Genomic DNA, 55,742 nt, shown 5'->3' on the forward strand with positions numbered 1-55,742 from the left:
GCAGACAAAAGTGGCCGAGGGCAGCTGGCGCAGGCTTTCGCTGACGAAGTGATGCAATGCGCGCAGCTGGCGCGAGGCTTGCTCCACAGCGTCGATCCGCTGATCGAGTGCGTCGCTCTTGAGCGAGGGGGCGGGCAGGCCCTGGCCTTGCAGATCGCGCAGCTCCAGCGCCAGAAAGCGTGTGGCGGCGCGCAGGCGCAGCCAGCTCCAGAGCGGGTAGGCAAGCGACAGGCCCAGCAGTGCCGCAGCGGGGGCGGTCTGCACATGACCCCAACGCGGCGCCAAACCGGCTATCGACAGACTGAGCAAGGCCAGCAGGATGCTTGAAATCAGCCCGCCAGAAGGGCCGAGCCAGGCCAGAGCCAGCAGGCCCAGCAGCACGGGCAGCACATTGAGGCTGCGGTTGAGCGTGGCAGTGGCTGGCTCCAGATGTGTGTCCTCAAGGATGCCGTTGAGCACATGGCCCAGCATCTCCACATTCGAGATCAGGCGCGCATCAAAGCCGATGGGGGCCGTGAATTTTTCGCCAAGACCTGCGGCAGTGGCTCCAATCAGCACGTATTTGCCGCGAAAAGCGACCGCTGGGATATTGCCGCGCAGGATGTCGATATAGGAGTAGGTGGTGAACGGCGAGCCCGGGCTGTTCTGGCGGTCCCGCGAAGCCCGGGCAAAAGCGATGAACTGGGGCTGCAGCTTTTGCCAGGAGTTGGCTGCAACCGAGTCTGCTGGAGGTGGGGCAGATGGTTGGCAGGGTCGGGTGGTCTGGCCCACGCAGTGCAGGCTCAGCGCCATATGCCACCAGAGCTGGCCGGCCTTGCCTTCCTGTGCATAAAAGCGTCGCACCACACCATCGGCATCCACAGGCATCTGGGTGTGCCCCAGAGCAGCAGCCTCGCTGGCAAGGCTCTGTAAAGGGGCGGTGGCGGCGCTTTGCGCGGCGCGCGTGACGGGCAGCACTACGTTGCCGCTTTTTTGCAGTGCTCGTTGCAGCAGCAGATCGTCGCCGGGGTAGTCCCAGTCTTCCTCGCTGAAGACCACATCCATGCCGATGGCGCGGGGCTGTCCTTGAGTGATGCGCTCCAGCACGGCGGCGTGCAGTGCACGCCGCCAGGGCCAGCGGCCTATGCTGTCGATGCTGTCATCGTCGATGGCCACGATGACAACATCGGGCGAGGCTGGACGCTGGTGAAGCCAGGCCGAGGTGTCCTGAATAATGCCGTTGACACGTGCCAGCTGCCCCGGGCCGCTGAGCCACCAGGTCATGCCGAGCAGGAAAGCGCTGAGCAGCAGCCAGCTCAGGCGCAGGTCCTGCAAGCGGTTTTTACGCAGGTTGGGCGCTTCAACCATGTGGGTGACTCGGTGAGAAGCTCATAAAACAATAGCTTCCAGCGCTTGTCATATAAGTGATCAAGATATGAATCCTATGAAGCTTCATGGAATTCAAGCGCTGGTAGCTATGGTTTTTACTGGCGCATCAGGCGTGAACCGTCGCCGGAAGTCAGCGCCTGCCCCTCGGACGAGGTCACCCAGTTGCCGGTCTGGAATTGGCGCGCGACAGAGAGATTGCTGCGCAGGCCGTTGGCATCCTCGACCTGCATCTGCAGATAGTAGGTGCCAGGAGGCAGATCCTGCGTGCTCCACTGAGGCTGGGTTATCCAGGTGTCGATCAGGGGCGCAGTGAAACCGGCGTCGCTGGCCACCACGATACGGTAGCGTTGACCCTCTTCACCTGCCCAGTGAATATGGCTGCTGCCTTCGCCGGGCGCGCCGCCGATCTGCAGCTCGGGCGATTTGGGTGCCAGGGCCAGTTTCATCTTTTGCGGGGCGGCGAAAGGACCCGCATCCGGCTGGCCGTTGCCGAGCTTACGGATGCTGCCTACGCGCCACATATATTCGCCGACAGGCAGCTTGGCCAGCGCACTGGCAGGCAGGGCGCAGTCCTTGAGGTCGTTGGCGTCGATCAGCGGCTGGGCAAAGCTGCCGTCGGCGGTGGCTACCTGGATACGGTAGGCCGAGGCTTCCGCCACCTGGGTGCATTGCAGGCCGTGCTGGCCCTGTCCGATGGTGGCTTCAGGTGCTGGAGACTCATAGAGCGGCGGCACCGGATGAGCTTTGACGCGCAACACTTGCAGGCTGCGTTTGCCAGGAATGCCGTTGGCGTCAATGGCGCGAATGGCCGCAATGTAGCTGCCGTCTTCGACACCCGTCAGGCGTGCAGGTGACCTTGTGAACATGCCGCCGCGCACGATCTGGGTCAGCTCCTTGTCCTGAGCGAGCAGCACTTGGTAGCGCACGGCACCAGCCATGGCTGGCAGGGGCAGGCTGACCCAGTTGGCGTCTTCGACAAGAGCGGGCCAGGCCGCAATATCGGGAGCACCCAGCATGGTTGTTGGCTTGCCGATCTGGCCGTTTGCGGAGACGGACAGACCTTGACCTGGCCTGAGCAAGGCTGAGGGCTGGCCCGTCTGCACGGCGACCGAGCCTTCGTCGACGGCAGCAGCCGTGCGGCCCTCGTCATCACTCATCACCAGAAACTGGGTGCCGCGCACGCTGGTCGAGGCCGCCGGGGTGCGCACCTCGAAGCGGCGCTCGCCATTGGCTTGCCTGGACACTTTTGCTTCAATTGCGCCCTCGCGCAGATCGATGATGGACTGCAGACTGCCGGCTCGGCCTTTGCGGCGCATCTGGCGCAGCTCGACATCGGATTCGGACTGCACGCGCACCAGTGAGCCATCTGCCAGGCGCACGGAGACAAAGGCGTTGGCCGGAACCTGGAGCGAATCGCCTTCCTGCAGCAGCTGGCCTTTTTGCACGGGCTGAGGCGGCGCGTTGACGGAGTCTGCGAGATGGCTCGCAGAGCGTGTGCTTTGCACATCGCCTTGCACAAACACAACCGAAGCCATCGCTGCGCGCAACAGGCGTGTGGGAATTTCCAGCACCGAACCGGGGCGCAGGCGCAGGGGGTTGTCCACCTTGTTGTGACTTTGCAGCGCTGTCCAGCGCTTGTGGTCGCCCAGATAGCGTGCTGCCAGCATCTCCAGCGTATCTCCAGTCACCACGCGGTGGGCAATGACATCGTTGCCGCGGGGAGTGATCTGGGCATGGGCCAGACCTGTTGCCGTCATCCCTCCAAACGCCACCCACAGCATGCCTGCACCCAGAATGGGCGCCGGGGAGTGGACGGAAAAGAGGTTTTGACGTAAATCAGGCATTTTTTAAAGCTAGGTTATGGGGCTGCCGAACTCAGGCAGCTGGGGCTGCGGGCTGCGCAGCTTCGGGGACATCCAGGCGGTAACCATAGCCATAAACGGCTGAAATGGCATAGGGCTGACCGGCGCGCAGGTTCAGCAGATTGCGCAGGCGCGAGACATGGGTGTCCAGCGAGCGCGACTGCACCTCGGCGTTATGGCCCCAGACGACTTCGCGCAGATGATCGCGCGAGAGCAAACGGCCCTGGTTCTGGAACAGCGTCAGTGCCAGAGTGTATTCACGGTGCGTAACCTCCACGGGCTGGCCGTCCATCTCTATGCCATTGGTGGTGGTGAGAAAGCGGTAGGGGCCGAAGTCCAGCACGCTTTGTGCGGTCAGCGGATAGGCGCGGCGCAGCAGGGCGGAGATGCGAGCACGCAGCTCGCCCGCACGTATGGGCTTGATCATGAAGTCATCGGCGCCGCTGGCCAGGCCTTCGACAATGTCGGCCTCTTCGCTGCGGTGGGTCACGAAGATGACCGGCACTTCCTTGCTGATCTGCTCGCGCACCCAGCGCACGATATCCGGACCGCTGCTATCGGGCAGCTCCCAGTCAATCAGCAGCAAATCGAAGCTTTCGCGGCGCAGGGCTTGCTGCAGGGCGGCCCCCTTGAGGTAAGAGTGACAGCTATGTCCGGCTTCCGTCGCGACTTGTTGCAACAGTTCCAGTTGTAGCGGATCGTCATCCAGAGCAGCAATACGCATCGGTAGTTCCTTTAGTGCGAAGGATTACATCCACGCTGTCCTTTGAATTCGGAGGCAGCGTCCATCGGGCAGCGATGAGCTATTGCTCGGCCGCCTCACGCAGTTGTTCCAGAGCCTGGATCACCAGGTCATCGCTGACACCATCCAGTGTCTGCAGGCACGGCTTGATGGCGGCCAGAGCCGTCGCGCCTTCGCGCTGCAACCGGGCGATGTTCTGCCCCGCTTCCTTGGGGGCGGTAAAGCCCAGGCTTTGCAGCAGCAGCTGACCGTCAGCGGCCACCAGCTTGAAGTAGAACTGGCCATCGGATTCGCGATACTGCTTGAACTGGGGCAGTGCAGTCTTGGCAGCCTTGGTCTTGGCCTTGCTGGCTTGCGCCAGGTTGCGGATGCCGACGGCGCCGCGCAGTTGCTGCAGCAAAGGAGTCGCCAGCTTGCGTGCCTTGATGGCACCAGCCTGAAGAATCTCTTCCAGCTCTGCCGGGTGGGCAATCAGGTATTCATAACGCTCGCGCATGGGGGCGATTTCACGGTCGATGCGCTCGAACAGGATCTGCTTGGCATCGCCCCAGGCAATGCCTTCGGCATATTGCTGGCGCAGGGCGGCACTTTCCTCTTCGCTGGCAAAGCCTTGATAGATCTGGAACAGGGCGGAGCCTTCGACTTCCTTGGCCTCGCCGGGGGCGCGCGAGTCGGTGGTGATGCTGTTGATGAGCTTCCTGAGTTGTTCACGTGGCGCAAACAGCGGAATCGTGTTGTTGTAGCTCTTGCTCATCTTGCGGCCGTCAAGGCCGGGCAGGGTGGCGACGGACTCCTCCACCACGGCCTCAGGCAGCGTGAAGTACTCGCCGCCGTAGATGTGGTTGAAGCTCGACGCCATGTCGCGTGCCATCTCCAGGTGTTGCACCTGATCGCGGCCCACAGGAACCTTGTTGGCGTTGAAGATCAGAATGTCGGCACCCATGAGCACGGGGTACATGAAGAGACCGGCGGTCACGCCGTCGTCAGGTTCGCTGCCGGATGCATTGTTCTTGTCCACCGCCGCCTTGTAGGCGTGGGCGCGGTTGAGCAGGCCCTTGCCAGTCACGCAGGTCAGGAACCAGGTCAGCTCCGGAATCTCGGGGATGTCCGACTGGCGGTAGAAGGTCACATGCTCGGGGTCGAGACCAGCGGCCAGCCAACTGGCGGCGATTTCGATGGTCGAGCGCTGAACGCGCTCGGGGTCCTGGCACTTGATGAGCGCGTGGTAGTCGGCCAGAAAGTAGAAGTTCTCCACATTCTTGTCGCGACTGGCTTCGATGGCGGGGCGCATCATGCCTGCGTAGTTGCCCAGGTGTGGGGTACCGCTGGGGGTGATGCCGGTCAGAAAACGGGTGGTGCTCATAGGGATCAACAACAGATATCAGTAGCAGACCAGGCGCTGGGTTCAGCGCAGCAAGGCCATGAAGGGGTAGAGGATCAGATCGATGGCCGAGTAGCCCAGGCTCATCAACGGGCGCAGCCAGTAGCTGCCGACCACGCCGGCAATCACCAGTGCCATGACGATGAAAAAGCCATAGGGCTCGACACGCGCCACCAGTTGCGCCTGTTTCCAGGGCAGCAGACCGACCAGAATGCGGCCACCGTCCAGAGGCGGCAGCGGAAAGAGATTGAAAGCCCACATCACCAGGTTGACCAGAATGCCGGCGCGGCACATCTCGAGGAAAAAGCGCTCGTGCAGACCTGTGCCTACCAAGACGATCAGCAGCAGGCCCCAGAACACGGCCTGCACGAAATTGGAGGCAGGGCCGGCCAGCGCTACCCAGATCATGTCGCGCTTGGGGTGGCGCAGATGGTCAAAGCGCACAGGCACGGGCTTGGCATAGCCGAAAAGAAACGCGCCCGAGGTAGCGAAATACAGCAGCAGCGGCATCAAGATGGTGCCGATGGGGTCGATATGCTTGATGGGGTTGAGCGTGATGCGACCCATCATGGCTGCGGTGTTGTCGCCAAAGTGACGCGCAGCATAGCCGTGCGCCGCCTCATGAATGGTGATGGCGAACAGCACGGGCAGTGCGTAAATCAGTACGGTTTGTATGAGTTCGGTGAGTTCCACGCACTGATTGTCTCAGACGCCGCGCCAAGCTGCTGTCTTGTACCGGGACAAGCCGTTTGCTGTTGCAGAAATACGGGTTGCACATAGTTGTGTGGTAAACCAGATGTTGCAAAATGCAACTCGCGCAAATCCGTGGTTGCTGCCTGCACAGCGGAACAGGTTTTGTGCGGGTTGACGAAATCAATACATAACACGGCGTTCGGCAGGACAGGGCAAGGGGATCAATATGACGGTAAGCAAGCGACTGGTGATTGCATTTGTCAGCATCAGTGTTTTTGTCCTGGCTTTGATGGGAATTGCCTGGTCAGCGATGTCTGATGTGCTGGAGGTGCTCAAGGCGGGATCGCTCACGGCGCAGCAGTCGCAGAACTTGATGGCGGAGGTCGAGCGTTCGCGCTGGTGGCTGCTGGCACTGGGCGCCTGGGTCTGCATTTCCTGCACGTGGTCCTGGATCAGCCTGCGCCGCCGCATCGTGGCGCCATTGCAGGAAGCCATCCTGATTGCCGAGACCGTGGCAGCAGGTGATTTGAGCAAGGAGTTCTCTTCGAATGCCGAAGGCGAGTTCGGTCGTCTTCTGACTGCGCTGAGCACCATGGAAGACACGCTGACCGAGTTGGTGGGTCGCATCAAGCAGTCCACCGATTCGCTGGCCGTTTCGGCCTATGAAATCGATGCGGGCAACATCAACCTCTCCAGCCGCACCGAGCAGCAGGTCAGCGCGCTGACCGAAACCGCAGCCAGCATGGAGCAGCTCACCGTCACCGTGCGCCAGAACGCAGAGCGCGCTCATTCGGCCAGCTCTCTGGCAGTCACTGCATCGGCCACGGCCGGACGTGGCGGTGATGTGGTGGACCAGGTCGTTCACACCATGGATGCCATCAGCGGCAGCTCGCGCAAGATTGTGGACATCATTCAGGTCATTGAAGGCATCGCCTTCCAGACCAATATCCTGGCCCTCAATGCGGCCGTGGAAGCGGCCCGGGCCGGAGAGCAGGGGCGTGGCTTTGCCGTGGTGGCCAGCGAGGTGCGCTCGCTGGCGCAGCGCAGTGCCGAAGCGGCCAAACAGATCAAGGAGCTGATCACGGCCAGCGTGACTCAGGTGGAAAGCGGCTCTGGCCTGGTGGGCCAGGCCGGCAGCACCATGAAGGAAATCATGCAGTCCGTAGGTCAGGTCACAGGTCTGCTGAGCGAAATCTCCGGTGCGCTGCAGCAGCAAAGCGAGGGCATCGCCCATGTGAATACGGCCGTGGCTCACATGGACAGCACCAATCAGGAAAACGCCGCCCTGGTCATGCAGGCCACGCAAGCCGCTGCTGCGCTCAATGCGCGCACGCAGGATCTGCAGCAGGCGGTGGGGGCCTTCAAACTCGATGACGATGAGTCACCTGGTCTGGCTCCTTCTGCCATGCCGGCTCCGCGTGGAGCCGGGGCCGCGCAGGCGCGTCCAGCTCGTGCCCGCGAGCTGGCCTATGAAGAGCTTTGATTCAGCGAATTTCGTGCAGATATCCGTAAATGGCTACGACGGTAAAGCCGAAATGGAGGCAGATAGCCGTTCCCAGCAGGACTCTGCGGCGCAGTATGGAGTCATCGGCCTGTGCCGACAGCCCTGGCGAGACATGGAATGACTTGCCTCCCGCATAAGCCCGAATCGTCCATGCCGTCCAGAGGGTCGCGAGGGCATAGACCGTCCATAGCTGGGATGTCTGCCGAAACACCAGCGCCACGACCAAGGAGTAAGCGCACAAAGAGACGATGAGCCAGGGCCAGTGGCGCTGAACAAAGTCTTGCGGCAGCTGCTTTTCCTGCATGAGGCCGCGCCTATTCGGGCTGAAGACCTATGTCTTTCAGGCCGCCCATGCCCTGGCGCACCACGACGGGGGGATTGTTCAAGGCCATGGGCGTGAGGTCCAGCACCGTGGTGGGTTGCTGCGGGCAGGCACCGGAGTCGACCACGGCGTCCAGCTCATGGGGGAAGCGCTCCAGAATCGACTCGGCATCATTGAGCGGCTCGGTCTCGCCGGGCGCGATCAAGGTGGTGGCCAGCAAGGGCTCGCCTAGCTCTTCCAGCAGCAGTTGCAGACCTTTGCGATCCGGCACGCGCAGGCCGATGGTCTTGCGCGAAGGGTGGCTCAGGCGCTTGGGCACTTCCTTGCTGGCTTCAAGAATAAAGGTGTAGGGGCCTGGCGTGGCCAGCTTGAGCAAGCGGTACTGGCGGTTGTCCACGCGGGCATAGTTGGCCAGCTCGGACAGGTCGCGGCACAGCAGCGTGAGGTGGTGCTTGTCGTTGATCTGCCGGATGCGGCGCATGCGGTCCACGGCGTTCTTGTCGTCCAGGTGGCAGACCAGGGCATAGCTGGAATCGGTGGGTACGGCAAGAATGGCACCCTTGCGCAGCATGTCCGCCGCCTGCTTGATGATGCGGGGTTGCGGGTTCTCTGGATAGACTTCAAAAACGGTGGTCATGCAATCTCTCTCTGTGATTTATGCACGCTGTATGCGGTCCTGCAGCAGCTCCCAGACGGGAGTGAGCTGACTGGGCAGATAGGGCAGCTGCCCCAGGTCTATCTGTGATTCATCGGGGCTGTGAAAGTCGCTGCCGCGCGATGCGGCCAGGCCGAATTCCAGGGCCAGATCGGCATAGATCGCATATTCGTGCGGACGGTGGCTGCCGGTCACGACCTCCACGCCCTGGCCGCCGAGTTCCTTGAACTTGGAAAACAGCGCATATTCCTCGTTATGGCTCAAGTCGTAACGTGCCGGGTGGGCAATCACGGCCACGCCGCCGGCATCCACGATCCAGCGCACGGCGTCCTCCAGATTCGCCCAGACATGGGCGACATAACCGGGCTTGCCTTCTGTCAGATAGCGTTTGAAGACCTCATAGGTGTCGCTGCAGACGCCGCTCTCCACGAGAAAGCGCGCGAAGTGGGTGCGCGAGATCAGCTCGGGGTTGCCTGCATGGCGCAGTGCTCCTTCATAGGCGCCGGGAATGCCGGCCAGTTCCAGCTGCCTGGCCATTTCGCGGGCGCGTGGGCCGCGGCCGTTGCGAGTGTCGTACAGGCCTTGGGTCAGCGCTGCGTTATCGGCGTCAAAGCCCAGGCCCACGATATGTACGCCGCTGCCCGAGAAGCTGACGGAAATTTCAGTGCCTGTCAGATAGTCCAGCCCTGCTGACCTGGCTGCGGCTGCTGCCCGGTGCTGGCCGCCGACCTCGTCGTGATCGGTCAGCGCCCAGAGCTCAACCCCTCGCTCGGCAGCACGCAGAGCCAGTTGCTCGGGCGTCAGAGTGCCGTCGGAGACGACGGAGTGGCAGTGCAGATCGGCGTTCAGATAGGTTTTGGGCACGGCTTGATTGTAGGCGGCTGTACGCAATCATGATTTGTGTCATAACACGAGCGCTATTGCGGTCGTAGCTTGTAACAAAGCTCAAATCTCCCGCCAGTATGCCGATTAAGGATTGGCTACAGCGCTTGTGAGTTTCTGAATTCGTTAAGGCTGCCACGGTGTTGCTTGATCTATTGAGATGGATAAAAAATGAAATTGAATCAGTTCTCTGTGTCACAAAAGCTGTGGGCTTTGGTGATTGGCTTGCTGGCGGGCTTGCTGCTGGTGTCTGCAGGCAGCCTGATCTATCTGGACCGCGTGTACGTGAGCATCTCCAAGGAGGCCACGCGTACCCGAATGGCAGCCAACATTGCCAGCGAGTGGCGTCATCTGACCGAGCAAAGTGTGGATCGCTCCATCGTCGCGGCCATTTCCTCCGAGGAAAACCTGGTGGAGCAGCAGCGCAAGCTGATGAGTGACGGGATTGCGCATATCACCGAGCTGCAGAAAAAGCTCAACGAACTGGTCACTGACGAGGAATCACGCAAGGTGCTGGACGAGGTCGCCGAGCGCAGGCGCGTGACGCTGGAGAGCAATGCAGCCGTGCAGGCCGCGCGCAAGGACAATGATTTTGCGGCGGCCTTCGATCTGGTTGAAAAACAGCTGCGTCCCAACGCCAAGGTCTACGTGGATGCGCAGCGCAAGTTTGTGCAGTTGCAGGAGCAACGCAGCCAACGTGCGGTTGCCGATGGCGAAGCAAGCCAATCTCAGGCCTATGTGGCTATCGGTCTGGTCTGCGGCCTGATCGTTCTGCTGGGGCTGGCGATGGCGGCTCTGATCCTGCGCTCGATCATCGCTCCGTTGAATGAGGCGGTAACTCTGGCCGACTCCATCGCTGCCGGCGATTTGACGGCAACGGTGCGCAATGACCGTCATGACGAACTGGGCCGTCTGCTCAAGTCCCTGAACGCCATGGCCGAGCGCCTGCGCTCCGTCGTCGGCCAGGTGCGCTCGGGCGTGGAATCCGTCTCTTCGGCCTCGGGCCAGATTGCCACGGGCAACCAGGACCTGTCGGCCCGCACCGAGCAGACGGCGGCCAACCTCGAGGAAACCGCGGCCAGCATGGAAGAGCTGACGGCCACCGTTACTCAGTCTGCCGACACTGCGCGTCAGGCCAATCAGCTGGCATCGACAGCCGCCCAGGCGGCCGAGCAAGGCGGTCGCGTGGTGCAGCAAGTGGTGCAGAGCATGGGCCAGATCACCGACAGCAGCCGCAAGATTGCGGACATCATCGGCGTGATCGACTCCATTGCCTTCCAGACCAATATCCTGGCCCTGAATGCAGCCGTCGAGGCGGCACGCGCCGGTGAGCAGGGCCGTGGTTTTGCCGTGGTGGCGGGCGAGGTGCGCAGCCTGGCGCAGCGCAGCGCTGAGGCGGCCAAGGAGATCAAGCAGCTCATCACCACCAGCGTGGACAATGTGCAGTCGGGCTCGCAGCAGGTGGAGCTGGCGGGCCAGAGCATGAGCGAGATCGTGGCCAGCGTGCGCCGTGTCAGCGATTTGATCGGCGAGATCACGGCCTCGTCCACCGAGCAGCGCGACGGCATCAATCAGGTCAATCAGGCGGTGAGCAATCTGGACCAGATGACGCAGCAGAACGCAGCGCTGGTGGAGGAGTCCAGTGCGGCAGCGCTGTCCATGCAGGAGCAGGCGCGTCGTCTGGCCGAAGTGGTCTCAGTCTTCAAGCTCGGCCATGAATCCGGCTATGCCAAGGTTGCCGTACCTCAGCGCTCGGCCAGCCGCGCCATGCCGGCCATGGCGCCAGTGAAGCAGACTGCTGCTGCAGCCAGACCCGCGATCAAGAAAGCGCCTGCTGGCCCGGCTCCCACGGCACTGAGTGCCAGCAAGGCCAAGCCTGCTGCGGACTCCGACGATGGGGACTGGGAAACTTTCTAAACCGCAGGCTGACACCCGCTTGCAGGCCCGCCGCTTCTGACAGGAGGCGGCGGGCTTTTTCATTCTGACTTGCCAACTCCAGCCGTGTCGAAAAGCGGGAAAGTACTGAGAACATCAGTTGTGCGCAATGCGCAAAGCAGTTGTAACAATTATTAATATATTGATGCAACCTCGGGAGAGCATCCCGAAGAGGTGGAGGGAGGACGTCAGGGGCCAGGAATTGACCGCCAGAGTCATGCACAAGCCAGCCCGTAGTTCACGATGCGGACGTGCCTGTGTGTGTGGGTTCTTTTGTCTGGATTGGTTGGTTCATGAAGTTGTTTCAATTCACCGTGGCTCGGAAGCTGTGGGCATTGGTGATCGGTCTTTTGGCGGGGATGTTGTTGCTGGTGGCAGGCAGCCTGGCTTATTCCAAACGTGTCAACGAGGGCGTTCTTACGGCGGTGGTGGAGGCGCAGACTGCTGCTGCGCAGGCCAAGGAGTGGCGCATCCTGACTCAGATGAGCATGGATCGCTTCACGGCGGCTGCCATGTCCACGGAAGAGAATCTGGTCGAGCACCAGTACAAGGCCATGGCCGGCCTGATCGCCAGCATCAACGAGTTGCGAGACAAGGTGCTGGCACAGGTTCATACCCAAGAGGCCAGGAGCCTGATGGCCGATGTGAACACGCATAGAGATGCCTTGTTTGCGGTGAACAAGGAGGTGGATCAGGCTCGTCAATCCAAGGATTTCGAGCGTTCGCAAAAGCTGATCGAAGAGCGGCTCAATCCCATGGCGCAAAAGTACTACGCGGCCCTGGATACCTATGTGCAACTGCAGGACCGCTACCGGGTGCAGGCGCTGGAGCAGGGTGAGTCCAGTCGCTCCAAAGCCTATGTGGTGATAGCCGTCGCTTGTGGAGTCATCATGTTTTTGGGATTGGTGACTGGCCTGCTCATCATGCGCTCCATCACCCGGCCTCTTGTCAAGGCCGTGGAGCTGGCGGACGCGATCGCCGAGGGCGATCTGAGCTTCAGAAGCGGGCATGACAGCGAAGACGAACTGGGCCATCTGCACCAGTCATTGAACGCCATGGCCGAGCGTCTGCGCTCCGTCGTCGGCCAGGTGCGCTCGGGCGTTGAATCCGTCTCTTCGGCCTCGAGCCAGATTGCCACGGGCAACCAGGACCTGTCGGCCCGCACCGAGCAGACTGCGGCCAATCTCGAGGAAACCGCAGCCAGCATGGAAGAGCTGACGGCCACCGTTACTCAGTCTGCCGACACTGCGCGTCAGGCCAATCAGCTGGCATCGACAGCCGCCCAGGCGGCCGAGCAAGGCGGTCGCGTGGTGCAGCAAGTGGTGCAGAGCATGGGCCAGATCACCGACAGCAGCCGCAAGATTGCGGACATCATCGGCGTGATCGACTCCATTGCCTTCCAGACCAATATCCTGGCCCTGAATGCAGCCGTCGAGGCGGCACGCGCCGGTGAGCAGGGCCGTGGTTTTGCCGTGGTGGCGGGCGAGGTGCGCAGCCTGGCGCAGCGCAGCGCTGAGGCGGCCAAGGAGATCAAGCAGCTCATCACCACCAGCGTGGACAATGTGCAGTCGGGCTCGCAGCAGGTGGAGCTGGCGGGCCAGAGCATGAGCGAGATCGTGGCCAGCGTGCGCCGTGTCAGCGATTTGATCGGCGAGATCACGGCCTCGTCCACCGAGCAGCGCGACGGCATCAACCAGGTCAATCAGGCGGTGAGCAATCTGGACCAGATGACGCAGCAGAACGCGGCGCTGGTGGAGGAGTCCAGTGCGGCGGCGCTGTCCATGCAGGAGCAGGCGCGTCGCCTGGCCGAAGTGGTCTCTGTCTTCAAGCTGGAACGCAATGCAGAGGCTTTCACGACCGTGTTCGCAGTGCTCCCAAAGCCGCTAGCGACGATCAAGGCGCTCAACCCGGCCGCTCATCCTGCCGTTGCAGTTCCCAGGCCGATAGCGTCCAGGTCCAAGGAGCAGTCCCTTGCAAGCACTGCGGAGGACGATAGCTGGGAGCAGTTCTAAGTGACGGGCACAGCGTGAAATGGGCAGCCGCCACGTTCGCTGTTGCGGCGGTCCTGACTGGGGCGAGGATCAGAAGCCCATGTTGCCGGCACCACCCTCGAAGTCCTGCGCGGCTTCCACGAGAAACTGCACCTTGCGTTCGCCGCGCCATTCGTTGATGTCCAGGCGATAGGCCAGGGTGGTGCGCGCGGGCAGCGGGTCGGTGTGGTTGAACCAGATGCCGTCGATCTTGGAGCCATGGTGCAGCAGCTCCAGCTTCAGGTGCTTTTCGCCGACAAGGCGCTGCGAGGTGATTTCCAGCTCTTCGCTGAAAGTCGGCGCGGCAAAGCCCTGGCCCCAGACGGCCAGCTGCATTTGTTCGATCAGGCCGGTGTCCAGCCATTGGGGCGACAGCGGGCCATCGGTCTCCAGCCTGCGCGTCAGCGTGGCGGCATCCAGCCATTCCCTGGCGACCTGGGCAAAAGCCTTTTCGAACTCGTCAAAGTGCGCTTCCGCGATGGTGCAGCCTGCTGCCATGGCGTGGCCGCCAAAACGCAGTATCAGACCGGGGTGGCGCTTGCTGACCAGATCCAGCGCATCGCGCAGGTGAAAGCCTGGAATGGAGCGGCCCGAGCCCTTGAGCTCGTGTTCCTTGCCCGGGGCGCCGCTGGCTGCAAACACAAACGTGGGCCGGTGCAGCTTGTCCTTGATGCGCGAGGCCACTACACCGACCACGCCCTCGTGAAAGTCGGGGTCGAACACGCTGATGGCAGGCGGCGGCGTCATGCCGTCCTCGCAAAGGCCTTCGGCCATGAGCAGGGCATGCTCGCGCATGCTGACTTCGATCTCGCGGCGCTCGCGGTTGATGCTGTCCAGCATGCGTGCCAGATTGTCGGCGCGGCTGACATCTTCCGTGGTCAGGCACTCGATGCCTATGGTCATGTCGGCCAGACGACCGGCGGCATTGATGCGCGGGCCCAGGGCAAAGCCGAAGTCGATGGTGGTGGCCATGTCGAAGCGGCGGCCCGATGCCTCGAACAGCGCGCGTATGCCGGGCTGCATGACGCCTTTGCGAATCTGCTTGAGACCCAGTGCCACCAGGCGGCGGTTGTTGGCATCGAGCTTGACCACGTCGGCCACCGTGCCCAGTGCTACCAGAGGCAGCAATTGCTCGAGACGGGGCTGGTTGTGGCGGTCAAAGCGGCCGCGATTGCGCAGCTCGGTGCGCAGGGCCAGCAGCACATAGAACATGACTCCCACGCCGGCCATGGATTTGCTCGCGAACTCGCAGCCGGGCTGGTTGGGGTTGACAATGGCATCGGCTGGCGGCAGGTGGTCGCCGGGCAGATGGTGGTCGGTCACCACGACCGACATGCCCAGCTCCTTGGCCACGGCCACGCCTTCGACGCTGGCAATGCCGTTGTCCACGGTGATCAGCATGTCGGCACCGGTCTCCTTGACTCGGCGCGAGATGGGGGCCGTCAGGCCATAGCCGTCGACCACGCGGTCGGGCACCAGATAGTCGGCATGAGCCGCGCCTAGCATGCGCAGGCCGCGCAGGCCCACGGCGCAGGCCGTGGCGCCATCGCAGTCATAGTCGGCGACGATGCACAGGCGCTTTTGCGCGGTGATGGCATCGGCCAGGAGCTGTACGGCAGTATCGATGCCGCGCAGGCCCGAGGGCGGCAGCAGGCGCGCCGGGGCATCGTCCAATTCGTCGGCCGAGCAGACGCCTCGCGCTGCATAGAGCTGGGCCAGCAAGGGATGAATCTTGGCCTGCAGCAGTGCAGAGACACTGCCGTCGGGAATGGACCTGGGGATTATTTTCATAGCATCTCTCGCAGGTCAGGTAAGCGTTTCGTGCCAAAAACACTCTTGATCTTGTCCATCAGGCCACGTGGCTGGCTTTGCCATTGCACGGCATTGCGCTCGCCGCAGAGCGTGAGCTTGACGGGCTCGCCCCGGGCGGCCCGCTGCTGCAGCTCGGCGATCAGGCCGCTGTCCAGCGCCTGCCAGGCTTTTTTCCAGCCTTGCACATTGCCCTGCAGCGCGGTGTGGCGCAGATCATCGACACAGACTGCGGCAGGGTTCGCTGTGGGCAGGCTGCTCAGGCTTCCCGTGCCATGTACCCAGAAGGAGTTGATGGGCGGTAGACCGCGTGCGGCACGCTGGTCGTTGAAGACATGGGTGTAGAGCAGCATCTGCAGCTCGGTCTGCAGACGCTGGATGATGGCACCCTGGATGGGATCGGGCATCCAGGGGCGCACGTCGCGACCCAGTGCCCGGTCCATCGAGGCGGTAGCCAGGTCCTTGAAGGCCGCCCCGCGTGCCAGCCAGAGGTCGGCGCGCAGATATTCCAGCGTGATGCCGTCGTCGCTGAACCAGGGCGCGATCAGCGCCAGCAACTGGCGGGATTCGTCTTCGTCTAGTGGCGCGCTGGCCGGGTCGGTCTGGTGGACCTGGTCCGGCGTGATATGCCAGTGGCAGGGCGTGATGAAGGCACAGGCCTGGCTGCTGTCTCCGGCCACCAGCGCTGCCCAGGGAATCAGCCCGGGTGTATCGGGCAGCTGCATGCTGCGGGCCAGGGCGCGTTCATGCGGGGGAGAGAAATCCATCTCGTCGCCCTGCACCAGCGTGGTCGGGGCCAGCGTTGCCAGCAAGGCCTGCAGGTGAGGGAGTTGCAAACCGTCCCATGCCTGGGGAATGTCGGCAGGGCCGCTGGCATAGGCAACAATGATTTCAGAGGCGCCTGTGCCCAGGGCTTGGGCGGCAGGCAGCAAAGGCGCGGTCAAAGACATGGGCGCTATTGTCGGGCATGGCCGCCGCCCGGGCATGGTGCGGGGTGCTTTGTCACCTCGCCGGCATATTTTTCAGGGTGTAGACCAGGCTGTAACTCGCATCATCGGCAATGGCGGGCATGCTGGCATTCCAGTCGTCCCAGCGCTGTCGCATGGCCTGCAGGCGCTCGGGGTGCTGTCCGGCCAGATTGGCACGCTCGCGTTCGTCCTGTGCCAGATTGAACAGGTATTCGTTGTCTTCCACGCGCAGGTATTTCCATTCGCCTTCGCGCAGCGCACGCTGGTTACGGTAGAGCATGCGCCAGTACAGAGGCCGGGCAAACTCCGCACCGTCGGTGCGCAGCACGGGCAGGATGGAGACGCCGTCCAGCGGGTAGTCCGGATCGGCGCTCACACCGGCTGCATCCAGCACCGTGGCCGACCAATCCATGCTCATGCATTGTTGGGCGCTGCTGCGACGGGCCGCGATCACGGCAGGCCAGTGGGCGATCCAGGGCACGCGGATGCCGCCTTCGGTCAGGTCCATCTTGCCGCCCACGAGAGGCCAGCTGTCCGAGAAGCGCTCGCCGCCGTTATCGCTGGTGAAGACGATCAGCGTGTTGTCCAGTTGGCCGTTCTTGCGCAGTGCTTCGACGATCCAGCCTATGCCCTCATCCATGTGATGAATCATGCGGCGGTACTGGTGAATATTGCCGCCCGCCAGATGCGTGATGCCCGCCCCCAACTGCTCGGCAGTCTCACGGTCATCACGGGTTTCCCAGGGCCAGTGCGGGGCCGTGTAGTGAAGGCTCAGGAAGAAGGGGGAGTCGCCTTCGCTCATGCGGTTGACGAAGTCCACGCTGCGCTGGGACAGCAGGTCGGTCAGATAGCCTTCGTCGTGATGCTCCTCTTCGCCCACCCACAGATCGTGCTGGCCCGAGCTGCTCAGATGGGTGAAGTAATCCACGCCGCCCGACATGGGACCGAAGTATTCCTCGTAGCCCGAGCGCAGCGGGCCGAAGTGGGGAGGGTAGCCTAGATGCCATTTGCCTATCAGTGCCGTGCGATAGCCCGCGCCCTTGAGCAGCGAGGCAACGGTGGGGATTTCGGGCGGCAGGCCCAGCTTGGCTCCCAGCGGCGTGCCGCGCGTCTTGCTGTTGATGGGCTCCTCGGCCGCGCCGCGCAAGCGGTATTGATAGCGAGCCGTGGCCAGGGCAAAACGCGTGGGCGAGCACACGGGTGAATTGGCATAGCCCTGGGTGAGCCTGAGGCCGTTGGCCGCCAGGCGGTCGAGCACCGGGGATACCGGGCCGAACTCGGCATCGCGGCCGCCGTAGCAGCCCAGATCGGCATAACCGAGATCGTCGGCGACGATAAAGATGATGTTGGGGCGAGTCATGAAATGCGGGTCGTTGTTGTTATAGGTCGGTAGGTCGGAAAGAGGCCTTATTCCATCTTCATGCCAGTGGCCTGGATGACGGTCTTGTAGCGATCGCTGAGGTTTTGCAGCCGCTTGGCCGCTGCCTCGCCAGTCAGGCCTTCAACGACCAGATCGTTGCTGCGCATGCGCTCCTGCAAGGGCTTGTCTTGTAGCGCCTCGCTGACTGCCAGCTCGATCTTTTTTACCAAGGGATCTGGCAAGGTTGCAGGCACCCATAGGGCGAACAGGATTTCCTGCTCCAGATTCTTGTGGCCCAGCTCTGCCATGGTGGGCACATTGGGCAGCAAAGGATTGCGCTTTGGGGTGGTCACGGCCAGGGCATTGACCTTACCGGCCTGAATGTGGCCTATGAGCGCAGAGGCGCTGAGTACCCCGCCATCCACCTCGCCGGCCAGGATGGCTGTACTGGCTGGGGCGTTGCCTTTGTAAGGCACATGGGTGATCTTGGCGCCTGTGGCATGGGTAAGTATGGTCGCCGCCAGATGACCGGGGGCGCCGTAACCGGCCGAACTCAGGGTCAAACCGTCCTTTTTGCCGCGATCTATGAACTGCTCCAGCGTTTTGAGCCCTGTCTTTGGGCTGACCGCAACCGCCATGCCCTGCGATGCCAGTACCAGCACCGGGCGCAGATCGCTGTTCTTGAACGGCATGCTCTTATAGATGAAGGGGTTGACCGTGAAGGTGGTGTCTATGCCGATCAGCATGGTGTAGCCGTCAGCAGCAGATTTGGCGACGTTGTCCGTGCCGATGTTGCCGCCCGCACCGGGGCGGTTGTCTATGACAAAGGGTTGTTTGGTTTCGCGTTGCAGCACCTCGCCCACACTGCGCGCCAGAATGTCGGCTGCGCCAGCCGGTGGGAAGGCCACCACGATGCGTACTGGCTTGCCGGGCCAGGCGGCGACGGCTGCGCCATCGGCAGGCTGGGCCTGGGAGGCGAAGGCGGAGCAGCCCAGCAGCAGAGCCAGGCTGGTTTGAAGAAGGCGGCGGGGTGCAGTCAGGCGAGCCATGGAATCACTCTCTTGTCTGAGGGAAGAGCCGGCATTTGCGAAAATCCCCAGCACTTCCCTTTGTCTCTGTATTGGGAATGCACACTGTAGAAGTGACATCCACAATTGATCTAATCAACTCATCCCCGTGAATACCCGACAACCCACCTCCATTCAGCAGATGCTGCTGTTTCGCATCAGCCGCTTTTTTGGCGTGGCGGGCGGCATGGCCATGCGCATGTGCGAGGCCCGCTTCGGCCTGACGCGCCGTGAATGGGGCGTGATGGCGACGCTGGCGACCGGGGAGGGTTTGCTGTCCTCCGAGCTGGCGCAGAAGGTGCAGCTGGACAGGGCGCGCACTTCACGGGCGCTCAGCGGCCTGGAGGAAAAAGGCTGGGTGCTGCGCAAGCCTCTGGATGGAGATCGTCGGCGCGTGGCCATTTACCTGACCGAGGAGGGGCGGCGCATGTACGGCCTGATCCTGCCCGAGATGGTCAAGATTCATGCCGACATCGTGTCCGTCCTCAGCGATGAAGAGCTGGCCTTGTTTGACGGCCTGCTGGCCAAGCTTCAGGCCCATGCGGTGACGCTGGAGCAGCAGGAGCAATACGCGAATCTGCCGCGCATAGGGCGCAGCAGGCCGCCCCGATAGAGGGGCGGCGGGCAGTCAGATCGCATAAGGCTGGCGCCGCCGGCAGGGCATTGCCGGCAATGCCACAATGCTGACAACATGCAATTTCCCTACGAACTGGCCGTGGGCTGGCGCTATACCCGTGCAGGACGCGCCACACGCCGCAATGGCTTCATCTCCTTTATCTCGGGTGTCTCCATGCTTGGCATTGCGCTGGGCGTGGCGGCGCTGATCATTGTGCTGAGCGTGATGAACGGCTTCCAGAAGGAAGTGCGGGATCGCATGCTCAGCGTCGTCTCCCATGTGGAAATCTACGCCCCGCAGGGCGCGCCTCTGCCTGATGTGGAGCGCACCATGCGCGAGGCCAGGGCCAACCCCGATGTGGTGGGGGCCGCGCCTTTTGTGGCAGCTCAGGCCTTGCTGGCGCGCGGCGAGGATATGAAAGGCGCCTTGGTGCGCGGTATCGATCCGGCGCGTGAGGGCGAGGTGACCGATCTGGCGGCCACCAGCGGCGAGGTGCTCAAGCGTCTGGTGCCCGGCGAGTTCAAGGTGGTGCTTGGCATCGAGCTGGCGCGCAATCTCGGTGTGAGCGAAGGCGATGTGATCACGCTGATCGCTCCCAGCGGACAGGTCACTCCGGCCGGTGTGCTGCCGCGCATGAAGCAGATGACGGTGGCCGGCACCTTCGATTCCGGTCACTACGAATATGACTCGGCGCTGGTGATGATGCATTACGAGGATGCACAGCGCATCTTCCGCCTGGAAGGGCCGACCGGCATTCGCCTCAAGCTCAAGGATTTGCACGAGGCCCCGCGCGTGGCGCATGAACTCGCTGACACCTTGACGGACCGTTTGTTCATCCGTGACTGGACGCAGCAGAACAAGACCTGGTTTGCCGCCGTGCAGCTCGAAAAACGCATGATGTTCATCATCCTGACCCTGATCGTGGCCGTGGCGGCTTTCAATCTGGTGTCCACCCTGGTGATGAGCGTGCAGGACAAGCGTGCCGATATTGCCATCTTGCGTACCCTGGGGGCCTCGCCCTCGTCCATCATGGGCATCTTCATGGTGCAGGGAGCCATGGTCGGCGTCATCGGTACCTTGGCCGGTCTGGCGCTGGGGCTGGCGATTGCCTTCAATATCGACGTCATCGTGCCGGCCATAGAGCAGGCGCTGCATGCCAACTTCCTGCCCAAGGACATCTACCTGATCAGCAAGATGCCCAGCGAGCCGCAGTCCACGGACATCGTGCCGATCGCCGTGATTTCCCTGATTCTTTCTTTTGTGGCCACGATTTACCCCAGCTGGCGTGCCAGCCGCGTGAACCCTGCGGAGGCACTGCGTTATGAATGATGTTGTGATGGGCCAGAGCGTGCTGGAGGCACGCGGCCTGACCAAGCGCTTTGCCGAAGGCAAGCTGGATGTGACCGTGCTGCAGGGCGTGGATCTGCAGGTTCAGGCGGGCGAGACACTGGCGATTGTCGGCGCCTCGGGTTCGGGCAAGTCCACCTTGCTGCACTTGCTGGGCGGGCTGGATGCTCCCTCCACCGGCAGCGTCAGCCTCATGGGCCAGCCCTTGCACCAGCTCAGCCCGCAAAAGCAGGGCGCGCTGCGCAACCAGCATCTGGGCTTTATTTACCAGTTCCATCATCTGCTGGCCGAGTTCTCGGCCCAGGAGAATGTGGCCATGCCGCTGCGCATTCGCCGCGATGCCAAGGAGGACTGCATGGATCGCGCCGCCGAGATGCTGCGCGCCGTGGGCCTGGGCCAGCGCATGGCGCATCGCCCGGCCGAGCTGTCGGGAGGCGAGCGTCAGCGCGTGGCCATTGCACGTGCCCTGGTTACGCGTCCGGCCTGCGTGCTGGCCGACGAGCCCACGGGCAATCTGGATCGCGGCACGGCCGATACGGTGTTTGCGCTGATGCTGGAGCTGGCGCGCAGCCATGGCACGGCGTTTGTGATGGTCACTCATGACGAAGGACTGGCAGCGCGTTGCGATCGCATGGTCAGGCTGGGGCAGGGACAGCTGGCCTGACCTCCTGCCTGCCGACGGGCAAAGGCCCGGTCGCTGCCTTTGCAGCGCCGGGCCTTTTTCATGAAGTGCCTGGGGCGCTTTTCCTTTTTTCAATAAGCGCCGACCGCCGCGTTCCGGATGGCGATCGTGGCCTGCTCACGGGCCGAAGCCTGCAGCGGCACGGCAGGGCGCGGCTTGACCGAGCCTGGATTGGCCGAAACATCCTGCGCCGTCAGATCGTCGGTGACCTCGCGCAGCCTGGCGGACTGGGCCAGCGAGGTCTGCACCACCTCGCCCATGATCTGCGTGACCTGGCGCGAGGAGTTCACGATCTCGGCCATGGTGGTGCCGGCCTCGCGCACCTGGTTCACCCCCTGGGTGACCTGGGTGACCGAGGTCTGGATCAGCTGCTTGATCTCCTTGGCGGCTTCGGCGCTGTGCTGGGCCAGCTGGCGCACCTCATTGGCCACCACGGCAAAGCCGCGCCCCTGGTCGCCGGCGCGGGCCGCTTCCACGGCGGCGTTGAGCGCCAGCAGATTGGTCTGGAAGGCGATGGAGTCCATCATGCCGATGATGTCGCTGATCTTGCGCGAGCTGGCGCTGATGGATTCCATGGTGGTCACCACATCCTGCACGGTGCGGCCGCCGGCCTCGGCCACGCTGCAGGCGTCCTGGGCTAGCTCGTTGGCCTGGCGCGCATGGTTGGCGCTTTCGGTCAGACCTTCCACCGTGGCACGCAGGGTTTGGGCTGCGGTCACGCGGCGCGTGATGTTGGTAGCGAACTTGACAACCTTGAAGGGGCGGCCTTCGGCGTCGAGTATGGGGTTGTAGCTGGCTTCGATCCAGACCTGGCGACCGGCCTTGCCTATGCGCAGGTACTGGCCGGCATCATGATGGCCCAGGGCCAGCTTGTGCCAGAAATGCTGATAGGCCGGGGACTGGCGCTCGTGCGGCTGGACGAACATGCTGTGGTGCCTGCCCACGACTTCGGCGAGGGAGTAGCCCATGGTCTGCAGGAACAGATCGTTGGCCGTGAGGATGTTGCCGTTCAGATCGAACTCGATGATGGCCTGTACCTTGGCAATGGCCTGGAGCTGGCCGCGGGCATCGTCTTCGTGCTGCTGCTGCTCGGTGATGTCGGTGGCGTACTTGATGACTTTGCGCGGCTGGCCCTGGCTGTCGAAGATCGGGTTGTAGCTGGCCTGCAGCCACACGTCCTCGCCCTGGCTGTTGATGCGGCGGTAGCGTCCGCTGTCGTGCAGACCCGCTGCCAGGCGCTGCCAGAACTGGGCGTACTCGGCAGACCTGCGGGTTTCCTCATCGACGAACATGCGGTGATGCTGGCCGATGATCTGTTCGGGGCTATAGCCCATGGTGCGCAGAAAGTTGTCATTGGCCGTCAGCACATGACCTTGCAGATCGAATTCGATCACGGCCTGCACCTGATCCAGCGCGGCCAGCTTGCCCTGCATGTCGGCGCGCTGATGACTTTGGCTCAGGCGTTGCCAGAGCGTGCTTTGCAGAGGTCCCTTCATAACTTGCTCCTTTGGCCGGTCGCGCAGGGTAGGGGGTAAAGTTGCTTAATGTTTTATTTGTTTCAATATGTGAATCGTAGGACAAGGCAGGAAACTGTCTGTAGTCACTTGACGTGTCATCGGCCGAGGCCGGGCTGCGCAAGCAGCCCAGCCGATGCATGATGTGTGGATGCCAACCTGGATAGATACTCATTGCCATCTGGATGCGCCCGAGTTCGCACCTGACAGAGATGCCGTGCGCGCCGCTGCGCAGGCCGCAGGCGTCACGCATCTGGTCATTCCTGCCGTACAGCGCAGCCATTGGCAGGATGTGATTGCGCTTGCCCATCGCCATGGCGACAGCTATGCGCTGGGCATTCATCCGCTCTACACGCCCGGCGCGCAGGAGTCCGATATCGCGGCGCTGCGCGAGCTGCTGCATCAGCAGCGCGGCGACCCGCAACTGGTGGCGGTGGGCGAAATCGGTCTCGACTTTTTTGTCCCCGGACTGGACGAGCAGTGCCAGATCTGGTTCTACGAGCAGCAGATCCGGCTGGCACGCGAGTTCGAGTTGCCCGTGATCCTGCATGTGCGCAAGAGCAGCGATCGTCTGCTCAAGACCTTGCGTCAGCACAGGGTTGTGGGTGGCATTGCCCATGCGTTCAACGGCAGCGCCCAGCAGGCGCAGGCCTTCATTGATATGGGCTTCAAGCTGGGCTTTGGCGGTGCCATCACCTATGAGCGCGCGCTCAAGCTTCGTGAGCTGGCGGCCAGCCTGCCGCTGGAGGCGCTGGTTCTGGAAACCGATGCTCCCGATATTCCGCCGCACTGGCTCTACACCACGGCCGAACAGCGTGCGGCCGGTCAGCCCCAGGGGCGCAACAGCTCCGCCGAGCTGCCGCGCATTGCGGCGGAGATCGCGCGGCTGCGCGGTATGGGCATTGAGCAGCTGGCGCAGGCCTGCACGGCCAATGCACGTAAGGCGCTCAAAGGGCTGCCGGCACTGCCGTAGATGGGGCAGTAGCTATCCTTTGCAGGCAAAGAGGCTCATGCTCATCTTTTTGAATGTCAGCCCAAGATCCAGGATGATGATGGCTGGGCGACAATAGGGCATGACCGAGGATTCTTCTGCCACCGTGACAGAGACAGGCCCGCGCTGGCAGGGGCTGGCCGCGGTGGCCGATGGCCGCACGCGGGCCCTGGTGCTGGGCAGCTTTCCGGGCCTGAAGTCGCTGCAGCTGGCGCAGTACTACGCCCATCCGCAAAACCAGTTCTGGCCGCTGCTGCAGGCCTTGTGGCCCCAGCACCTGCAGCCGCCACGTAGTGATTACGCGGGCCGCTGCGAATGGCTGCTGGCACGCGGGCTGGGTCTGTGGGATGTGTATGCGAGCTGCGAGCGCGAAGGCAGTCTGGATAGCTCCATTCGCGCAGCCCAGGTCAACAACTTTGCCGGACTGCGTCAGCGCTGCCCTGATCTGCAACTGGCGTTGCACAACGGCGGCGAGAGCTACAAGCATGCCCGTCAGACAGAGGCGCTGGGGCTGATCGCCCTCAAGCTGCCATCCACCAGCCCGGCCAATGCCGGCTGGTCGTTCGATAGAAAACTGCAGGCCTGGCGCCATGCGCTGGCGGCCCATGGCCTGCTTTGAAGATTGGTGTGAAACGTGATCCGTAAAACCCGTGGCGGTGCCAAATCCGCGCAAGACAAGAATGTGGCCAGCGTGCAGGAGCTGCCAGAAGTCAGCGTCTCCGACGACGGCGATATCCGCTATCTGCATCTGGGCACGCCCTGGGTCCAGGGCTCCATGCGTATTCGCGATCCTTTTGATATCGACCTGGAGTATGTGCAGCGCATGATGGGTTGGCTGCTGTTTGCCGAGCCTGCTGAAGTGCCCCGGATGCACGCCATGCAACTGGGTCTGGGAGCGGCCGCCATCACCAAGTTCTGCCACAAGAAGCTGCGCATGAAGACCACGGCGGTCGAGCTGAACCCTCAGGTCCTGGCCGTGTGCCGCAGCTGGTTCAAGCTGCCGCCTGACAGCAGCACGCTGCAGGTGGTGCTGGCCGATGCAGCCCAGGAAATCAAAAAGCCCGAATGGCAGGGCACGGTCGATGCACTGGCAGTCGATCTGTATGACCATGAGGCTGCGGCTCCCGTGCTCGACAGCGCCGAGTTCTATGCCGATTGCCGCAATCTGCTGACCGAGGACGGCATCATGACCGTCAACCTCTTTGGCCGCTCCTCCAGCTTTGACAAAAGCCTGGATCAGATGGCCCAGGCTTTTGGCGAGGACGCGCTCTGGGCCTTCCGCCCCACACGCGAAGGCAATACCGTGGTGCTGGCACAGCGCACACCGCGTGTGCTGCAGGGCGCCGAGCTGGATCTGGCCTGCGATCAGGTGCAGGCCCGTTGGGATCTGAACACCACCCGCTGGGCCAAGGTGTTTGTGCCTGCACGCGATGCAGAGGCAGGCAGCAAGACGGCCAAAGCCAAAGTCAGCCGCATCGGCCGGGGCGCTACCGTGTAATTGCAAAGCCTGAGTAAAGTGCTTGTGTCGGCCTTGATGGTGGCGGTTTTCTGCCGATGATGTGGACATGACGATCAGTGCCATTTCCTCCAGTTCTGCCGGTTCAGCCACTTCGGGGGGCGGCATTGCATCGCGTATCCAGCAGCTGCAAAGGCAGATCAAGGATGCCACCAACGAACTCAAGGAAGTTGCCAACAGCGACGCTGATGCCAAAACCAAGGAGCAGCAGGCGCAACTGCTGCAGACCAAGATCCAGATGTTGCAGGCCCAGATAGAGGCATTGCAGAACCAGCAGGCACAGCAAGCCCAGCAGGCTGCCCAGCGCGGGATCGAGGCAGTCCAGCAAAAGCAGGATGAGCAGATGCAGAGCAGAAGTCGTGGCAATCCGGGCCAGGGCGGCCTGGGCGGACTGCTGGACGAATATGCCTGAGCTGCATCAGAGATGAATGCCATCGTTCGCCTGCTTTGTATCGTCCTAGTCAGAAGCGCGGGCCGATGGCGGTACAGTCAAGGCAGTTTTGTTGCCACTGCCGCCCATGTCATTGACTGAATCCCTTCTGCCACAGTCCATCAAGCCTGCTCAATACCAGGGACCGCTGGACTGGCGCAAGCTGGTGCAATGGTTGCAGGAAGACGCTGTGATCACGGCGCAGGAGGCCGAGCGCACGATTGCGCGCTGCTCGGCCGCAGAGAGCGCGCAACTGCCGCTGGTGCGGCTTGCCAATGTAGGTGTTGTCGGCGCCCAGACGCGTCAGCCGCTGGATCTGGAGACCCTGACCCAGTATCTGGCACAGCGCAGCGGTCTGGCCTATCTGCGCATCGATCCGCTGCGTGTGGATGTGGGCCGCGTGGGTGAGGTCATGAGCGCCAGCTATGCCGAGCGCCACAAGGTACTGCCCGTGCAGGTGACCGCCAAGGAGGTGGTGATTGCCACGGCCGAGCCCTTCATCAGCGACTGGGTGAGCGAGGTGGAGCGGCAGGCACGCCGCAGCGTGCGCTGCGTGGTGGCCAATCCGCAGGATATCAAGCGCTATACGGCAGAGTTCTTCGCCCTGGCCAAGTCCGTGCGTGCGGCAGAGAAAGCCGGTGGAGCGACCGGCGGCGCCAGTTTTGAACAGCTGGTGGAGCTGGGCAAAAGCAACAAGCAGCTCGATGCCAACGACCAGGGCGTGGTGCGCGTGGTGGACTGGCTGTGGCAGTATGCCTTCGACCAGCGGGCCAGCGACATTCATCTGGAGCCCAGGCGCGAGCAGGGCGTGATCCGCTTTCGCATCGACGGCGTGCTGCATCCGGTCTACCAGATGCCCATGGGCGTGCTGAATGCCATGGTGGCGCGCGTCAAGTTGCTGGGGCGCATGGATGTGGTGGAAAAGCGGCGGCCGCTGGATGGCCGTATCAAGACGCGCAACCCGCGCGGCGAGGAAGTGGAAATGCGCTTGTCCACCTTGCCCACGGCTTTTGGCGAGAAGATGGTGATGCGCATCTTCGACCCGGAGAACACGGTCAAGAACCTGGATGCGCTGGGCTTCAGTGCCCATGACGCGCAGCGCTGGGAAGATCTGGTCAAGCGCCCGCACGGCATCATCCTGGTCACCGGCCCCACGGGATCGGGCAAGACCACCACGCTGTACTCCACGCTCAAGCGTGTGGCGACCGAGGAGGTCAATGTCAGCACGGTGGAAGACCCCATCGAAATGATCGAGCCCAGCTTCAATCAGACCCAGGTTCAACCCCAGCTCGACTTCGGCTTCACCGAAGGCCTGCGTGCGCTGATGCGTCAGGACCCGGACATCATCATGGTGGGCGAGATTCGCGATCTGGCCACTGCCGAGATGGCGGTGCAGGCTGCACTGACCGGCCACCTGGTCTTCTCCACGCTGCATACCAATGATGCGCCCAGCGCCGTCAGCCGCCTGATGGAGCTGGGCGTGCCCTCCTATCTGATCAACGCCACCTTGCTGGGCGTGCTGGCCCAGCGACTGGTACGCACGCTGTGCTCCAGCTGCAAGGTGCGCGATGAAGACGCAAAGCCCGAGGATCTGGCCGAATCGGTCAAGCCCTGGAAACTGACCGGTAGTTACCAGCCCTACAAGCCCGTGGGTTGTGAGGACTGCCGCATGACAGGCTACCGCGGCCGCATGGGTCTGTACGAGTTGCTGATGGTGACCGAGGCCCTCAAGAAGCAGATTCACGATGCCCCGTCCATGGACGTTCTGCGCCGTCAGGCCGTGCAGGACGGCATGCGCCCTCTGCGCCTGGCCGGGGCTTTGCGCGTTGCCGAGGGCGTGACCACCTTGCCCGAGGTGCTGGCCTGCACGCCGCTGATGAGCGAAATCTGAAAGTCCGGGTGCTAGTGCTTGCTTCTTGGCTGGTGTAGCAAGTGCAGGCCGGCATTGGCCTGGGTTGAATGCGGTAAATGTATACAAAGCGTCGGCATTAGGGTATGCCCTCTGTAGGTGGAATCCACATCAATTTGGCATTTCTATGAAACGAGAATCGCCAAGTCGTGATTTCCGTAAGGAGACGTTTTGTGAAAATCAAGAGCCAAAAAGACTTTTTCTCCGGTCTGATGTTCTTGGCCGTCGGTCTCGCATTTGCGATCGGCGCGTCCAACTACACCATTGGCACCGGCGCCCGTATGGGTCCAGGTTACTTCCCTCTGATCCTGGGTGTGCTCATGGCCATCCTGGGTGCAGCCATCTGCGTCGGCGGCCTGACCAAGGGCCCCGAAGGTGGTGACAAGATCGGTAAGTGGGCCTGGAGGCAGGTGTTCTTCATCCTGGCAGCCAACTTTGCCTTCGGCATCTTGTTGGTGGGCGTGCCTGCTGTGGGTATCCCTCAGTTCGGTCTGATCATCGCTATCTATGCGCTGGTCTTCATCGCCAGCCTGGGCGGTCATAGTTTCAACTTCAAGGAAACAGCAATCCTGGCCACCGTGCTGGCAGTGGGTAGCTATTTCGCTTTCGTGTGGGCGCTGAATCTGCAGTTCCCCGTGTGGCCTAGCTTCATTGCAGGCTAATCAGGAGCATCGTCCATGGATCTGATTCAGAACTTGTCGACGGGTTTTGGCGTGGCTTTCACGTTCCAGAACCTGATCTACTGCTTTGTGGGCTGTTTGCTCGGTACGCTGATCGGCGTGCTGCCCGGCATTGGCCCCGTGGCGACCATCGCCATGCTGCTGCCCGCCACTTACGCTCTGCCTCCCGTGGCGGCGCTGATCATGCTGGCCGGTATCTACTACGGCGCCCAGTACGGTGGCTCCACCACTGCCATTTTGGTGAACCTGCCAGGTGAATCCTCGTCGGTGGTGACCGTGATCGACGGCTACCAGATGGCGCGAAAAGGTCGAGCAGGCCCTGCGCTGGCAGCGGCCGGTATCGGCTCCTTCTTCGCAGGCTGCGTGGGCACCGTCATCCTGGCTGCCTTCGCTCCACCCCTGACCGAAGTGGCTTTCAAGTTCGGCCCCGCCGAATACTTCTCGCTGATGACCCTGGGTCTGATCGGTGCCGTGGTGCTGGCTTCCGGTTCGCTGCTCAAGGCGATCGCCATGATCGTGCTGGGTCTGCTGCTGGGCATGGTCGGTACCGACGTGAACTCCGGTGTGGCTCGTTACAGCTTCGATATTCCTGAACTGACCGACGGCATCGACTTCGTCGTGATCGCCATGGGTGTGTTCGGCTACGGCGAAATCATTGCCAACCTGTCCAAGCCCGACGACGAGCGCGAAGTGTTCGCTGCCAAGGTGACGGGTCTGCTGCCCACAAGCGAAGACTTCAAGCGCATGCTGCCAGCCATGCTGCGCGGTACGGCTCTGGGTTCGGCCCTGGGTATCTTGCCCGGTGGCGGTGCCATGCTGTCGGCCTTCGCTGCCTACACCATCGAAAAGAAGACCAAGCTGAAGCCCGGCGAAGTTCCTTTCGGTCAAGGCAATATCCGTGGTGTGTGCGCTCCTGAATCCGCCAACAACGCCGGCTCTCAGACATCGTTCATTCCTCTGCTGACCCTGGGTATTCCTCCCAACGCCGTGATGGCGCTGATGGTGGGTGCCATGACTATCCACAACATCCAGCCCGGTCCTCAGGTGATGACCAGCAACCCCGAACTGTTCTGGGGTCTGATCGCCTCCATGTGGATTGGCAACCTGATGCTGATCATCTTGAACCTGCCGCTGATCGGCGTCTGGATCAAGCTGCTGACCGTGCCTTATCGCTGGCTGTTCCCGTCCATCGTGCTGTTCTGCGCGATCGGCGTGTACGGTACCAACAACAACGTCTGGGACGTGTGGATGGTCGGTATCTTCGGCTTCATCGGCTATGTGTTCCACAAGCTGGGTACCGAACCTGCTCCTTTGCTGCTGGGCTTCATCCTGGGCCCGATGATGGAAGAAAACCTGCGTCGAGCCCTGCTGCTGTCGCGTGGTGACTGGTCCGTGTTCGTGACGCGTCCCATCTCCGCCTGCCTGCTGGCTGCCGCCGTGGTGCTGCTGGTGATCGTGCTGATGCCTGCAGTGAAGAACAAGCGTGAAGAAGCTTTCGTGGAAGACTGATCGTCAACCTGATCGCTGATCATCGTTAAAGCGGCCCTTCTGGGGCCGCTTTTTTTATATGAGGACCTTTGTTTCGGGGACTATGGATTAGGGCGGCAAAATAGCTGCAGTTATTCGAAAGATTGCATGGCCTTGTCTTTATTGCCCGCGCAGCACCCTCAGCGGGTCTTGCTGCACAACGAAATTCATGCCCGTCCTGCGGAAATCATGCAGGCCCCTCTGGCCATCACGCATATCGTGATGCTCACCGATGCGGCACAGCGTGAAGCCAGCCGCGAGCATGTGGCGGCCCTGCTGCGCAACCACCATCGTCCTCTGCCCGATGCGGCAACCACCCATGTGCTGATCGACCTGGGCGCGTTTCGCCTGCGTTGGGAACAGCACACCGAGTTCGTGGCCTGGACCTTCACCACGCCCATGGCGCAAGCCGGCGTGGCCGATGTGCGCGAGCCCGAGACAGCCATCGACGCCGTGCCGCGCGACTGGCTGGCAACCCTGCCAGGGCAGTGCCTGAGCAGCCTGCACCTGTGGGCGCTCAACGAGCAGGATGTGGACCCGCAGTATCTGATGCGTCATATGTTGCAGGCCGATACTCTGGTCGGCTCGCGCGTCTCCGGCGGTGCGGGGGCCATCTTTACCGACTTTGCGATTCACCCCGATGGTTTCTCGCGAATGTTGCTGCTTGCGGGCGCCGATCTGTCTCCGCGCCGCTTGGGCCGTCTGGTGCAGCGTGTGCTGGAGATTGAAACCTATCGCATGGCGGCGTTGCTGGGTTTGCCAGCCGCACGCAAGGCAGCAGCCGTGCTGGCCACGGCCGAGCGTGAACTGGCCGAGCTGGCCAATGCCATCCGTGCGGCAGACCGCGACACCGAACCGGCGCTGCTGGACCGACTGACCCGCTTGGCCGGGCAGGTGGAGAGCGAATATGCGGCCACGCATTCGCGCTTCTCGGCCAGTTCCGCCTATTTCGAGCTGGTGGACAGGCGTATTCAGGAAATTCAGGAGACGCGGGTGGATGGCATTCAGACCATCCGTGAATTCATGGACCGGCGACTTACACCTGCGCGTGCCACCTGCGAATGGGCGACACGCCGCCAGAATGCGCTGTCCGAGCGAGTCTCCCGTGTCAGCAGTCTGTTGCGCACGCGTGTCGAGATCGAGCAGCAGCAAAGCAGCCAGCAGCTGCTGGGCACGATGAACGACCGCCAGGGCACCCAACTCAAGTTGCAGTCCACGGTGGAAGGCCTGTCGGTCGCGGCCATCACCTACTACATCACCGGCCTGATCAGCTATCTGGCCAAGGGCGGACAGAAGCTGGGCTGGCCCTGGTCGCCCGAGTCGACGGCGGCCGTGGCCATTCCGGTTGTGGCACTGGGCGTCTGGTGGTCGCTGCGCAGGCTGCACCACAAGCTGTTTCATGGTCGCAGTCATTGAGCATGACATTGGATGCCAGCGCTTTCTGATAAAGCTCTAGCAGTTATTGATTTTGATAGCGTCGGGCAGTTTGTCCGGCTTGGAAACTGTGTGAAAGGACACTGACATGGACTTTGGTATCGCCGGGCGCTGGGCTCTGGTCTGCGGCGCCAGCAAGGGGCTGGGTTTTGGCTGCGCCAAGGCTCTGGCCGAAGAGGGAGTGAATCTGGTCATCAACGCCAGAAACGCCGAGGCATTGCAGCTGGCCGTGCAGAAGCTGCAAGCCATTGCTCCTCAGATCAAGGTCATCGGTGTCGCTGCAGACATCACCACGCCAGAAGGCCGCACGGCAGTGTTCGAAGCCGCCGGCGGCCCGGGCAAGGACTACGACATCGTCGTGACCAACGCCGGTGGCCCGCCTCCTGGCGACTTCCGTACCTGGGATCGTGAGGCCTGGATCAAGGCGGTGGACGCCAATATGCTGACCCCTATCGAGCTGATCAAGGCTACGGTGGACGGCATGGCCGAGCGCGGCTTCGGTCGCATCGTCAACATCACCTCGAGCGCGGTGAAGGCGCCCATCGACATCCTGGGCCTGTCCAACGGCGCGCGCAGCGGTCTGACGGGCTTTGTGGCTGGTCTGGCGCGTTCGGGCATTGCCGCCAAGGGTGTGACCATCAACAGCATACTGCCCGGCAAGTTCGACACCGACCGTCTGGTGGCAACCCATCAGGCGGCGGCCAACAAGACCGGTCAGGACCTGGATGCCGTGCGCCAGGCCCAGGCTGCCCAGATCCCCGCCAAGCGCTTTGGCACGGCCGAAGAGTTCGGCGCCATCTGTGCCTTCCTGTGCAGCCGCCAGGCCGGCTATATGACGGGCCAGAACATCCTGCCCGACGGCGGTCTGTATCCCGGCACTTACTGATCCGTGACCGAGTGCTGAAACGACAAAAGCCCCGCAATGCGGGGCTTTTGTCTGGGTGGGCAGCCGTTTATTTGCGGGATGACACGACGATGCCGGTCACGATCAGCGCAAACGCAAGCGCGTGGTAGAGGTGCGGGGTTTCGCCGAGCACGGGAATCGACAGCAGGGCCGTGAACAGCGGAATCAGATTGCCGAAAAAGCCCGCAATGGCGGGCGTGGCGCGCTGCACGCCCATGCCCCAGAAGCGGTAGGCCAGAATGGCCGGGCCCACGGCGATGAACAGCAGGCTGCCCAGCAGCGGCCAGCCCGGCACCAGGCGGAACTCGCCCAGCAAGGCTTCGCCGCCCGTGAAAAGGCCGGACCAGAGCAGGCCGAAAACGATCTGTGCGAGCAGAAAGCTGGCCCAGTGCGATTTCACTTCCTGGGGGCCGGTGCTGCGCGACAGCAGCCAGGTGTAGAAGGCCCAGGCAATCGTCGCCAGCACCATGAACAGGTCGCCGGGCACAAAGCGCAGAGCAAGCAGCGTCTGCCAGTCGCCGCGCGACATTACCACCGCCACGCCCAGCACGGACAGCAGGGCGCCGCCCATCTGCCGGCGGCTGACACGAATACCCCAGCACAGCCGACCTATGGCCAGCATCCACACAGGCATGCTGGAGCTCACCAGCGTCACATTCAGCGGGGTCGAGGTCTTGAGTGCCAAGTACAGCAATGCGTTGTAGCAGCCTATGCCCAGCAGCCCCAGCAGCATGTACTGCCGCCACAGCGGCCAGATCGGACTGTCTTTGCGCAGCACCCGCCATGCCAGCGGCAGCAGCAGCACAAAGGCGATGCACCAGCGCAGGAAGTTGAGTGCAAAGGGCGAGATCAGATCGTGAGCGAGGCGGCCCACGATGGCATTGCCGGCCCACAGTGCCGGAGCCAGACTGAGCATGGCGACCGTGGTGGGTTTCAGGGGGGAATTCATGGGTTGTCACTGTAACGCGCGGCAACTGGCCTCCGGATCTTCAGCGCGGTGTGGCAGCGGCTGTTGCCGGCAAACTGGCGACCATCAATAGTGATGCAAGCCTTCCCGTTTTGCGAAGCTGAGCACAATGCAGGCCAGGGAGATTTTTCATGAAGCAGCAAACCACGTCGCTCCAGCAGCAATGGCTGCAGTCACAGCAGGCCATGGCCAGCAGGCAGCCTCTGCGCCCGCGCCAGCCGCTGTGCATCGATGATCAACAGGTCGGCAGTATCGAGGAAGACTTTGCGCGCAAGCTGGGGCCCGACCTGCTGGCAGCGCACGGAATAGCGCTGAGGCTGCTGGCCGGGCAATGGCGGCTGGAAGGCCGGGGCGGGGCGACGGACAATCTGAACCGGCTGGCACAGGCCATGCGCAGCGCCGGTCTTGCCGGTGCCTGGCGCAACGAACAACTGGCGGTCTGCAATGCCGAGGGCCGGCAACTGGCCACCGTCGAGCGCGGTGCTGTGCGGCCGCTGGGCATTGCCACCAGAGCCGTGCATCTGGTGGGCGTTTGCGCGGATGGCTCGATCTGGGTGCAGCAGCGCTCGGAGGACAAGGCCAACAACCCCGGCATGTGGGATACCTTGATGGGCGGCATGGTCTCGGCGGCAGATGGTCTGGCCGAGGCGCTGGCGCGTGAAACCTGGGAGGAGGCCGGTCTGCATGTGGCAGAACTCGGCGAGCTTCGGCACGGCGGAAATGTGATGTTCGCCAGACCCAGCGACGAAGCAGAGGGACAGGGTTATATGGTCGAGCGCATAGACTGGTTTTCGGCCCTGGTGCCCGATGCGCTGCAGCCTGTGAATCAGGATGGCGAGGTACAGCGTTTCGAGCGGCTGGAGCGGACCGAGGTCCAGGGCTGGATGCTGCAGGGGCGTTTCACCCCCGAGGCCTCCCTGGTGCTTGCCGCCTACATGGGCTGGTAGGGCGGCAGAGCAGCTAGCGCTGGTTCTCCAGTGCGGTGGACTTGAGCCGGCTGGGTGCCAGGGCTCCGGCCTGCTCGAGAATCGGGTAGGCCACCGAGCACAGCAGCGAGTTGATGCGCTTGAGGTCGCTGATCATGTCGATATGCAGGGAGCTGGTCTCTATGCTCGATACCGTGTGCTGGGACAGGCGCTCCAGGTGGGTGGCCGAGTAGGCCAGCTCCAGATCGCGAAAGCGCGCTTTTTCCTCAAGCAGCTTTTGCGCCTCGCGCACATTGCCGTTGAGGAAGACGCTCATGGCCAGGCGCAGATTGTCCAGCAGATGCTGGGTCAGCTCGTGAATTTCCTGTTTTCCGGCGGCCGAGAACTGGCGGCCCTTCTTGATCTTCTTGTCTTCCAGGTCCAGCAGCACGCGCTCGATGATGTCGCCGATCTGCTCCATATTGATGGTGAAGCTGATGATTTCCGTCCAGCGCTGACCTTCGCGTTCGTCGAGTTCGGCGCGCGAGATCTTGGTCATGTAGTACTTGATGGCAGAGTACAGATCGTCCACCGTGCCTTCCAGGTGGCGCACTTCCTCGGAGAGCTTGGCATCGTCGGTTTCAGCCACTTTTTGCAGGCCGATCAGCATGGACTCAATCACGTCGGCCTGATGCAGTGACTCGCGCACGGCACAGGTTATGGCCAGCGAAGGGGTGGACAGAGCAGAGGGGTCCAGGTGGCGTGGGCGCAGCAGCTTGGCTGCACTTTCTTCCTCGGGCTTGGGCAGCAAGGCGGTCACCCAGTGGGCCACGAGCTGGGTCAGGCCGATGAAGCACAGGCTGTTGAAGACATTGAACGCCAGATGGAACATCACCACGTTCTGGCCGGCGCTGGGCAGATAGGGCTGGGCGTACTGCGACCACAGCCCGATAAAGGGCGCGACGATGGCCACGCCCATGATCTTGAACAGCAGATTGCCTATGGTGACCTGGCGCTCCTCCACCGCCGATTTGGCGGTGGTGAGCGCCGCGACCAGACCGCTGCCCAGATTGGCGCCCAGGGTCAGGCCCAGAGCCACATCCAGCGGAATGGCGCCGGAGCTGGCCATGGCCGCAATCAGCAGCACCACGGCCAGGCTGGAGTAGGCCAGCACGGCCAGTACCGCGCCCAGCAGCAATTCCATGAACAGATCGCTGCTGACCGAGGCCAGCAGGGTGCGCACGGCAGGGGCCTGCAGCAGGGGCTCGGTGGCTTCCACCACCAGGCGCAGGGCCAGCAGCATCAGGCCCAGGCCGATGAGCACGCGGCCGATACGACCGGGCTTGGAGTCCTTGCGCGAGATATAGAGCACCACGCCGACAAAGATGAACAGCGGCGACAGCCAGGAAAGGTCAGTGGAGAACAGCACGGCCATCAGAGCCGTTCCGACATCGGCACCGCGCATCACGGCCAGGGCCGAGGGCAGGGTGATCAGACCCTGGCCTACAAAGGACGAGGTCATCAGCGAGGTGGCCGTACTTGATTGCACCAGGGCCGTGACGCCCATGCCGGAAAGCGCTGCCGAGAAACGGTTGCTCATGCTGCGGGCGAGAATATTGCGCAGGTTTGCGCCGAAGACCTGCAGAACGCCGGTGCGAACCATCTGAGAGCCCCAGATCAACAGGGCAATGGCTGCTAAAAGATTCAATAAATGCTTCATGTTCTGCCCGCGAAGGAGCGACCTAATATACCCCTGAGTGAGGTCGGTCTGCCCGGATGCCTCACTCTTCACGCACAAATAAGTGCGGAATAAGGAACACAATAGAACAAAAACGAATTATTCGAAACATCGTTTCTACGGATGAGATTTCAGAGGTGACCGAGTTTCCCGTATATCTGCATTGCGTTCGACGCTATTAAAAAGGTGGGTTCATGATTCCTGCCGTGCCCGGTGCTGCTGCAGTGAGCTTTCTTTTGATGTTGCTGGCAGCCATGGCGGCTGTGGGCTGTGGCATTTGCGGCGCGGCAAGCCCAGGCCGCCGCTGCGCATCTGGCAATGGGTGGTGGCGGTATTGCTGCCCATCTCCACGCTGCTCGGGCCGGCGCAGATTGCATGGATCGATCAGCGGCAGGCGCAGCAGATGGCCGAGCAAGAACTGCTGACGCACATCACGCTGGTTCAGTCCGTGGTCCGGGGCGGCATCACCTTGTCTGTGGGCAGCCATATTCAGCGCGATATGCCTGAAGGTGCTGCCGAGCCCGCCCATGAGCCGGTCGAATCCGGCCGGAGCGGGGCGGAATGAGCAAGGCCCGCTGTCTGCTGGAGAGACAGCGGGCCTTGGGCCTTGCCGATGGAAAGCGGCTGGCGCTTACACGCTCTGGTTCTTGGCGCGTTTTGCGCGCAAGAACTCATCAAGGATCAGCAGTATGGCGCCTAGCGTGATGCCCATGTCGGCCACGTTGAAGGCCGGGAAATGGCTGCTGCCCCAGTAGAAGTCCAGAAAGTCCACCACATAGCCGTGCTGCAGGCGGTCCACCACATTGCCAATGGCTCCGCCAAGGATGCTGGACAGCGACAGGCAGAACATCTTCTCGCCGGGGTGTTTGCGCAGCTGCCAGACGATGAGCACGGTGGCAATCGCGCCGATGGCCACGAACAGCCAGCGTTGCCAGCCGCTGCCGCCCGCGAGGAAGGAGAAGGCTGCGCCCGTGTTGTGTGCGCGCACGATGTTGAAGAAGCTGGTGATGGGAGTCCAGTCCCCATACTGGTAGTGGCTCAGAATCATCTGCTTGGTGATCTGATCCACGCCGATGATGACAAGCGCCCACAGCAGCCAGGGCCAGATACGGCCAAGGCCTGCGGAGGAGGTCTGGGTGTTGCTCATGGCAGCTCTTTGCTAAGGTTTTTTGATAGCGGTTAGCGCTTGATTCAAAAGGAATTCAGCAAAAATAAATGCTGAAAATAGCTGCCAGCATGCGCTGGCAGCTCACTTTTTGAAGACTCAAGCCTTGGTACGGACTTCGCCCGTGCCGTGCAGATTGCTGTCGCAGCGGCCGCAGATCGAGGGATGCTCGGGGTTCACGCCCACGTCTTCACGGTAATGCCAGCAGCGCTCGCACTTGGCGTGCTCACTGGCCTTCACGGTGGTGCTCAGCGCATCGCCGGCCACGGCAGTCGCTGCCGAGGTGATGAAGACAAACTTCAGATCGTCCTTGAGGCTTTGCAGCAGGGCCAGGTCCTCGGGCTCGGCCGTGAGCGTGACTTCGGCCTGCAGGGAGGAACCCACGGCGCCGGTGGTGCGCACCACTTCGATGTCCTTGTTGACCTGGTTACGGATCTCGCACAGGCGCGTCCACTTGGCCAGCAGGCCTTCGTCGCCGGCGGGCAGCTCGGTGAACTTCTCCAGGAAGATGGATTCGCTGTGGCCCACGATCTTCCAGGCTTCCTCGGCCGTGAAGGACAGGAAGGGCGACATCCAGCGCAGCAGCGCCTGGGTGATCTGGTAGAGCGCGGTCTGGGCCGAGCGGCGTGCCAGGCTCTTGGGGGCGCTGGTGTAGAGGCGATCCTTGAGCACGTCCAGGTAGAAGCCGCCCAGGTCTTCGGAGCAGAACAGCTGCAGCTTGGCGACCACGGGGTGGAACTCGTAGACCTTGTAGTGGGCCAGGATCTCCTGCTGCAGCTGGGCCGAGCGCGCCAGCGCGAACTGGTCGATCTCCAGCATCTCGCCATAGGCCACGGCATCCTTGCTCGCATCGAAGTCGCTGGTGTTGGCCAGTAGGAAGCGCAGCGTGTTGCGGATGCGGCGATAGGCGTCCACCACGCGGGCCAGGATCTTGTCGTCGATGCCCAGGTCGCCCGAGTAGTCGGTCGAGGCCACCCACAGGCGGATGATTTCCGCGCCCATCTTGCTCGACACGTCCTGCGGCGCTACGGTGTTGCCCAGCGACTTGGACATCTTCTTGCCCTGGCCGTCCACGGTGAAGCCGTGGGTCAGCAGGCCGCGATAGGGCGCGCGGCCGAAGATGGCCGAAGCCAGCAGCAGCGAGCTGTGGAACCAGCCGCGGTGCTGGTCGTGGCCTTCCAGGTACAGATCGGCCTCGGGGCCGTGGTCGTGGTGGTGCTCGGGGTGGGTGCCGCGCAGCACATGCCAGAAGGTGGAGCCCGAGTCGAACCACACCTCCAGAATGTCGGTGCTTTTGGTATAGCTCTTGGCCTCTTCGGCGCCCAGGATATCTTCGGTGCTGACGCGGCTCCAGGCCTCGATGCCGCCCTGCTCGATCATGGCGGCCGCCTGGTCGATGATCTCCATGGTGCGGGGGTGCAGGGCGCCCGTGTCCACATGCAGGAAGAAGGGGATGGGCACGCCCCACGAGCGCTGGCGCGAGATGCACCAGTCGGGACGGCCGGCGATCATCGCGCGCAGGCGGTCCTGGCCGTTTTGCGGGTAGAAGTTGGTCTGCTCGATGGCGTCCAGCGCGATCTGGCGCAGGGTCTTCTCGGGCTTTTGCGCGGGATCGGTGAACACACCCTCGCCTTCGTCCATGCGGATGAACCACTGGGCGGCAGCGCGGTAGATGACGGGCGTCTTGTGGCGCCAGCAGTGCGGATAGCTGTGGCTGATGGTGGTGGTGTCCATCAGGCGGCCCGCGACCTTCAGTGCGTCGAGGATGACGGGCACGGCCTTCCAGATATGCTGACCGCCGAACATGGGCAGGTCGGCCGCGTACACGCCGTTGCCCTGCACGGGGTTCAGGATCTGCTTGTAGTCCATGCCGTTGGACATGCAGCTGTTGAAGTCGTCCACGCCATAGGCAGGGGCCGAGTGCACGATGCCGGTACCGTCGTCGGCGGTGGCGTATTCGGCCAGGTAGACGGGCGAAATGCGGTCAAAGCCCTTGTCCACATGGGCCAGAGGGTGCTTGAAGGGCATGTGGTCGAGCTTCTCGCCCTTGGCGGTGGCGAGTACGCGGCCTTCGAGCTTCCAGCGGGCCAGGCATTTCTCGACCAGGGCGGAGGCCACGATCAGCAGGCCGCGCTCGGTCTCCACCAGGCTGTATTCCAGGTCGGGGTTGACGTTGAGCGCCTGGTTGGCAGGGATGGTCCAGGCTGTCGTCGTCCAGATGACGATAAAGGCTTCCTTGTCGAGCTTGTCCAGGCCGAATGCTGCGGCCAGTTTGGCCGGCTCGGCAGCGGGGAACATCACGTCCAGGGTCTGGCTTTGCTTGTCGGCGTATTCGATCTCGAACTCGGCCAGCGAGGAGGCGCAGTCAAAGCACCAGTACACGGGCTTGAGGCCGCGGTAGACAAAGCCACGCTCCATCACCTTCTTCAAGGCACGCAGCTCGGCGGCCTCGTTGGCGTAGTTCATGGTCTTGTAGGGGTGATCCCAGTCGCCGAGCACGCCCAGGCGCTTGAAGTCCACCATCTGCTGCTCGATCTGCTCGGCGGCAAAGGCGCGGCTCTTGGCCTGCATCTCGTCGCGCGGCAGATTGCGGCCATGCAGCTTCTCGATGGCATTCTCGATGGGCAGACCGTGGCAGTCCCAGCCCGGTGCATAGAGCGCGTCGAAGCCTTCGAGCTGGCGGCTCTTGACGATCATGTCCTTGAGGATCTTGTTCACCGCATGGCCGATGTGCAGCTTGCCGTTGGCGTAAGGAGGGCCGTCGTGCAGGATGAACTTGGGTGCGCCGCTGCGGGCGTCGCGCAGCTTCTTGTAGATGCCCTTGTCGTCCCATTCCTTGGCCCAGGCGGGCTCGCGCTTTGGCAGGTCGCCGCGCATGGGGAAAGGGGTGTCGGGCATGTTCAGCGTGGCGCGGTAAGCGGACGCTTCGGGCTTGTTGGACTTCGAATCAGACATGGGAAACCTTGAAGGCAATGCAATGCCCGGGCAGTTCTGCCTGGGCGTGAATGGTGAGGTGAGCGCCAGTGCGCTGCTGCGCCTGGGACGTGCGAGCAGCGAGCTTCAAATTCGGTCGCGCGTGGTCTGGCGACGGGTCTCTGTGTGCGACGAGGTGTGAGACGGTATGTGGGCCGAGGCGAAAAACGCGCGCGCGTCATCGCAGTCCTTGGCGATGCCGACCGTCAGGGCATCGAGACTGTCATACTTCAGCTCGTCGTGCAGTTTGTGCAGAAGTTCCACGCGGATGATTTTACCGTAGGCACCTTCTCCACCCAGTTGAGCGGGCCAATCGAAACAGTGGGTCTCCAGCAGCACCCGCCCGCCGTTGATGTCGTTGGGGTCCAGCGAGGGGCGCACGCCGAGGTTGGCCACGCCCTGCAGCGGTTGGTCCGTCAGCCCATGCACCAGCACGGCAAAAATGCCGCTGGCGGCAGGTTTCCAGTGGTCGAAACGCAGATTCAGCGTGCGAAAGCCGTCCTCGGCTCCGCTCATTGATTCGGCCAGCTTGCGGCCCAGCTTGCGGCCATGCACCACATGGCCCGAGATGCGGTAGGGGTGGCCCAGCAGCTTGGCGGCCTGCTGCATGTCGCCGGCGGCCAGGGCCTCGCGCACGGCCGTGCTGGAGACGCGCAGCCCATGGACTTCATAGCTGTTCATGCGGGCCACATCAAAGCCCAGGGCCTGGCCGGCGTTGTCCAGCATGGCGTAATCGCCGGCGCGCTTGGAGCCAAAGCGGAAGTCGTCGCCCACCAGCACGTATTTGGCGCCCAGGCCCGAGATCAGCACGTCCTGAATGAAGTCCTCGGGACTTTGGCTGGCCAAGGCCTGGTTGAAGGGCAGGATCACGACCTGATCGACGCCGCAGACCTCGAGCTGGCTGAGCTTGTCACGCAGCGTGCCCACGCGGGCCGGCGCCAGCTCAGGCTTGCCCAACTTCTTGGCAAAGTAGTCGCGCGGGTGCGGCTCGAAGGTCATGGCGCAGCTGGGAATGCCGCGCTGTGCCGCCTCGGCCTTGAGCAGGCCCAGCATGGCTTGATGTCCCCGGTGTACACCATCAAAATTGCCAATGGTCACAGCGCAGGCCGGAGCCAGGCCGGGATGATTGATACCGCGAAAAATCTTCATGGGCTGCTTTGTTATTTGTAGCAACTGGCGCCGATGCATGCGACACAAGCCGTCAATTTGACATAGTTTCAGAGTATATTGCTTCAAATCAGGCAGCTGTGCAGGCTGCACGATTGTGCGCAAAAGCGCCAAGACGCTTGTCCGTTTTCCGTGGTCGATGTTTGACTGTATGGAGGCTGGTTGTGAAAGTCTTGAAGCTGACAGCCCAGGGGCTGCCGCAGTCCTGGGTAACGCTGGAGCAGGCGGCGCTGCATTACGCAGCAGAAGATGTGCGCTGGGAAGCCGGTGTCGAAATCGCCTGCTTTCGCGGTGGCCACAATGCGGTGACCGGCAAGCAGTCAGTCATTCACATCAACTCCATCATCGGCACCAAGGGCATGCCGAACATCAACCCGCATGAGCTGCTGCCGGGTCTGACCAATGGCAAGCTCTTTGCTCGTGACCGCTGCGTCTGCGCCTATTGCGGGCGGCGCTTCCATGAGAGCGATCTCACGCGCGAGCACATTGTTCCCGTGAGCACCGGCGGGCAGCACAGCTGGATGAATCTGGTCACGGCCTGCCGCGCCTGCAACCACCGCAAGGGGGCCAGAACGCCGGAGCAGGCCCGCATGCCCTTGCTCTACACCCCCTACACGCCCACGCTGTGGGAGGACTTCATCCTGAGAAACCGCCGCATTCTGGCCGACCAGATGGAGTTTCTCGTGGCCCATGTGCCGCGTGGATCGCGCTGGCGCAGCTAGGGCGTAAAAAAGCCCCGGGCTGGCGCCGCGGGGCAGGAGCAAGAGGACAGAAACGCGTTCAGACTGCGGTGGAGACGGCTTTTTGCCAGGCTTCGTAGAGGTCTTCGCCCTCGTCGCGCACGCGCTGGCCGATCAGTGCCATCTCGCGCTGCTCCTCCGGCTTGGCCAGTTCCACATAGCCGCGCGCGGCCGACAGATCGTAGGGCTCGCCGTCTTCGTTGGAGTAGGCGAAATACACCTGTTTCACGCCAGCCAGCAACATGGCCGTGTAGCACATGGAGCAAGGGTAGCCGCTGGCATACATGACGGCCCCCGACAGATCGGTGCTGCCCTGGGCCTTGGCGCCTATGCGCAGCGCCTGCATCTCGGCGTGGGCCGAGGGGTCGCAGAGCTCATCGACCTGATTGACGGCGCGCGCCAGGACCTTGCCCTCACGCACCAGCACGGCGCCGAAGGGCCAGGTGGGCTGCTGGCGGCCTTTGACATTGCCCATGGCCAGGCGTATGGATTCAAGCAGGTATTTGCCGCTGTCGTTTTCGTTGTTCATCGAGTCGTTCTCCTTGGTAAAAAAAATCAGCTGCCGCGGTAGGTGTTGAAGAACCACGGCGAGCACAGCATGGGCACGTGGTAGTGCTGGGCCGCGTCGAAGATGGAAAAGCGCACCAGCACTTCTTCCGACAGCGCCGTGGGCTCCTTGAAATGCTCGCCTGTGTAAAAGCGCAGCTCGAAGTCCCCGGTGCGGGCCGCGGCGGCGGGCAGCATGGGGGCGTCGGTGCGGCCATCGGCATTGGTACGGGTGCTGTTCAGACGCTGCGCCGGGGTCTGCGCCACGTCGTAGAGTTCCACCCGCATGCCGGCGATGGGGCGACCGGTGGTGAGGTTGAGTACATGGGTGCTGATGCCTGCCATGGTGGTCTTTCGATGGGTTGCGATAGAGCGCGGATATGCCGGCTCAGCTGCCGCGCGAATAGGTGTAGCTCCAGGGGCCGAACTGGATGGGCAGATGGATGCGCTCTGCCGTGTTCACGATCTGGAAGCGCACCGGCACCTTGGACAGAAAGGCCGGGCGCGGCAGCTTGGCGCTCTTGGCAGCAAAGTACTCGTCCACGTGCAGCAGCATTTCGTAGCGCCCGCTGCGGTAGCTGTCGTCGATCAGCAGCGGCTCGTCGGCCCGGCCGTTGGCGTTCACGACAAAGCTGCGTATCGGCACATAGGTTTCGCCGTCGAAGCGCGAAAAGTCGATGCGCAAGCCCGTGGCTGCAGAGCCATGGAAGGTGTCCACGGCATGCATGGTCAGGCGCGGACTGACACCATGCAGCACGATGGGGCCGGTGGCCTGGGCCGGCGCTGCCGGGTGTGTGTCGGCGGCCAGCGCGCCGTGTGCGCCCGTCAGGGCCGAGGCGCCGAGCACGAGGCCCGAGAGTGCGAACTGTCGGCGCGACGGGGTCAGTGTGGGTGTGGGATGCATGCGGGATGACTCCTTCAGGCGTTCTTGCGGCGCTGGATGCGGGCGACGAAGGCGATGGCGAGAACGGCTGCCAGCGCTTCCACGATGGCCACCAGGTACAGGCCCGGAGCGACCTTGCCGGTGGAGGCCTTGATCACGCCCATCAGATAGGGGGCACCGAAGCCGGCCAGATTGGCCACCGAGTTGATCAGCGCCACGCCCACTGCGGCAGCGCCGCCGCTGAGCAGCATATTGGGCATCTGCCAGAACACGGGGATCGCGCTCATGGTGCCCACCAGTGCCAGGACCATGGCCGTCAGCGCCACGATCACGGGGATGCTGTCCATGCCCATGGTGAAGGCCAGGGCCAGCATGCCCACGGCGCCCAGCAGGGCCGAGCCCGCGAAGTGCCAGCGTACCTCGCCACGGTGGTCGGAATGGCGACCGTTGATGATCATGCCGGCCGCGCCGAGCAGATAGGCGGCACCGGCGATCCAGCCTACCTGCATGGGCGAGGTGAAGCCCGCTTCGCGAATCACGGTGGGAATCCAGAAGGTCAGCGTGGAGTTGGCGCACAGCAGGCAGAAGAACACGGCGATCAGCAGCCACACCATGGGGTTGCCGAACAGGGTACGCCAGTCGCTGTGGCGCTCGCCCTGAGCCTTCTGGTCGATTTCGAGCTGCTGGCGCACGACGGCGCGGTCCGTGTCGGTGAGCCATTTGGCTTCCTCGGGGCGGTCGGTCATGTAGAAGTAGGCAAAGATGCCGGCCAGCACCGAGGGGATGCCTTCGATGATGAACAGCCACTGCCAGCCGTGCATGCCGTGCGCGCCTGCGGCCCAGGTCATGATGCCGCCAGCCAGCGGGCCGCCGATGACGCCGGCGATGGCCGAGGCCGACATGAAGGTGCCGAAGGCCTTGGCGCGGCGCTTGGACGGATACCAGTAGGTCAGGTAGAGGATGATGCCGGGGTAGAAGCCTGCCTCGAACACGCCCATCAGAAAGCGCAGGATGTAGAACTGGGTCGGTGTCGTCACCCAGGCCTGCAAGATGCAGATCAGGCCCCAGCCTATGGTGATACGCATCACCGTCTTTTTGGCGCCTATCTTCTGCAACAGCATGTTGGAGGGCACTTCGAACAGGAAGTAGCCGATGAAGAAGATACCGGCGCCCAGGCCGTAGACGGCTTCGCTGAATTTCAGGTCGTCGAGCATCTGCAGCTTGGCGAAGCCGATGTTGACGCGGTCCAGCCAGGCCAGCACCCACAGCACGCCCAGAAAGGGCAGCAGGCGCCAGGAAATCTTGGAGTAGGTGGCGTCGACCTGATCGACGGAAGCAGCAGTGCCGCTGATCGGCACATGGTGAGCACTCATGGCAAGTCCTTGTCTCGGAAATTTGTTGTTGGGTTTGCGGACACTTGCATGGTCGCGACTTGTGGCGATATGCGAAACTAAGCGCCTGCTATGAGCCGCATAGCAAAATGCATATCTCTAGGGAAAACACGTGTCTCGTAGCGAAGAACCGTTCGATACCTATTTGCTGCGCGTGCTGTGCACCTTGATCAGCGAAAAAAGCGTGTCGCGCGCGGCAATACGTCTCAATCAGTCACAACCGGCCATCAGCGCGGCGCTGCGGCGATTGCGGGCCATCTTCAACGACCCTCTGCTGGTGCGGGACAAGAACCGCATGGTCCCGACGGCACGCGCGCTTCAGGCCGTGGAGCAGGCACGTGCGGCGCTGGGCCTGATCGACGGGCTGCTGAGCGTCGGCAAGGAATTTGTGGCCGAGACCACGCAACTGCGCTTCACCATCGCCATGCCCGACTATCTGGCACCGCCCTTCATGGCGCGTGTGGTCCAGCTCATGCGTGCGCAGGCACCGGGCGCGAGGCTGGTCCTGCTGCCGCTGGGCCAGAACTTCGACTACGAGCAGGCCCTGCAAAGCGGCGAGGTGGATATCGTCATCGGCAACTGGCCGAGCCCACCCGAGCATTTGCACATGTCCACGCTGCTCGAGGACGAGGTGGTCTGCCTGCTCGACGAGAAGCATCCTCTGGCGCAGCCGGGCCGGCTCACGGCCGAGCACTATCTGCAGGCCGCGCATGTGGTGTTCACGCCTTACTCGCCCGATCAGCGCGGCGTGGTGGAGAGCAGTCTGGGCACCATGCGCGTGAGCCGTGACGGCCGCGTGCAATGCTCGCATTTCTCGCTGGCGCCGGATCTGCTGGTGGGCACCGATCTGCTGCTGACCACCAGCCGCCATTTCGCGGCCTATCACGCAAGGCGGCTGCCGCTGGCCATGGTGCCTCTGCCCATGGGCAACCGCGTCATGCGCTTCTACCAGCTCTGGCATTCGTCCCGGCATCGGGATGCCTCCCATATCTGGCTGCGCGCTCTGCTCAATCAGGCCTCGCAGGTGCTGACGGCATCGACGTAGCCGGCTGCTATACGGGCTATAACAAGCCAGCACTGTGAGACGGGAAACGCGCTTCCTACACTGGCCTCATGACTAGCACCACTACCTCCTCCATCCCCACGCTCGACGAGCTCAACGTCATGACGCACGCAGACTTTGCGGCCGCGCTCGGCGAGGTTTTTGAATACGCCCCCTGGGTGGCCGAGGCAGCCGCGCAGCAGCGCCCCTTTGCCAGCCTGGACGCACTGCACCAGGCCATGCTGGCCGCCGTGCATGGCAGCCCACGTGAGCAGACCCTGCACTTTCTCTGTGGTCACCCCGAGCTGTCGGCCAGCGCCGTGCGCTCCGGCACGCTGACCGTTGACTCCCAGCAGGAGCAGCAAAGCGCGGGCCTGGGGGATCTGGCGCAGGAGCAGGGCGAGCGCCTGGCCGAGCTGAACCAGGCCTATCGCACGCGCCATGGCTTTCCCTTCATCGCCTGCGTGCGCCACTACTCGCGCGCCGGCCTGTTTGCCGAACTGGTCTCGCGCACCGAGCGCGGCACCGAGCAGGAGTTTGCCGAAGCCCTGCGCCAGATCGGCTTCATCAGCCGCCTGCGCCTGGCGCAGCGCGTGAGTGCTGGCAGCCTGCAGGCCGCTTGAGCCCCTATCGCCGCCCAAGCCCCGCAATGCGGGGCTTTTCTTATGCTGGCTGGAGGGGGAACCCTATGTCGGGGGGCGCTGCCCATGTGCAGCAGATGCCGCATGGAGCGTGCTGGCGCGGCCCTGGCTGCCTACTGCCGCAGTGGGAGTTCTCGGCGCTGGCTGAAATCCCCGGATGCTTGTGATTGAATTCGGGTTTAGACCTTATTTCTCGTTTTCATGATCGTCAGAGATCGCCCGTCGGGCTTCAAGCTGCTGTGGATTGTCCGGGGCTCGGTGCTGCAACGCATCAAAGGCGTGCTTGCCGTCAATATCGTGCTGGCCATCATTGTCACCGTGGCGCATGGCACGCTGTTCCACACCAAGATCCCCATCACGCCGATTCCGTTCACCCTGATCGGCCTGCCGCTGGCGATTTTTCTGGGCTTTCGCAACAACACCGCGTATGCGCGCTACTGGGAAGGACGCAAGCTCTGGGGCGAGATCGTGATCTATGCACGCACGCTGGCCCGCCAGTGCCTGAGTCTGATCGAGCTCGATCACCCCATAGACCCGCGCCAGCGGGCCAGCGATGTGCGGGTGCGCATGGTGCACCGGGCCGTGGCTTTTTCTCATGTGCTGCGGGCCCAGCTGCGCAGCCTCAAGGACGATGTGGCGGCCCAGCAGTGGCTGACTCATGCCGAGTGGCAGCGCCTGCAACTGCTGCCGCTGAATCAGCGCACCGATGCGCTGATGCTGGCCATGGGCAAGGATCTGGGCCAGTGCGTGCGCGAGCAGCGCATAGACCCCTGCCTGGCCGTGGAGCTGGACCGCACCCTCAATGGCTTCACGACGGCCGCTGCCTCCTGCGAGCGCATCCGCAATACGCCGATTCCGTTTTCCTACACCTTGCTGCTGCACCGCACGGCCCATCTGTACTGCTTTTTGCTGCCGTTCGGTCTGGTGGACATCACGGGCTTCATGACGCCGTTTGTCGTGGCCATCGTGGCCTATACCTTCTACGGTCTCGATGTGCTGGGTGACGAGCTGGAAGAGCCGTTCGGCATGGAAAGCAACGACCTGGCACTGGACAGCATCTGCCGCAGCATCGAGATCAGCCTCAGCCAGTCGCTGGGCGACCCCCAGGTTCCGGCGCCGCTCAAGCCGGTGGACTATCTGCTGACCTGAGGTCCTCCAGAATGCAAAAGCCCTGAACTCGTCATTCAGGGCTTTGTTCATGATGGCGGCTGGAGCCAGTGCTGGCTAGACCGTGGCGCGATCTTCGTCCACGGCCTTTTGCCAGGCCTGGTACAGGTCCTCGCCGGCATCGCGCACGCGGTGGCTGATGAGGGGCAGTTCGCGCCGGCCTTCGGGGCGAGCCAGTTCCTCATAGCCGCGCGCAGCCGACAGGTCGTAGGGCTCGCCGTCTTCGTTGGAGTAGGCGAAGTACACCTGCTTCACGCCGGCCAGCAGCATGGCGGTGTGGCACATGGAGCAGGGATAGCCGCTGGCATACATGACCGAGCCGGACAGATCCGTGCTGCCCAGGGCCTTGGCGGCAATGCGCAGGGCCTGCATCTCGGCGTGGGCCGTGGGGTCGCACAGATCATCGACTTGGTTGACGGCGCGCGCCAGGACCTTGCCGTCACGCACCAGCACGGCGCCGAAGGGCCAGGTCGCGGATTCGCGGCCCTTGACATTGCCCATGGCCAGGCGAATGGACTCCAGCAGATACTTTTCGCTGTCTTGCTTGCTCATGCATGTCTCCTTGATCTTGTGAATGGCGCAAGGATCATAGGAAGAGCAGCAGGGTCCATAGTGCATGCAGGAAGCAAAACAGCACGCCGAAGCGTGCTGTTGACTTTTAGTTTTGGGTTGAATGCAGTTGCCGTGATCTTGATGAATGTTGATGCAGGCTTTCAGGCAAAGACGCCGGCGCTGTCCTGCATATGGGCCGATACCGTGCCCAGGTGGTGCAAGGTGTCGCCACCCGTCATCTCCATCTGGGTCAGGCGCTTGAAATAGTGGCTGCCCACGTATTCGTCCGTCACGCCGATGCCTCCATGCAGCTGCACGGCCTGCTGGCCCACATAACGCATGGACTGGCCCAGCTGCACCTTGGCGCGCGCGATGGCGACATGGCGCTCCTCGGCAGGCGCCACCAGCTTGAGCGTGCCGTAGTAGCTCATGGAGCGGGCCAGCTCCAGCTGCATCTTCATATCGGCCACGCGGTGGCGCAGGGCCTGGAAGCTGGAGATCACCACGCCGAACTGCTTGCGCTGGTTCATGTACTCGGTGGTGAGCTTGAGCGTCTGCTCCATCACGCCCACGCCTTCGGCGCAAAGAGCGGCATTGGCCACATCCTGTGCCAGGGTGAGGGCAGCCACGCCATTGGTGGTGATCAGGGTGGCCGATGCGGCATGGCAGACCAGATCGGCCGCGCGTCCCTCATCCTGCGTGGCATAGGGCTTGGTGGCGACGCCTTCGCGGCCGTTCTCGACGAGGAAGAGCGCAATCTTGCCGTCGAGCTGGGCCGGCACGATGAAGGCGTCGGCCTGGTCGCCCGCTGGAACAATGTTTTTCCTGGCATCTACCGTATATCCATCGCCGGATGTAGATGCCTTTGCCGCGCAAACATCAATCTGGTAGCGCGCCTTGCGCTCCTGCGATGCGAGCACCACCAGCTTTTCACCGCTGGCGATGCGGGGCAGCCAGGCTTGCTTGACGGCTTCGTTGCCGAACTGGCCGAGCAGGGCTGAGGCCACGAAAGCCTGGGTCAGCGGCTCCATCACCAGACCGCGGCCCAGCTCCTCCATGACCACCATCACATCAACCGCGCCCTGGCCCAGACCGCCATATTGCTCGGGCACGGTGAGAGCCGTCAGGCCCAGTTCGGCCAGCTCGTTCCAGACCTCGCGCGAAAAGCCGCCCTGCTTGGCAATGCTCTGGCGGCGCTCAAAGGTATAGCCCTTGTCCACCCAGCGGGCCACGGCATCGCGCAGTTGCTGCTGGTCGTCGGAAAAATCGAAATCCATATTTGTCTCCTGCTGCTGAAGCGAGTGCGCCTTGCGCACCATCACATTCAGCGAAGCTCTAGCAAGAACCCCCTCCCGGAGGGGGCACGGGGTAGCAGTGCGAGTTCACGCAAGCGAAATCTCCGCGCTGCCGCCAGTTCCGAATCAGCCCAGCACCGTCTGCGCGACGATGTTTCGCTGCACCTCGTTGGAGCCGCCATAGATGGTGGTCTTGCGCATATTGAAGTAGGTCGCGGCCAGCGGCGCATTGCCCAGCACATTGCCGGGAAAGTCGCCCTGGTAGCCGGCTTCCATGGCTTCCTGGATATAGGGCAGGGCATAAGGGCCGGCGGCCAGCATCATCAGCTCGGAGTAGCGCTGCTGAATCTCGCTGCCCTTGATCTTGAGCAGGCCGGCGATGTCCAGCGGGTTCTTGCCCGACTTCATCGCCGAGAGCACGCGCAGCACTAGCATTTCCAGCGCGATCACATCGATCTCCAGCAGGGCGATCTGATCACGGAAGCGCTGGTCTTCCCAGACGCCTTCGGTCTTGGCGATGCGCTTGAGGCGCTCCAGCTCGCGCTTGGCACGGTTCACATCGGCGATGTTCGTGCGCTCGTGGCTGAGCAGGTGCTTGGCATAGGTCCAGCCCTTGTTTTCCTCGCCGATCAGCTGGTCGGCAGGCACTTGCACATTGTCGAAAAAGACCTCGTTGACTTCGTGCGAGCCGTCCAGCAGCTTGATGGGGCGCACGGTCACGCCCGGCGACTTCATGTCGACCAGCAGGAAGCTGATGCCGGTCTGGGGCTTGCCCTCGTTGCTGGTGCGCACCAGGCAGAAGATCCATTCGCCGTACTGGCCCAGCGTGGTCCAGGTCTTCTGACCGTTGACGATGTATTTGTCGCCCACGCGTTCGGCGCGGGTCTTGACGCTGGCCAGGTCCGAGCCCGAACCCGGTTCGGAATAGCCCTGGCTCCACCAGACTTCGCCGCTGGCGATGCCGGGCAGAAAGCGCTGATGCTGCTCCGGCGTGCCATAGGCCATGATCACCGGCGCCACCATCACGGGGCCGAAGGGCACGATGCGCGGCGTGCCGGCGAGTGCGCATTCTTCCTCGAACAAATGCTTTTGTACGGCGCTCCAGCCGGGGCCGCCGAATTCCTTGGGCCAGCCGTAGCCGAGCCAGCCTTTTTTGCCCAGAATCTTGGCCCAGCGCTGCATGTCCTCGCGCGTCAGGTGCAGATCGTTGCGCACCTTGTGCGCAATATCCTCGGGCAGATTTGCCCGCACCCAACTGCGGATCTCTTCGCGAAAAGCCTGTTCTTCAGGGGTGAATGCCAAGTCCATGCGTTGTCTCCTGCAAATGCTGGAGATTTGTAGCACGCACGTTCTTTTTGTGGCTGTCCGGGTTGCGACAAATGGCGGGAAACCCCAGGGATGAGTCCCCGAACGGCTGCGCCGCTTCTCCCAAGGGGGACGACAGCCTCGCTGCGGGACGGCTCTTGCTGGTTGTTTCTGATCGGGAGTGTGCCCGCTTGTGGTGACTGTGAACTTTGGATCTTGATTGAAAAAGGCCACCAGCGCTTATTGGATGAACGCTGGCAGCTATCAGTTTCTGTCGGGATTCATTCAGCCGGGGTTGCAGGCGGTTCTACGCCCAGCGATTCGCACAGCATCTGCACGGTGGCGCGCAGCTGGGCGACTTCGGTTTCGAGCGCATCCACACGCTGCTGCAGGGCCGATGCATTGCCGCCTGTGCTGGCGCTGCTGGTGCTTGCCAGGGCGTTGACATCCACCGGACCGCAAAGCAGATGGGCCCAGCGCTGTTCGCGGGCACCAGGGGCGCGCGGCAGCTGCACGACCAGCGGACCGCCTTTTTCCTCGCTGCGTTCGCGCAGTTCGTCGAGAAAGGCTTCGACCGAGGAGATGTCGGCAAAGCGGTGCCAGCGCTCGGAGTTGATGCGCAGCTCGCCAGCGGTCTGGGGGCCGCGCAGCATCAGCAGGGCCAGCAGCACGGCAGATTGGTCAGGCACGCCAATGCCGCGCGGGAAGTTGTGCTCCCAGCGCGTGGAGCGCACGCTGCTGATCTGCACCGACAGGGTCTTGAGGCGCAGGCTGTCCAGTGCCTCCTGGGCCTCGCCCTCGCTGACCTCCATCACCGGGTCGCGGCTGGACTTCTGGTTGCAGCCCGTGACCAGGCTGTTGAGCGTGAGCGGATAGCTGTCGGGCACGGTGCGGGCCTTTTCCATCAGCGTGGCCAGAACGCGGGCTTCGATGGCGCTCAAAGGGGTGTTGCGTGGGTCAAACGGCATGGGGTCTCCTCGAAAGTCTTAGGGCAGCGCACAGGAACTGGTGCAAACCCGATAGGGTTTGTCCGTCAATGCGACAATCGCCGCCCATGAAAAACATCGTGATCCTCATCTCGGGCGGCGGCTCGAACATGGCTGCCATTGTGCGTGCATCCCAGCAGCAGAACTGGGCAAAGCAGTACAACGCCCGCGTGAGCGCTGTGGTGAGCAACAAGGCCGAGGCCAAGGGCCTGGTGTTCGCGCGGGACAACGGCATCGCCACCGAGGTTCTGGATCACAAGCAGTTCGACAGCCGCGAGGCCTTTGATGCCGAGCTGACGCAGGTCATCGATCGCCATGCGCCTGATCTGGTGGTGCTGGCCGGTTTCATGCGCATTCTCACGCCAGGCTTTGTTGCGCACTATGAGGGCCGGCTGATCAACATCCATCCCTCGCTGCTGCCGGCCTTCACCGGTCTACACACCCATCAGAGAGCGATCGATGCGGGCTGCAAGTTTGCGGGCTGCACCGTGCACCGCGTGACGGCCGAGCTCGACGTGGGCCCCATCCTGGAGCAGGCCGTGGTGCCCGTGCTGCAGGGTGACACCGCCGAGCTGCTAGCTGCACGCGTGCTGGTGCAGGAGCACATCATCTATCCGCAAGCCGTGCTCAATCTGATCAAGGCTTGATCAGATTTGATAGCTTCTATTTCTTTATAGGTAAGCGATAGAGCCTGTCTTTATGCTGATTTCTGCTCCTCGGCGGGCAGGCGGCGAAAGCGTGGCCGCTCCACGCCGTCGATTACCACCGTCTCGTTGAACATGGCGGCCGGGCGCACCCACAGGCCACGCTCGCCATAAAGCGCGCGGTATAGCGTCATGGGCTCCAGCGTCTCGCTGTGGCGCACCGTGCCTATGACTTCATAGCGCATGCCTTTGTAGTGTTCGTAGAGACCGGGCTCGGTGGTGATGAGTGCAGGCAGATCGTGGTCGGACATGATGCTTTAAAAAGATGAGCTGTAAATGCTTGAAGGAAAAGGGCTGAAGCCTGTTTTTACTATGAATCGTTTGGAGCAGGCCGGCGTCATAGATTTCTGGTGCCAGCCAGGGCCAGGGCGAGAGTGGGACAATTGCGCCCATGCATCCCAAAGCCCTTCTCGACGCTTGCTCTGAACTCGTCAAGCGCGCCCTGACATTTGAACACCCGGCCGATGCCGTGGTGTCCCGCTTTTTCCGCGAAAACCGCTATCTGGGCCCGCGCGAGCGCGCCACCCTGGCCGAAACCGTCTACACCGTGCTGCGCAAGAAGCTGTTGTTCGAAGCGCTGGCGCATTCGGGCAGCGGCGCACGCGAGCGCCGGCTGGCCATCCTGGGCTTTGCCGCCGTGCTGCGCGAGCAGGCCAAGAAGGAAGGCAAGGTCAAGAACAAGGACGGCCAGGACAGCGAGACCTTTATCAAGGCCGCGCTGACGCCCCAGGAACTCAAGTGGCTGGCTGCCTGCGACGGCGTCAAGCCCGAAGAGCTGATGGAGGCGCACCGCCATAATCTGCCCGAATGGCTGGTCGAGCCGCTCAAGGCCCAGCTGGGCGATGGATTCTGGGCACTGGCCGCCAGCATGGAGCAGGCAGCTCCATTGGACCTGCGTGTCAACACGCTCAACGACAAGCGCTCCGATCTGCGCAAGGAACTGGAAAAAGCTGGCATCAAGGCCGAGCCCACGCCGTTCTCGCCCATCGGTCTGCGTGTGGACGGCAAGCCTGCGCTGGCCAAGATTGATGCCTTCAACCGCGGCGCCATCGAAGTGCAGGACGAAGGCTCGCAACTGCTGGCACTGATGCTGGATGCCAAGCGTGGCGAAATGGTGGTGGACTTTTGCGCCGGCGCCGGCGGCAAGACCCTGGCCATTGGCGCGGCCATGCGCAACACCGGCCGTCTGTATGCCTTCGACGTCTCGGGTCATCGCCTCGATGCGCTCAAGCCTCGTTTGGCGCGTTCGGGTCTTTCCAATGTCCACCCTGCCGCGATTGCCCACGAGCGCGACGAGCGCGTCAAGCGCCTGGCCGGCAAGATCGACCGCGTGCTGGTCGATGCTCCCTGCTCGGGCCTGGGTACGCTGCGCCGCAATCCCGACCTCAAGTGGCGCCAGAGCGTCAAGGCCGTGCAGGAGCTGACGCAGAAACAGGCAGCCATCCTGGAAAGCAGCGCGCGCCTGGTCAAGGCCGGTGGCCGTCTGATCTATGCCACCTGCTCCATCCTGCCAGAGGAAAACGAAGCCATTGCCGAAGCCTTCAGCGCCGCTCACCCCGAGTTCGTTCCGATGGACGCGGGCGAGGTGCTTGAGCAGCTCAAGATTGCCGACGGCGACAAGCTTTGCAGCGGTGGTGATGAGGGTCGACGCTATCTGCGTCTGTGGCCACATCAGCACGAGACAGACGGGTTTTTCGCCGCTGTTTGGGTGAAAAAGGCGTAACTTCGGTGCAAATCCGGTATCTGCTGTCGGGGAATCGACAACAGACCGGTCGGCGGCTCACCTAAAATGGCACGACCGTGCTTATCGAGTGGGCGCGGTTTTTTGCCAAAGGCTTTGTTATTTATGTCGCTGGATATAGCCTCGATCTGGAATGCCGTCGTGGATTGGATGGCCAATGGCCTGTGGGATCTGTCGTGGTGGCAGCTGCTGCTCTACACCCTGATCACCACCCACTTCACGATTGCGGGCGTCACCATCTATCTGCACCGCAGCCAGGCGCACAGGGCGCTGGATCTGGGGCCTGTTCCCTCGCATTTCTTCCGCTTCTGGCTCTGGCTGGGCACGGGCATGGTGACCAAGGAATGGGTGGCCATCCACCGCAAGCACCATGCCAAGTGCGAGACCGCAGATGACCCGCACAGCCCGCAGACGCGCGGCCTGGGCAAGGTGATGTGCGAAGGTGCCGAGCTGTACCGTGCCGAGGCCAGGAACGAGGAAACGCTCAGGAAATACGGTCACGGCACGCCCGATGACTGGATGGAGCGCAATGTCTACCGCCATTCGGTGATGGGCCCCTCGCTGATGCTCATCCTCAATGTGGCGCTGTTCGGCGTGATCGGCCTGTCGATCTGGGCCGTGCAGATGGTCTGGATTCCATTCTGGGCTGCGGGCGTGGTCAACGGCGTGGGGCATTTCTGGGGCTATCGCAACTACGAGGCGACGGATGCCTCCACCAATCTGGTGCCCTGGGGCCTCATCATCGGCGGCGAAGAGCTGCACAACAACCACCATACCTTTCCCACTTCGGCCAAGTTCTCCGTCAAGCCCTACGAGTTCGATATCGGCTGGGTCTATATCAGCCTCATGCAGAAGCTGGGCTGGGCCAAGGTCAAGAAAACCCCGCCGCGCCTGCGCATGGGCGTCGTCAAGCCCGTGGCCGACGAGCTGACGCTGGAAGCCATCATTGCCAATCGCTACGAGGTCATGGCCCGTTATGCGCGCGGCGTGCGCACGGCGGTTCAGCACGAGCTGGACCTGCTCAAGCAGAAGCAGGCACAGAAGTCGGATGTTTCCCTGCTCAAGGGCGTGCAACGCTGGCTGCACCGCGATGCCGACAAGGTGCCCGAGCGTGCCCAGAGCCAACTGGCGCAGGCGCGCGCTGCGCACCCGGTGATTGACCAGATGCTGGTCATGCGCGAAGAGCTGCGTCAGCTGTGGCTCAACACCAGCCTGAGTCGCGAGCAACTGACCGGTCAGCTGCAGGCCTGGTGCCAGCGCGCCGAGGCCAGCGGCATTGCGGCACTCAAGGATTTCTCCGTCAAGCTGCGCGCTGCCCACGTCTGAGGCCGAGCTTGCCAAGCTGCTGCCAGATTCTGGCAAGCGCGAAGCTCAGGCCTTTTCCCTCTTCAAGCCGCTTCGCTGTCCGGCTTTGCTGTATCCGTGCCACCGGATATTGAATCCAGGCCGCACCTGCCGGCGTGCTCAGCTGCACCCAGGTGCGACTGGGGCAACGCCAGCTTTGCCCGGTTTGCAGCACCATGACCTGACCGAAGTGATTGTCGGTAAAGCTCAGCGGCCCGATGGCCAGACGCAGCGGCCCTTGCTGGCAGAACAGTTCGCTGCCTGGTTCAAACAGCAGCGATGCAGCTTGGCCGCTGTTGAGGCTATGTATTTTCGAGGGAAAGTTCGGCTGTGACATGGTGGCTGGAGGTCTGTGATTCAGA

Annotated in this window: 52 protein-coding genes (1 of these 52 running past the window's edge); 24 read left to right on the forward strand and 28 right to left on the reverse strand. The window is 62.7% G+C overall.

Annotated features, from left to right (window positions below; genetic code table 11):
• The 5 genes from MPZ60_RS04440 to MPZ60_RS04460 all read right to left on the reverse strand — a co-directional run.
• A protein-coding gene (locus MPZ60_RS04440; protein ID WP_034357645.1) for a CHASE2 domain-containing protein crosses the window boundary here: on the reverse strand, positions 1–1,347 show its 5' portion. It extends 999 nt beyond the left edge of the window; the window shows 1,347 of its 2,346 coding nt (coding positions 1–1,347); the start codon lies at positions 1,345–1,347; its stop codon lies off the left edge, out of view.
• 116 nt (positions 1,348–1,463) lie between these two features.
• Positions 1,464–3,212 carry a FecR domain-containing protein gene (locus MPZ60_RS04445; protein ID WP_052057641.1) on the reverse strand — a complete coding sequence of 583 codons (1,749 nt, stop codon included), beginning with the start codon at positions 3,210–3,212 and terminating at the stop codon, positions 1,464–1,466.
• A gap of 31 nt (positions 3,213–3,243) precedes the next feature.
• Positions 3,244–3,954: a response regulator transcription factor gene (locus tag MPZ60_RS04450; protein WP_034357649.1), complete on the reverse strand. Its 711-nt coding sequence runs from the start codon at positions 3,952–3,954 to the stop codon at positions 3,244–3,246.
• 79 nt (positions 3,955–4,033) lie between these two features.
• A complete protein-coding gene (locus tag MPZ60_RS04455; RefSeq protein WP_034357651.1) occupies positions 4,034–5,335 on the reverse strand; it encodes a tryptophan--tRNA ligase in 1,302 nt (433 codons plus the stop codon).
• Positions 5,336–5,377: 42 nt separating this feature from the next.
• A complete protein-coding gene (locus tag MPZ60_RS04460; RefSeq protein WP_003066089.1) occupies positions 5,378–6,046 on the reverse strand; it encodes a site-2 protease family protein in 669 nt (222 codons plus the stop codon).
• Positions 6,047–6,272: 226 nt separating this feature from the next.
• On the opposite strand from MPZ60_RS04460, the gene MPZ60_RS04465 reads away from it, so the two are divergent.
• A complete protein-coding gene (locus MPZ60_RS04465) occupies positions 6,273–7,529 on the forward strand; it encodes a methyl-accepting chemotaxis protein (protein ID WP_034357654.1) in 1,257 nt (418 codons plus the stop codon).
• A 1-nt stretch (position 7,530) separates the two neighbouring features.
• On the opposite strand, the gene MPZ60_RS04470 is transcribed toward MPZ60_RS04465, so the two are convergent.
• Genes MPZ60_RS04470 through MPZ60_RS04480 form a run of 3 tightly spaced genes read right to left on the reverse strand, consistent with a single transcriptional unit; the run spans position 7,531 to position 9,391 of the window.
• A complete protein-coding gene (locus tag MPZ60_RS04470; RefSeq protein ID WP_034357656.1) occupies positions 7,531–7,854 on the reverse strand; it encodes a hypothetical protein in 324 nt (107 codons plus the stop codon).
• A gap of 10 nt (positions 7,855–7,864) precedes the next feature.
• Entirely contained in the window at positions 7,865–8,509 is a 645-nt protein-coding gene (locus tag MPZ60_RS04475) for an L-threonylcarbamoyladenylate synthase (protein ID WP_003066094.1), read from the reverse strand.
• A gap of 18 nt (positions 8,510–8,527) precedes the next feature.
• The gene (locus MPZ60_RS04480; RefSeq protein ID WP_034357719.1) at positions 8,528–9,391 is read right to left on the reverse strand and encodes a 3',5'-nucleoside bisphosphate phosphatase; all 864 of its coding nucleotides are present in this window, start codon (positions 9,389–9,391) and stop codon (positions 8,528–8,530) included.
• Positions 9,392–9,580: 189 nt separating this feature from the next.
• Between MPZ60_RS04480 and MPZ60_RS04485 the strand changes: the two genes are divergently transcribed.
• The gene (locus tag MPZ60_RS04485) at positions 9,581–11,326 is read left to right on the forward strand and encodes a methyl-accepting chemotaxis protein (protein WP_149353959.1); all 1,746 of its coding nucleotides are present in this window, start codon (positions 9,581–9,583) and stop codon (positions 11,324–11,326) included.
• Between the two features lie 311 nt (positions 11,327–11,637).
• Entirely contained in the window at positions 11,638–13,356 is a 1,719-nt protein-coding gene (locus MPZ60_RS04490) for a methyl-accepting chemotaxis protein (RefSeq protein WP_149353960.1), read from the forward strand.
• Positions 13,357–13,425: 69 nt separating this feature from the next.
• Here MPZ60_RS04490 and recJ read toward each other — a convergent pair whose 3' ends face one another.
• Genes recJ through MPZ60_RS04510 form a run of 4 tightly spaced genes read right to left on the reverse strand, consistent with a single transcriptional unit; the run spans position 13,426 to position 18,560 of the window.
• Positions 13,426–15,165, reverse strand: coding sequence for a single-stranded-DNA-specific exonuclease RecJ (recJ, locus tag MPZ60_RS04495; protein WP_034356431.1), 1,740 nt, complete (start codon positions 15,163–15,165; stop codon positions 13,426–13,428).
• Complete coding sequence (locus tag MPZ60_RS04500; protein WP_034356435.1) at positions 15,162–16,133, reverse strand: phosphoglycerate mutase; 972 nt, start codon at positions 16,131–16,133, stop codon at positions 15,162–15,164. The genes recJ and MPZ60_RS04500 overlap by 4 nt, the downstream gene beginning before the upstream one ends.
• A gap of 52 nt (positions 16,134–16,185) precedes the next feature.
• Positions 16,186–17,511 carry a sulfatase gene (locus tag MPZ60_RS04505; RefSeq protein ID WP_034356438.1) on the reverse strand — a complete coding sequence of 442 codons (1,326 nt, stop codon included), beginning with the start codon at positions 17,509–17,511 and terminating at the stop codon, positions 16,186–16,188.
• A 47-nt stretch (positions 17,512–17,558) separates the two neighbouring features.
• Entirely contained in the window at positions 17,559–18,560 is a 1,002-nt protein-coding gene (locus MPZ60_RS04510) for a tripartite tricarboxylate transporter substrate binding protein (protein WP_242881913.1), read from the reverse strand.
• Between the two features lie 160 nt (positions 18,561–18,720).
• On the opposite strand from MPZ60_RS04510, the gene MPZ60_RS04515 reads away from it, so the two are divergent.
• The 3 genes from MPZ60_RS04515 (at position 18,721) to lolD (ending at position 21,205) form a co-directional block, all read left to right on the forward strand.
• Positions 18,721–19,191, forward strand: coding sequence for a MarR family winged helix-turn-helix transcriptional regulator (locus MPZ60_RS04515; RefSeq protein WP_034356448.1), 471 nt, complete (start codon positions 18,721–18,723; stop codon positions 19,189–19,191).
• 78 nt (positions 19,192–19,269) lie between these two features.
• Positions 19,270–20,523: a lipoprotein-releasing ABC transporter permease subunit gene (locus MPZ60_RS04520; RefSeq protein ID WP_003066109.1), complete on the forward strand. Its 1,254-nt coding sequence runs from the start codon at positions 19,270–19,272 to the stop codon at positions 20,521–20,523.
• Positions 20,516–21,205, forward strand: coding sequence for a lipoprotein-releasing ABC transporter ATP-binding protein LolD (lolD, locus tag MPZ60_RS04525; RefSeq protein ID WP_003066112.1), 690 nt, complete (start codon positions 20,516–20,518; stop codon positions 21,203–21,205). The genes MPZ60_RS04520 and lolD overlap by 8 nt, the downstream gene beginning before the upstream one ends.
• 89 nt (positions 21,206–21,294) lie before the next feature.
• On the opposite strand, the gene MPZ60_RS04530 is transcribed toward lolD, so the two are convergent.
• Positions 21,295–22,719 carry a methyl-accepting chemotaxis protein gene (locus tag MPZ60_RS04530; RefSeq protein ID WP_034356453.1) on the reverse strand — a complete coding sequence of 475 codons (1,425 nt, stop codon included), beginning with the start codon at positions 22,717–22,719 and terminating at the stop codon, positions 21,295–21,297.
• Between the two features lie 169 nt (positions 22,720–22,888).
• On the opposite strand from MPZ60_RS04530, the gene MPZ60_RS04535 reads away from it, so the two are divergent.
• From MPZ60_RS04535 to MPZ60_RS04575, 9 genes are all read left to right on the forward strand, one after another.
• On the forward strand, positions 22,889–23,710 hold the full coding sequence (locus MPZ60_RS04535) for a TatD family hydrolase (protein WP_034356580.1): 822 nt from the start codon (positions 22,889–22,891) through the stop codon (positions 23,708–23,710).
• 100 nt (positions 23,711–23,810) lie between these two features.
• Positions 23,811–24,347 (forward strand): DNA-deoxyinosine glycosylase, encoded by a 537-nt coding sequence (locus MPZ60_RS04540; RefSeq protein WP_052057625.1) that lies wholly within the window; start codon positions 23,811–23,813, stop codon positions 24,345–24,347.
• A 15-nt stretch (positions 24,348–24,362) separates the two neighbouring features.
• Positions 24,363–25,226: a hypothetical protein gene (locus MPZ60_RS04545; protein WP_012837166.1), complete on the forward strand. Its 864-nt coding sequence runs from the start codon at positions 24,363–24,365 to the stop codon at positions 25,224–25,226.
• 67 nt (positions 25,227–25,293) lie between these two features.
• Entirely contained in the window at positions 25,294–25,656 is a 363-nt protein-coding gene (locus tag MPZ60_RS04550; RefSeq protein WP_034356457.1) for a FlxA-like family protein, read from the forward strand.
• 106 nt (positions 25,657–25,762) lie between these two features.
• Positions 25,763–27,565: a GspE/PulE family protein gene (locus tag MPZ60_RS04555; RefSeq protein ID WP_034356460.1), complete on the forward strand. Its 1,803-nt coding sequence runs from the start codon at positions 25,763–25,765 to the stop codon at positions 27,563–27,565.
• Between the two features lie 191 nt (positions 27,566–27,756).
• Complete coding sequence (locus MPZ60_RS04560; RefSeq protein WP_003066123.1) at positions 27,757–28,245, forward strand: tripartite tricarboxylate transporter TctB family protein; 489 nt, start codon at positions 27,757–27,759, stop codon at positions 28,243–28,245.
• Between the two features lie 15 nt (positions 28,246–28,260).
• Complete coding sequence (locus tag MPZ60_RS04565; RefSeq protein WP_003066124.1) at positions 28,261–29,772, forward strand: tripartite tricarboxylate transporter permease; 1,512 nt, start codon at positions 28,261–28,263, stop codon at positions 29,770–29,772.
• Between the two features lie 126 nt (positions 29,773–29,898).
• The gene (locus tag MPZ60_RS04570; protein ID WP_034356463.1) at positions 29,899–31,206 is read left to right on the forward strand and encodes a DUF3422 family protein; all 1,308 of its coding nucleotides are present in this window, start codon (positions 29,899–29,901) and stop codon (positions 31,204–31,206) included.
• A 106-nt stretch (positions 31,207–31,312) separates the two neighbouring features.
• A complete protein-coding gene (locus MPZ60_RS04575) occupies positions 31,313–32,110 on the forward strand; it encodes an SDR family oxidoreductase (RefSeq protein WP_034356466.1) in 798 nt (265 codons plus the stop codon).
• Between the two features lie 67 nt (positions 32,111–32,177).
• Here the strand turns inward: MPZ60_RS04575 and MPZ60_RS04580 are convergent, their stop codons facing one another.
• The gene (locus MPZ60_RS04580) at positions 32,178–33,077 is read right to left on the reverse strand and encodes a DMT family transporter (protein ID WP_034356469.1); all 900 of its coding nucleotides are present in this window, start codon (positions 33,075–33,077) and stop codon (positions 32,178–32,180) included.
• A 149-nt stretch (positions 33,078–33,226) separates the two neighbouring features.
• Between MPZ60_RS04580 and MPZ60_RS04585 the strand changes: the two genes are divergently transcribed.
• Positions 33,227–34,042, forward strand: coding sequence for an NUDIX hydrolase family protein (locus tag MPZ60_RS04585; RefSeq protein ID WP_034356473.1), 816 nt, complete (start codon positions 33,227–33,229; stop codon positions 34,040–34,042).
• A gap of 13 nt (positions 34,043–34,055) precedes the next feature.
• Here MPZ60_RS04585 and MPZ60_RS04590 read toward each other — a convergent pair whose 3' ends face one another.
• Positions 34,056–35,720 (reverse strand): Na/Pi cotransporter family protein, encoded by a 1,665-nt coding sequence (locus MPZ60_RS04590; protein ID WP_034356476.1) that lies wholly within the window; start codon positions 35,718–35,720, stop codon positions 34,056–34,058.
• A 295-nt stretch (positions 35,721–36,015) separates the two neighbouring features.
• Here MPZ60_RS04590 and MPZ60_RS04595 point away from each other — a divergent pair, with 295 nt between their 5' ends.
• A complete protein-coding gene (locus tag MPZ60_RS04595) occupies positions 36,016–36,303 on the forward strand; it encodes a hypothetical protein (protein WP_052057626.1) in 288 nt (95 codons plus the stop codon).
• Between the two features lie 66 nt (positions 36,304–36,369).
• On the opposite strand, the gene lspA is transcribed toward MPZ60_RS04595, so the two are convergent.
• From lspA to MPZ60_RS04610, 3 genes are all read right to left on the reverse strand, one after another.
• Positions 36,370–36,885, reverse strand: coding sequence for a signal peptidase II (gene lspA / locus MPZ60_RS04600; RefSeq protein WP_034356478.1), 516 nt, complete (start codon positions 36,883–36,885; stop codon positions 36,370–36,372).
• 117 nt (positions 36,886–37,002) lie between these two features.
• Positions 37,003–39,858, reverse strand: a complete 2,856-nt coding sequence (gene ileS / locus MPZ60_RS04605; RefSeq protein ID WP_034356481.1) for an isoleucine--tRNA ligase — start codon at positions 39,856–39,858, stop codon at positions 37,003–37,005.
• A 105-nt stretch (positions 39,859–39,963) separates the two neighbouring features.
• Entirely contained in the window at positions 39,964–41,025 is a 1,062-nt protein-coding gene (locus MPZ60_RS04610; protein WP_034356484.1) for a bifunctional riboflavin kinase/FAD synthetase, read from the reverse strand.
• 182 nt (positions 41,026–41,207) lie between these two features.
• Between MPZ60_RS04610 and MPZ60_RS04615 the strand changes: the two genes are divergently transcribed.
• On the forward strand, positions 41,208–41,765 hold the full coding sequence (locus MPZ60_RS04615; protein WP_003066139.1) for an HNH endonuclease: 558 nt from the start codon (positions 41,208–41,210) through the stop codon (positions 41,763–41,765).
• A 58-nt stretch (positions 41,766–41,823) separates the two neighbouring features.
• Here MPZ60_RS04615 and MPZ60_RS04620 read toward each other — a convergent pair whose 3' ends face one another.
• Genes MPZ60_RS04620 through MPZ60_RS04635 form a run of 4 tightly spaced genes read right to left on the reverse strand, consistent with a single transcriptional unit; the run spans position 41,824 to position 44,585 of the window.
• Positions 41,824–42,312: a nucleoside deaminase gene (locus tag MPZ60_RS04620; RefSeq protein ID WP_034356487.1), complete on the reverse strand. Its 489-nt coding sequence runs from the start codon at positions 42,310–42,312 to the stop codon at positions 41,824–41,826.
• A gap of 26 nt (positions 42,313–42,338) precedes the next feature.
• The gene (gene uraH, locus MPZ60_RS04625; protein WP_012837181.1) at positions 42,339–42,674 is read right to left on the reverse strand and encodes a hydroxyisourate hydrolase; all 336 of its coding nucleotides are present in this window, start codon (positions 42,672–42,674) and stop codon (positions 42,339–42,341) included.
• A gap of 43 nt (positions 42,675–42,717) precedes the next feature.
• Positions 42,718–43,233 carry a hydroxyisourate hydrolase gene (locus MPZ60_RS04630; RefSeq protein ID WP_034356491.1) on the reverse strand — a complete coding sequence of 172 codons (516 nt, stop codon included), beginning with the start codon at positions 43,231–43,233 and terminating at the stop codon, positions 42,718–42,720.
• 14 nt (positions 43,234–43,247) lie between these two features.
• Entirely contained in the window at positions 43,248–44,585 is a 1,338-nt protein-coding gene (locus tag MPZ60_RS04635; RefSeq protein WP_034356495.1) for an MFS transporter, read from the reverse strand.
• Positions 44,586–44,715: 130 nt separating this feature from the next.
• Here MPZ60_RS04635 and MPZ60_RS04640 point away from each other — a divergent pair, with 130 nt between their 5' ends.
• The 3 genes from MPZ60_RS04640 (at position 44,716) to MPZ60_RS04650 (ending at position 47,435) form a co-directional block, all read left to right on the forward strand.
• The gene (locus MPZ60_RS04640; protein ID WP_034356498.1) at positions 44,716–45,648 is read left to right on the forward strand and encodes a LysR family transcriptional regulator; all 933 of its coding nucleotides are present in this window, start codon (positions 44,716–44,718) and stop codon (positions 45,646–45,648) included.
• Positions 45,649–45,716: 68 nt separating this feature from the next.
• Positions 45,717–46,268: a 2-oxo-4-hydroxy-4-carboxy-5-ureidoimidazoline decarboxylase gene (gene uraD, locus MPZ60_RS04645; RefSeq protein WP_034356501.1), complete on the forward strand. Its 552-nt coding sequence runs from the start codon at positions 45,717–45,719 to the stop codon at positions 46,266–46,268.
• A 219-nt stretch (positions 46,269–46,487) separates the two neighbouring features.
• Positions 46,488–47,435 carry a bestrophin family protein gene (locus tag MPZ60_RS04650; protein ID WP_034356503.1) on the forward strand — a complete coding sequence of 316 codons (948 nt, stop codon included), beginning with the start codon at positions 46,488–46,490 and terminating at the stop codon, positions 47,433–47,435.
• Between the two features lie 75 nt (positions 47,436–47,510).
• Here MPZ60_RS04650 and MPZ60_RS04655 read toward each other — a convergent pair whose 3' ends face one another.
• The 4 genes from MPZ60_RS04655 to MPZ60_RS04670 form a co-directional block, all read right to left on the reverse strand.
• Entirely contained in the window at positions 47,511–48,005 is a 495-nt protein-coding gene (locus tag MPZ60_RS04655; protein ID WP_034356506.1) for a nucleoside deaminase, read from the reverse strand.
• A 161-nt stretch (positions 48,006–48,166) separates the two neighbouring features.
• Entirely contained in the window at positions 48,167–49,282 is a 1,116-nt protein-coding gene (locus tag MPZ60_RS04660; RefSeq protein WP_034356587.1) for an acyl-CoA dehydrogenase family protein, read from the reverse strand.
• A gap of 144 nt (positions 49,283–49,426) precedes the next feature.
• Positions 49,427–50,608 carry an acyl-CoA dehydrogenase family protein gene (locus MPZ60_RS04665; RefSeq protein WP_034356510.1) on the reverse strand — a complete coding sequence of 394 codons (1,182 nt, stop codon included), beginning with the start codon at positions 50,606–50,608 and terminating at the stop codon, positions 49,427–49,429.
• Between the two features lie 278 nt (positions 50,609–50,886).
• Positions 50,887–51,573: a YceH family protein gene (locus MPZ60_RS04670; protein ID WP_034356514.1), complete on the reverse strand. Its 687-nt coding sequence runs from the start codon at positions 51,571–51,573 to the stop codon at positions 50,887–50,889.
• A gap of 86 nt (positions 51,574–51,659) precedes the next feature.
• On the opposite strand from MPZ60_RS04670, the gene purN reads away from it, so the two are divergent.
• A complete protein-coding gene (purN, locus tag MPZ60_RS04675) occupies positions 51,660–52,238 on the forward strand; it encodes a phosphoribosylglycinamide formyltransferase (protein WP_034356517.1) in 579 nt (192 codons plus the stop codon).
• A gap of 50 nt (positions 52,239–52,288) precedes the next feature.
• Here the strand turns inward: purN and MPZ60_RS04680 are convergent, their stop codons facing one another.
• Positions 52,289–52,546, reverse strand: a complete 258-nt coding sequence (locus MPZ60_RS04680; RefSeq protein ID WP_034356520.1) for a DUF1653 domain-containing protein — start codon at positions 52,544–52,546, stop codon at positions 52,289–52,291.
• A 140-nt stretch (positions 52,547–52,686) separates the two neighbouring features.
• Between MPZ60_RS04680 and MPZ60_RS04685 the strand changes: the two genes are divergently transcribed.
• Together MPZ60_RS04685 and MPZ60_RS04690 are read left to right on the forward strand one after the other, a co-directional pair.
• A complete protein-coding gene (locus tag MPZ60_RS04685) occupies positions 52,687–54,018 on the forward strand; it encodes an RsmB/NOP family class I SAM-dependent RNA methyltransferase (RefSeq protein WP_034356523.1) in 1,332 nt (443 codons plus the stop codon).
• 123 nt (positions 54,019–54,141) lie between these two features.
• Positions 54,142–55,362 carry a fatty acid desaturase gene (locus MPZ60_RS04690; protein ID WP_034356526.1) on the forward strand — a complete coding sequence of 407 codons (1,221 nt, stop codon included), beginning with the start codon at positions 54,142–54,144 and terminating at the stop codon, positions 55,360–55,362.
• Here the strand turns inward: MPZ60_RS04690 and MPZ60_RS04695 are convergent.
• Positions 55,337–55,717, reverse strand: a complete 381-nt coding sequence (locus MPZ60_RS04695) for a hypothetical protein (RefSeq protein WP_034356529.1) — start codon at positions 55,715–55,717, stop codon at positions 55,337–55,339. The two genes, MPZ60_RS04690 and MPZ60_RS04695, sit on opposite strands and share 26 nt — an antisense overlap.
• Positions 55,718–55,742: the final 25 nt, after the last annotated feature.

It is taken from the genome of Comamonas sp. 7D-2 (genome assembly GCF_022749555.1).
Taxonomy (GTDB): domain Bacteria; phylum Pseudomonadota; class Gammaproteobacteria; order Burkholderiales; family Burkholderiaceae_C; genus Comamonas; species Comamonas thiooxydans.

What these genes read in the sequence shown, in the direction of transcription:
- MPZ60_RS04445 (WP_052057641.1), bottom strand. Translation starts at nt 3,212, where the DNA reads ATGCCTGATTTACGTCAAAACCTCTTTTCCGTCCACTCCCCGGCGCCC.
- MPZ60_RS04450 (WP_034357649.1), bottom strand. Translation starts at nt 3,954, where the DNA reads ATGCGTATTGCTGCTCTGGATGACGATCCGCTACAACTGGAACTGTTG.
- MPZ60_RS04455 (WP_034357651.1), bottom strand. Translation starts at nt 5,335, where the DNA reads ATGAGCACCACCCGTTTTCTGACCGGCATCACCCCCAGCGGTACCCCA.
- MPZ60_RS04465 (WP_034357654.1), top strand. Translation starts at nt 6,273, where the DNA reads ATGACGGTAAGCAAGCGACTGGTGATTGCATTTGTCAGCATCAGTGTT.
- MPZ60_RS04470 (WP_034357656.1), bottom strand. Translation starts at nt 7,854, where the DNA reads ATGCAGGAAAAGCAGCTGCCGCAAGACTTTGTTCAGCGCCACTGGCCC.
- MPZ60_RS04475 (WP_003066094.1), bottom strand. Translation starts at nt 8,509, where the DNA reads ATGACCACCGTTTTTGAAGTCTATCCAGAGAACCCGCAACCCCGCATC.
- MPZ60_RS04485 (WP_149353959.1), top strand. Translation starts at nt 9,581, where the DNA reads ATGAAATTGAATCAGTTCTCTGTGTCACAAAAGCTGTGGGCTTTGGTG.
- MPZ60_RS04490 (WP_149353960.1), top strand. Translation starts at nt 11,638, where the DNA reads ATGAAGTTGTTTCAATTCACCGTGGCTCGGAAGCTGTGGGCATTGGTG.
- recJ (WP_034356431.1), bottom strand. Translation starts at nt 15,165, where the DNA reads ATGAAAATAATCCCCAGGTCCATTCCCGACGGCAGTGTCTCTGCACTG.
- MPZ60_RS04500 (WP_034356435.1), bottom strand. Translation starts at nt 16,133, where the DNA reads ATGTCTTTGACCGCGCCTTTGCTGCCTGCCGCCCAAGCCCTGGGCACA.
- MPZ60_RS04505 (WP_034356438.1), bottom strand. Translation starts at nt 17,511, where the DNA reads ATGACTCGCCCCAACATCATCTTTATCGTCGCCGACGATCTCGGTTAT.
- MPZ60_RS04510 (WP_242881913.1), bottom strand. Translation starts at nt 18,560, where the DNA reads ATGGCTCGCCTGACTGCACCCCGCCGCCTTCTTCAAACCAGCCTGGCT.
- MPZ60_RS04515 (WP_034356448.1), top strand. Translation starts at nt 18,721, where the DNA reads ATGCTGCTGTTTCGCATCAGCCGCTTTTTTGGCGTGGCGGGCGGCATG.
- MPZ60_RS04520 (WP_003066109.1), top strand. Translation starts at nt 19,270, where the DNA reads ATGCAATTTCCCTACGAACTGGCCGTGGGCTGGCGCTATACCCGTGCA.
- lolD (WP_003066112.1), top strand. Translation starts at nt 20,516, where the DNA reads ATGAATGATGTTGTGATGGGCCAGAGCGTGCTGGAGGCACGCGGCCTG.
- MPZ60_RS04530 (WP_034356453.1), bottom strand. Translation starts at nt 22,719, where the DNA reads ATGAAGGGACCTCTGCAAAGCACGCTCTGGCAACGCCTGAGCCAAAGT.
- MPZ60_RS04535 (WP_034356580.1), top strand. Translation starts at nt 22,889, where the DNA reads ATGCCAACCTGGATAGATACTCATTGCCATCTGGATGCGCCCGAGTTC.
- MPZ60_RS04540 (WP_052057625.1), top strand. Translation starts at nt 23,811, where the DNA reads ATGACCGAGGATTCTTCTGCCACCGTGACAGAGACAGGCCCGCGCTGG.
- MPZ60_RS04550 (WP_034356457.1), top strand. Translation starts at nt 25,294, where the DNA reads ATGACGATCAGTGCCATTTCCTCCAGTTCTGCCGGTTCAGCCACTTCG.
- MPZ60_RS04555 (WP_034356460.1), top strand. Translation starts at nt 25,763, where the DNA reads ATGTCATTGACTGAATCCCTTCTGCCACAGTCCATCAAGCCTGCTCAA.
- MPZ60_RS04565 (WP_003066124.1), top strand. Translation starts at nt 28,261, where the DNA reads ATGGATCTGATTCAGAACTTGTCGACGGGTTTTGGCGTGGCTTTCACG.
- MPZ60_RS04570 (WP_034356463.1), top strand. Translation starts at nt 29,899, where the DNA reads ATGGCCTTGTCTTTATTGCCCGCGCAGCACCCTCAGCGGGTCTTGCTG.
- MPZ60_RS04575 (WP_034356466.1), top strand. Translation starts at nt 31,313, where the DNA reads ATGGACTTTGGTATCGCCGGGCGCTGGGCTCTGGTCTGCGGCGCCAGC.
- MPZ60_RS04580 (WP_034356469.1), bottom strand. Translation starts at nt 33,077, where the DNA reads ATGAATTCCCCCCTGAAACCCACCACGGTCGCCATGCTCAGTCTGGCT.
- MPZ60_RS04585 (WP_034356473.1), top strand. Translation starts at nt 33,227, where the DNA reads ATGAAGCAGCAAACCACGTCGCTCCAGCAGCAATGGCTGCAGTCACAG.
- MPZ60_RS04590 (WP_034356476.1), bottom strand. Translation starts at nt 35,720, where the DNA reads ATGAAGCATTTATTGAATCTTTTAGCAGCCATTGCCCTGTTGATCTGG.
- lspA (WP_034356478.1), bottom strand. Translation starts at nt 36,885, where the DNA reads ATGAGCAACACCCAGACCTCCTCCGCAGGCCTTGGCCGTATCTGGCCC.
- ileS (WP_034356481.1), bottom strand. Translation starts at nt 39,858, where the DNA reads ATGTCTGATTCGAAGTCCAACAAGCCCGAAGCGTCCGCTTACCGCGCC.
- MPZ60_RS04610 (WP_034356484.1), bottom strand. Translation starts at nt 41,025, where the DNA reads ATGAAGATTTTTCGCGGTATCAATCATCCCGGCCTGGCTCCGGCCTGC.
- MPZ60_RS04620 (WP_034356487.1), bottom strand. Translation starts at nt 42,312, where the DNA reads ATGAACAACGAAAACGACAGCGGCAAATACCTGCTTGAATCCATACGC.
- uraH (WP_012837181.1), bottom strand. Translation starts at nt 42,674, where the DNA reads ATGGCAGGCATCAGCACCCATGTACTCAACCTCACCACCGGTCGCCCC.
- MPZ60_RS04630 (WP_034356491.1), bottom strand. Translation starts at nt 43,233, where the DNA reads ATGCATCCCACACCCACACTGACCCCGTCGCGCCGACAGTTCGCACTC.
- MPZ60_RS04635 (WP_034356495.1), bottom strand. Translation starts at nt 44,585, where the DNA reads ATGAGTGCTCACCATGTGCCGATCAGCGGCACTGCTGCTTCCGTCGAT.
- uraD (WP_034356501.1), top strand. Translation starts at nt 45,717, where the DNA reads ATGACTAGCACCACTACCTCCTCCATCCCCACGCTCGACGAGCTCAAC.
- MPZ60_RS04650 (WP_034356503.1), top strand. Translation starts at nt 46,488, where the DNA reads ATGATCGTCAGAGATCGCCCGTCGGGCTTCAAGCTGCTGTGGATTGTC.
- MPZ60_RS04655 (WP_034356506.1), bottom strand. Translation starts at nt 48,005, where the DNA reads ATGAGCAAGCAAGACAGCGAAAAGTATCTGCTGGAGTCCATTCGCCTG.
- MPZ60_RS04660 (WP_034356587.1), bottom strand. Translation starts at nt 49,282, where the DNA reads ATGGATTTCGATTTTTCCGACGACCAGCAGCAACTGCGCGATGCCGTG.
- MPZ60_RS04665 (WP_034356510.1), bottom strand. Translation starts at nt 50,608, where the DNA reads ATGGACTTGGCATTCACCCCTGAAGAACAGGCTTTTCGCGAAGAGATC.
- MPZ60_RS04670 (WP_034356514.1), bottom strand. Translation starts at nt 51,573, where the DNA reads ATGCCGTTTGACCCACGCAACACCCCTTTGAGCGCCATCGAAGCCCGC.
- purN (WP_034356517.1), top strand. Translation starts at nt 51,660, where the DNA reads ATGAAAAACATCGTGATCCTCATCTCGGGCGGCGGCTCGAACATGGCT.
- MPZ60_RS04680 (WP_034356520.1), bottom strand. Translation starts at nt 52,546, where the DNA reads ATGTCCGACCACGATCTGCCTGCACTCATCACCACCGAGCCCGGTCTC.
- MPZ60_RS04685 (WP_034356523.1), top strand. Translation starts at nt 52,687, where the DNA reads ATGCATCCCAAAGCCCTTCTCGACGCTTGCTCTGAACTCGTCAAGCGC.
- MPZ60_RS04690 (WP_034356526.1), top strand. Translation starts at nt 54,142, where the DNA reads ATGTCGCTGGATATAGCCTCGATCTGGAATGCCGTCGTGGATTGGATG.
- MPZ60_RS04695 (WP_034356529.1), bottom strand. Translation starts at nt 55,717, where the DNA reads ATGTCACAGCCGAACTTTCCCTCGAAAATACATAGCCTCAACAGCGGC.